General features: G+C 70.2%; 47 protein-coding genes and 1 pseudogene (2 of these 48 cut by a window edge). 20 read left to right on the plus strand and 28 right to left on the minus strand.

Annotated features, from left to right (window positions below; all coding sequences use genetic code 11):
• From AB0M67_RS05050 to AB0M67_RS05060, 3 genes are all read right to left on the minus strand, one after another.
• Window positions 1–832, minus strand: partial view of a DUF5996 family protein gene (locus tag AB0M67_RS05050; protein WP_365742680.1) — the 5' portion only. Its footprint begins 131 nt before the window's first position; the window shows 832 of its 963 coding nt (coding positions 1–832); its start codon is at window positions 830–832; the stop codon falls past the left edge of the window.
• A gap of 336 nt (window positions 833–1,168) precedes the next feature.
• Complete coding sequence (locus tag AB0M67_RS05055; RefSeq protein ID WP_365742682.1) at window positions 1,169–1,810, minus strand: class I SAM-dependent methyltransferase; 642 nt, start codon at window positions 1,808–1,810, stop codon at window positions 1,169–1,171.
• A 95-nt stretch (window positions 1,811–1,905) separates the two neighbouring features.
• The gene (locus tag AB0M67_RS05060) at window positions 1,906–2,973 is read right to left on the minus strand and encodes an NAD(P)/FAD-dependent oxidoreductase (protein WP_365742684.1); all 1,068 of its coding nucleotides are present in this window, start codon (window positions 2,971–2,973) and stop codon (window positions 1,906–1,908) included.
• Between the two features lie 163 nt (window positions 2,974–3,136).
• Here AB0M67_RS05060 and AB0M67_RS05065 point away from each other — a divergent pair, with 163 nt between their 5' ends.
• From AB0M67_RS05065 to AB0M67_RS05075, 3 genes are all read left to right on the plus strand, one after another.
• A complete protein-coding gene (locus AB0M67_RS05065; RefSeq protein ID WP_365742686.1) occupies window positions 3,137–5,107 on the plus strand; it encodes an SMI1/KNR4 family protein in 1,971 nt (656 codons plus the stop codon).
• 491 nt (window positions 5,108–5,598) lie between these two features.
• Complete coding sequence (locus tag AB0M67_RS05070) at window positions 5,599–6,600, plus strand: ATP-binding cassette domain-containing protein (RefSeq protein WP_365742688.1); 1,002 nt, start codon at window positions 5,599–5,601, stop codon at window positions 6,598–6,600.
• Window positions 6,597–7,388, plus strand: coding sequence for an ABC transporter permease (locus AB0M67_RS05075; RefSeq protein ID WP_365742690.1), 792 nt, complete (start codon window positions 6,597–6,599; stop codon window positions 7,386–7,388). The genes AB0M67_RS05070 and AB0M67_RS05075 overlap by 4 nt, the downstream gene beginning before the upstream one ends.
• Before the next feature lie 124 nt (window positions 7,389–7,512).
• Here AB0M67_RS05075 and AB0M67_RS05080 read toward each other — a convergent pair whose 3' ends face one another.
• The 5 genes from AB0M67_RS05080 to AB0M67_RS05100 all read right to left on the minus strand — a co-directional run bounded on the left by AB0M67_RS05080 (window position 7,513) and on the right by AB0M67_RS05100 (window position 12,911).
• Window positions 7,513–7,779 carry a hypothetical protein gene (locus AB0M67_RS05080; RefSeq protein ID WP_365742692.1) on the minus strand — a complete coding sequence of 89 codons (267 nt, stop codon included), beginning with the start codon at window positions 7,777–7,779 and terminating at the stop codon, window positions 7,513–7,515.
• Window positions 7,780–7,915: 136 nt separating this feature from the next.
• A complete protein-coding gene (locus tag AB0M67_RS05085) occupies window positions 7,916–8,809 on the minus strand; it encodes a geranyl diphosphate 2-C-methyltransferase (RefSeq protein ID WP_365742694.1) in 894 nt (297 codons plus the stop codon).
• A gap of 17 nt (window positions 8,810–8,826) precedes the next feature.
• A complete protein-coding gene (locus tag AB0M67_RS05090) occupies window positions 8,827–10,107 on the minus strand; it encodes a family 2 encapsulin nanocompartment cargo protein terpene cyclase (RefSeq protein ID WP_365742696.1) in 1,281 nt (426 codons plus the stop codon).
• Window positions 10,108–10,198: 91 nt separating this feature from the next.
• Complete coding sequence (locus tag AB0M67_RS05095) at window positions 10,199–11,611, minus strand: family 2B encapsulin nanocompartment shell protein (RefSeq protein WP_365742698.1); 1,413 nt, start codon at window positions 11,609–11,611, stop codon at window positions 10,199–10,201.
• A 400-nt stretch (window positions 11,612–12,011) separates the two neighbouring features.
• On the minus strand, window positions 12,012–12,911 hold the full coding sequence (locus AB0M67_RS05100) for a Gfo/Idh/MocA family oxidoreductase (protein ID WP_365742701.1): 900 nt from the start codon (window positions 12,909–12,911) through the stop codon (window positions 12,012–12,014).
• Between the two features lie 243 nt (window positions 12,912–13,154).
• Between AB0M67_RS05100 and glnII the strand changes: the two genes are divergently transcribed.
• Window positions 13,155–14,174, plus strand: a complete 1,020-nt coding sequence (gene glnII, locus AB0M67_RS05105; protein ID WP_365742703.1) for a glutamine synthetase — start codon at window positions 13,155–13,157, stop codon at window positions 14,172–14,174.
• 389 nt (window positions 14,175–14,563) lie between these two features.
• Window positions 14,564–15,313 (plus strand): winged helix-turn-helix domain-containing protein, encoded by a 750-nt coding sequence (locus AB0M67_RS05110; protein ID WP_365742705.1) that lies wholly within the window; start codon window positions 14,564–14,566, stop codon window positions 15,311–15,313.
• An 89-nt stretch (window positions 15,314–15,402) separates the two neighbouring features.
• Here AB0M67_RS05110 and AB0M67_RS05115 read toward each other — a convergent pair whose 3' ends face one another.
• Window positions 15,403–16,908, minus strand: a complete 1,506-nt coding sequence (locus tag AB0M67_RS05115) for a PepSY domain-containing protein (protein WP_365742707.1) — start codon at window positions 16,906–16,908, stop codon at window positions 15,403–15,405.
• A gap of 60 nt (window positions 16,909–16,968) precedes the next feature.
• Window positions 16,969–17,733 (minus strand): hypothetical protein, encoded by a 765-nt coding sequence (locus AB0M67_RS05120; RefSeq protein WP_365742710.1) that lies wholly within the window; start codon window positions 17,731–17,733, stop codon window positions 16,969–16,971.
• 114 nt (window positions 17,734–17,847) lie between these two features.
• Between AB0M67_RS05120 and AB0M67_RS05125 the strand changes: the two genes are divergently transcribed.
• Entirely contained in the window at window positions 17,848–18,897 is a 1,050-nt protein-coding gene (locus tag AB0M67_RS05125) for an NAD-dependent epimerase/dehydratase family protein (protein WP_365742712.1), read from the plus strand.
• 40 nt (window positions 18,898–18,937) lie between these two features.
• On the opposite strand, the gene AB0M67_RS05130 is transcribed toward AB0M67_RS05125, so the two are convergent.
• Window positions 18,938–19,414: a DUF4259 domain-containing protein gene (locus AB0M67_RS05130; RefSeq protein ID WP_365742714.1), complete on the minus strand. Its 477-nt coding sequence runs from the start codon at window positions 19,412–19,414 to the stop codon at window positions 18,938–18,940.
• A 227-nt stretch (window positions 19,415–19,641) separates the two neighbouring features.
• Here AB0M67_RS05130 and AB0M67_RS05135 point away from each other — a divergent pair, with 227 nt between their 5' ends.
• The 3 genes from AB0M67_RS05135 (at window position 19,642) to AB0M67_RS05145 (ending at window position 23,253) form a co-directional block, all read left to right on the plus strand.
• Entirely contained in the window at window positions 19,642–20,907 is a 1,266-nt protein-coding gene (locus AB0M67_RS05135; protein ID WP_365742717.1) for a sensor domain-containing protein, read from the plus strand.
• Window positions 20,892–21,542: a response regulator transcription factor gene (locus AB0M67_RS05140; RefSeq protein WP_365742719.1), complete on the plus strand. Its 651-nt coding sequence runs from the start codon at window positions 20,892–20,894 to the stop codon at window positions 21,540–21,542. The genes AB0M67_RS05135 and AB0M67_RS05140 overlap by 16 nt, the downstream gene beginning before the upstream one ends.
• Before the next feature lie 151 nt (window positions 21,543–21,693).
• A complete protein-coding gene (locus AB0M67_RS05145; protein WP_365742721.1) occupies window positions 21,694–23,253 on the plus strand; it encodes a DUF1996 domain-containing protein in 1,560 nt (519 codons plus the stop codon).
• A gap of 185 nt (window positions 23,254–23,438) precedes the next feature.
• On the opposite strand, the gene AB0M67_RS05150 is transcribed toward AB0M67_RS05145, so the two are convergent.
• Window positions 23,439–23,885 (minus strand): hypothetical protein, encoded by a 447-nt coding sequence (locus tag AB0M67_RS05150; RefSeq protein WP_365742723.1) that lies wholly within the window; start codon window positions 23,883–23,885, stop codon window positions 23,439–23,441.
• A 155-nt stretch (window positions 23,886–24,040) separates the two neighbouring features.
• Here AB0M67_RS05150 and AB0M67_RS05155 point away from each other — a divergent pair, with 155 nt between their 5' ends.
• Window positions 24,041–26,137: a hypothetical protein gene (locus AB0M67_RS05155; protein ID WP_365742725.1), complete on the plus strand. Its 2,097-nt coding sequence runs from the start codon at window positions 24,041–24,043 to the stop codon at window positions 26,135–26,137.
• Between the two features lie 52 nt (window positions 26,138–26,189).
• Here the strand turns inward: AB0M67_RS05155 and AB0M67_RS05160 are convergent, their stop codons facing one another.
• Window positions 26,190–26,504 (minus strand): hypothetical protein, encoded by a 315-nt coding sequence (locus AB0M67_RS05160; protein WP_365742727.1) that lies wholly within the window; start codon window positions 26,502–26,504, stop codon window positions 26,190–26,192.
• Window positions 26,505–26,556: 52 nt separating this feature from the next.
• On the opposite strand from AB0M67_RS05160, the gene AB0M67_RS05165 reads away from it, so the two are divergent.
• A complete protein-coding gene (locus AB0M67_RS05165) occupies window positions 26,557–27,273 on the plus strand; it encodes a TetR/AcrR family transcriptional regulator (RefSeq protein WP_365742731.1) in 717 nt (238 codons plus the stop codon).
• Window positions 27,274–27,333: 60 nt separating this feature from the next.
• On the opposite strand, the gene AB0M67_RS05170 is transcribed toward AB0M67_RS05165, so the two are convergent.
• The 3 genes from AB0M67_RS05170 to AB0M67_RS05180 are packed head-to-tail and all read right to left on the minus strand — an operon-like array spanning window position 27,334 to window position 29,251.
• Complete coding sequence (locus AB0M67_RS05170) at window positions 27,334–28,224, minus strand: phosphotransferase (protein ID WP_365742733.1); 891 nt, start codon at window positions 28,222–28,224, stop codon at window positions 27,334–27,336.
• The gene (locus AB0M67_RS05175; RefSeq protein ID WP_365742735.1) at window positions 28,154–29,023 is read right to left on the minus strand and encodes a radical SAM/SPASM domain-containing protein; all 870 of its coding nucleotides are present in this window, start codon (window positions 29,021–29,023) and stop codon (window positions 28,154–28,156) included. The genes AB0M67_RS05170 and AB0M67_RS05175 overlap by 71 nt, the downstream gene beginning before the upstream one ends.
• A gap of 12 nt (window positions 29,024–29,035) precedes the next feature.
• Window positions 29,036–29,251: a hypothetical protein gene (locus AB0M67_RS05180; RefSeq protein ID WP_365742737.1), complete on the minus strand. Its 216-nt coding sequence runs from the start codon at window positions 29,249–29,251 to the stop codon at window positions 29,036–29,038.
• A 456-nt stretch (window positions 29,252–29,707) separates the two neighbouring features.
• On the opposite strand from AB0M67_RS05180, the gene AB0M67_RS05185 reads away from it, so the two are divergent.
• A complete protein-coding gene (locus AB0M67_RS05185) occupies window positions 29,708–30,964 on the plus strand; it encodes an XRE family transcriptional regulator (protein ID WP_365742739.1) in 1,257 nt (418 codons plus the stop codon).
• A complete protein-coding gene (locus tag AB0M67_RS05190) occupies window positions 30,955–31,458 on the plus strand; it encodes a GNAT family N-acetyltransferase (RefSeq protein WP_365742741.1) in 504 nt (167 codons plus the stop codon). The genes AB0M67_RS05185 and AB0M67_RS05190 overlap by 10 nt, the downstream gene beginning before the upstream one ends.
• A gap of 108 nt (window positions 31,459–31,566) precedes the next feature.
• On the opposite strand, the gene AB0M67_RS05195 is transcribed toward AB0M67_RS05190, so the two are convergent.
• The 8 genes and pseudogenes from AB0M67_RS05195 to AB0M67_RS05230 all read right to left on the minus strand — a co-directional run bounded on the left by AB0M67_RS05195 (window position 31,567) and on the right by AB0M67_RS05230 (window position 45,634).
• Window positions 31,567–32,250 (minus strand): DUF4230 domain-containing protein, encoded by a 684-nt coding sequence (locus tag AB0M67_RS05195; protein ID WP_365742743.1) that lies wholly within the window; start codon window positions 32,248–32,250, stop codon window positions 31,567–31,569.
• A gap of 57 nt (window positions 32,251–32,307) precedes the next feature.
• Complete coding sequence (gene pulA / locus AB0M67_RS05200) at window positions 32,308–37,614, minus strand: pullulanase-type alpha-1,6-glucosidase (RefSeq protein ID WP_365742883.1); 5,307 nt, start codon at window positions 37,612–37,614, stop codon at window positions 32,308–32,310.
• Window positions 37,615–37,927: 313 nt separating this feature from the next.
• Window positions 37,928–39,307 (minus strand): annotated as a pseudogene (locus tag AB0M67_RS05205) (alpha-amylase family protein); the annotation flags it as partial.
• Between the two features lie 182 nt (window positions 39,308–39,489).
• Entirely contained in the window at window positions 39,490–40,641 is a 1,152-nt protein-coding gene (locus tag AB0M67_RS05210; RefSeq protein WP_365742745.1) for a LacI family DNA-binding transcriptional regulator, read from the minus strand.
• Window positions 40,638–42,320: a glycoside hydrolase family 13 protein gene (locus tag AB0M67_RS05215; protein ID WP_365742747.1), complete on the minus strand. Its 1,683-nt coding sequence runs from the start codon at window positions 42,318–42,320 to the stop codon at window positions 40,638–40,640. The genes AB0M67_RS05210 and AB0M67_RS05215 overlap by 4 nt, the downstream gene beginning before the upstream one ends.
• Window positions 42,321–42,419: 99 nt before the next feature.
• A complete protein-coding gene (locus AB0M67_RS05220) occupies window positions 42,420–43,292 on the minus strand; it encodes a carbohydrate ABC transporter permease (RefSeq protein WP_365742749.1) in 873 nt (290 codons plus the stop codon).
• Window positions 43,289–44,329 (minus strand): sugar ABC transporter permease, encoded by a 1,041-nt coding sequence (locus tag AB0M67_RS05225; RefSeq protein ID WP_365742751.1) that lies wholly within the window; start codon window positions 44,327–44,329, stop codon window positions 43,289–43,291. Before AB0M67_RS05225 ends, AB0M67_RS05220 begins: the two co-directional genes overlap by 4 nt.
• A 30-nt stretch (window positions 44,330–44,359) precedes the next feature.
• Window positions 44,360–45,634, minus strand: coding sequence for an extracellular solute-binding protein (locus AB0M67_RS05230; RefSeq protein ID WP_365742753.1), 1,275 nt, complete (start codon window positions 45,632–45,634; stop codon window positions 44,360–44,362).
• Window positions 45,635–45,984: 350 nt separating this feature from the next.
• Between AB0M67_RS05230 and AB0M67_RS05235 the strand changes: the two genes are divergently transcribed.
• Both AB0M67_RS05235 and AB0M67_RS05240 read left to right on the plus strand, forming a co-directional pair.
• Window positions 45,985–47,040: a LacI family DNA-binding transcriptional regulator gene (locus tag AB0M67_RS05235; RefSeq protein WP_365742755.1), complete on the plus strand. Its 1,056-nt coding sequence runs from the start codon at window positions 45,985–45,987 to the stop codon at window positions 47,038–47,040.
• Window positions 47,041–47,114: 74 nt separating this feature from the next.
• A complete protein-coding gene (locus AB0M67_RS05240; RefSeq protein WP_365742757.1) occupies window positions 47,115–48,062 on the plus strand; it encodes a phosphatase PAP2 family protein in 948 nt (315 codons plus the stop codon).
• 16 nt (window positions 48,063–48,078) lie between these two features.
• On the opposite strand, the gene AB0M67_RS05245 is transcribed toward AB0M67_RS05240, so the two are convergent.
• The 3 genes from AB0M67_RS05245 to AB0M67_RS05255 form a co-directional block, all read right to left on the minus strand.
• Window positions 48,079–51,093 (minus strand): bifunctional [glutamine synthetase] adenylyltransferase/[glutamine synthetase]-adenylyl-L-tyrosine phosphorylase, encoded by a 3,015-nt coding sequence (locus AB0M67_RS05245; RefSeq protein ID WP_365742760.1) that lies wholly within the window; start codon window positions 51,091–51,093, stop codon window positions 48,079–48,081.
• A gap of 171 nt (window positions 51,094–51,264) precedes the next feature.
• On the minus strand, window positions 51,265–52,626 hold the full coding sequence (locus AB0M67_RS05250) for a glutamine synthetase family protein (protein WP_249954443.1): 1,362 nt from the start codon (window positions 52,624–52,626) through the stop codon (window positions 51,265–51,267).
• Window positions 52,627–52,869: 243 nt separating this feature from the next.
• Window positions 52,870–53,454: a MarR family transcriptional regulator gene (locus AB0M67_RS05255; RefSeq protein ID WP_365742763.1), complete on the minus strand. Its 585-nt coding sequence runs from the start codon at window positions 53,452–53,454 to the stop codon at window positions 52,870–52,872.
• A gap of 112 nt (window positions 53,455–53,566) precedes the next feature.
• On the opposite strand from AB0M67_RS05255, the gene AB0M67_RS05260 reads away from it, so the two are divergent.
• The 3 genes from AB0M67_RS05260 to AB0M67_RS05270 all read left to right on the plus strand — a co-directional run bounded on the left by AB0M67_RS05260 (window position 53,567) and on the right by AB0M67_RS05270 (window position 55,525).
• Window positions 53,567–53,992, plus strand: coding sequence for a hypothetical protein (locus AB0M67_RS05260; protein WP_365742765.1), 426 nt, complete (start codon window positions 53,567–53,569; stop codon window positions 53,990–53,992).
• Between the two features lie 115 nt (window positions 53,993–54,107).
• Window positions 54,108–54,755, plus strand: a complete 648-nt coding sequence (locus AB0M67_RS05265) for a DUF3105 domain-containing protein (RefSeq protein ID WP_365742767.1) — start codon at window positions 54,108–54,110, stop codon at window positions 54,753–54,755.
• Between the two features lie 104 nt (window positions 54,756–54,859).
• Complete coding sequence (locus AB0M67_RS05270; RefSeq protein ID WP_365742884.1) at window positions 54,860–55,525, plus strand: DUF305 domain-containing protein; 666 nt, start codon at window positions 54,860–54,862, stop codon at window positions 55,523–55,525.
• Between the two features lie 46 nt (window positions 55,526–55,571).
• Here AB0M67_RS05270 and AB0M67_RS05275 read toward each other — a convergent pair whose 3' ends face one another.
• Entirely contained in the window at window positions 55,572–55,841 is a 270-nt protein-coding gene (locus AB0M67_RS05275; protein WP_365742769.1) for a DUF5990 family protein, read from the minus strand.
• Window positions 55,842–55,934: 93 nt separating this feature from the next.
• Here AB0M67_RS05275 and AB0M67_RS05280 point away from each other — a divergent pair, with 93 nt between their 5' ends.
• Together AB0M67_RS05280 and AB0M67_RS05285 are read left to right on the plus strand one after the other, a co-directional pair.
• Complete coding sequence (locus tag AB0M67_RS05280) at window positions 55,935–56,354, plus strand: CBS domain-containing protein (RefSeq protein ID WP_365742771.1); 420 nt, start codon at window positions 55,935–55,937, stop codon at window positions 56,352–56,354.
• A gap of 99 nt (window positions 56,355–56,453) precedes the next feature.
• Window positions 56,454–56,930, plus strand: partial view of an NAD+ synthase gene (locus AB0M67_RS05285; RefSeq protein WP_365742773.1) — the beginning only. 1,281 nt of this gene lie beyond the right edge of the window; 477 of the gene's 1,758 nt are visible here — the first part of the coding sequence; the start codon lies at window positions 56,454–56,456; the stop codon falls past the right edge of the window.

Genomic DNA, 56,930 nt, shown 5'->3' on the forward strand with positions numbered 1-56,930 from the left:
CACCGAACGCCACAATGGCCTGGTGCGGGTCCGCTGTCTCCCTGAGCCTGGCCCACGGCAGAAGAACCAGACCGGCGTCGGGATGCCAGGCGGCGCCGTCAACACCCCAGGACCGGCCCCCGAGGCCCTCCGGCTGGGGCCAGATGTACGCGTACATGCCGACGTTCGGCGCCTTGGCGTCCCCGAAGGAGAAACCCACCGACACGTACGCGTCGAGCTGGGCGTTCTGCATGAACGGCGGCTCGTGGGCCGGCGGCACGGTGGGCTGCGCCCGGAAACGCGTGGCGGACAGATCGAAGCCGCCCCACATCACACCGACCCGGGGGCGGTGCCCCAGGAAGGGTGCCTGCCACGCCTCAAGCCCGTCAGCGGCAAGGTTCAACGCCGTCCAGATCAGCCGGGCCGCGTGGCCGTCCCAGGTGCGTTCGACACGATCGTCCTCGAAGCGCGGCGGGGCATCCGGAATCTCACAGATCAACGAGCTGCGCGGTCGGTGTATGCCGAGCTCGTCCGCCGCGTCGCAGAAAGACGCGTAGAACGTGGCGACTGATCCCTTGGACAACGGCACCGTCCGCGAGCCGTTGTCCGCCTCGATGACCACGTCACCGTCGAGCAGGCTGTAGTGCACCGCGAAGGTCACGCCTCCCTGCCGAAGGGTTGGCGTACTGAGCCCCCGAGGGGTGACATCGAGGACGATGTTTCCCCAGCCGGCCTCGAAGGGCTCGTCGAGGGTGTACTTGCCCGCGACCTGTACCACTCGGTTCACATAGTCGACCATGGGCGCCAGGTCCTCACGGACCAGCGTCGGCCACGCATTGAGATGTGTGCTCACAGAGAGCCTCCCAGCGTGTCGATGGGACCAGCGGGGACGGGGACTCCGGTGCCGCGCCCGCTCCCCCGTGCGGCGACGGGCGGGGCTCACCGCGATCCTGTACTCAATTCTCACACGCGGGTCGGGGTCCTGCCCGCCGTCCTCGGGAGCTGTCGACGTGACCGAACTGTCCGCCGCACACGACGCCACACACGACACCGCACACGACGCCGCCGTCACCGACCGGTACCGGCTTGCCGGGAGTGCCTACAACAGCGACCGGGACCTCGCCGCGCGCCAGTCGCTCTCGAACGCGACAAGACCGAACTCGATGACCTGTGGCAACGGCCCGGTTTCTCAGCGATCGCCGCCGACGCGGCGGACCTTGACCGCGTTGTCCGTGCGGGTGGCCGGGCGGCCGTCGGGGGCCGTCTGGGTTCGTTCGTGTTCTTCGCTCAGGAGTACCTCCCACTGGCCGTCGGGGAGTTGGAGGGAGTCCAGGACCTCGTCCGGCTCGGGAAAGTGCACGGCGGGGTCGGGGTTCTGCTCCCAGGAGGGGAATCCCGCGTGCCCGACGATCAGGAGCACGCCGCCGGGCGCGGTGGCCGAGGCCGCGGCACGCAGGACCTCCTCCCGGGGCGTGTCGCCGCGGAAGTAGAGGAAATGGGCGGAGACGAGGTCGAAGGTTCCGGCGGGGAAGGAGGTGGCGAGGTTGTGTCGTCGCCAGTCGATACGGTCGCCGACCCCGGCCGACGCCGCGTGCCGGGCCGCGCGGTCCAGGGCGACCTGGGAGATGTCGGTGGCGGTGACTCGCCAACCGCGGCGGGCGAGCCAGATCGCGTCGGCTCCCTCGCCGCAGCCGAGGTCCAGGGCGCTGCCCGGTTCCAGGGCGGTGGCCTCCCGTACCAGTACGGTGTTGGGGTTTCCGCTCCAGACGCGGTCGTTCTCGCCGTAGCGGGTGTCCCAGAACGCCTCGTCCGAGATGCTTTCGTGTGCCACTGGTGTGTTCTCCTCTTTCGTACGGGAACGCTCGCGGGTTCGTACGGGAACGCTCGCGGACGATCCGGTCGGTGGTGGTCTTCTCCCTACGGGGGTCACGGCCCGTGCCCGGAACCCCCGCGCACACGGTGCTCCGCGGCCTCCCGCTCCCGCCTCGGGGAGAAGGGATCGCGGCGGGCGGCGACGGCCCGGCGCGTGTCCTCGGCGATCAGGTCGGCGTTGATCGCCCCGGCGGCGCGTACGCCCGCCGCGGCGGCTCCGAGGACCTGCTCCATCAGATCGGTGACATTGCCGGCCACCCATACCCCCGGCACGGCCGTCGCGCCGGCCTGGTCGGAGGCGATGTACGTACCGATCACCTCGCCGCCCCTCTCCAGCTCGACGGGTGCCAGGCCCAGACTCGTGAGCAGGTCCGCGCGGGCGGTGAAGCGCGGCGCGACCACCAGGGCGCGGACGGGGATCGTCCGTCCGCCGGCCAGGGTGACGCCGGCGAGCCGGTCGTCCGTCACCTCCAGACCGGTCACCTCACCGTCCACCACGGCGATGTCGCGGGCGGCGAGCTGCTCGTACTCCTCCTCGCCCGGCTCGGGGGCGGTGTGCAGGAACAACGTCACCTCGCTGCTCCACTGCCGCCACATCAGTGCCTGGTGCGTGCCGAGCGGCCCGGTGGCGAGGACACCGATCGGCTGGTCGCGTACCTCCCAGCCATGGCAGTACGGGCAGTGGAGCACCTCGCGTCCCCACCGCTCGGCCACGCCGGGCACCGGCGGCAGTTCGTCCACCAGGCCGGTGGTCACCAGCAGCCGCCGCGCCAGAGCCGTGGTCCCGTCCGCGAGAGCGACCCGGAAGCCGCCGGTGTCCAGACGCTCGGCCGCCACGGCGTCGCCCGCCATAATCTCGCCGCCGTAACCGGTCACCTCCTCACGGCCCGCGGCCGACAGCTCCGCGGGGGGCGTGCCGTCACGCGTCAGGAAGTTGTGGACATGGGACGCCGGGGCGTTGCGCGGCCGGCCCCCGTCGATCACCAGGACCGACCGCCGTGCCCGCGCCAGGGCCAGCGCCCCGCTCAATCCGGCGGCGCCCCCGCCCACGACCACGACGTCATGGCGGCGCTCCCCGGCCCGGGGGACGATGATCCCGTTCTGTCTTGTTTGATCACTCATGCGCACTCTTACCTCCGTTCACTGGAGATGGTCCGCCCGCTCCTGCCCATTCGATAAACCTTCTTGCTGATTCAGCAAAGAGGGAGTGCATGCGGGGAGGGCGTGCTCCGCGTCCGGGTGGAGGCGGGTGTCCGTTGTCAGTGGGCGCTGGCACCATGACGGCATGAAGACCTACAACTGGCGCCCCTTCCTTGAGCGGTGGAGTGCGGACTGGCTCGACTCGCCCGACGCGCGAGGGCGCGGAGACGTGGACGAGACGGTCCTCCGGGACCGGTGGCTGGGGTTCCCGGCCGCCGGGGAGGACCGGATCACCGAGCTGGAGGCGCGGTTGGGGGTGACGCTGCCGCCCACCTACCGGTCCTTTCTGGCGACCACCGACGGGTGGCGGCCCGCCGGGACGGCCGTCAGCCGGGTGGGCGCGGCGGAGGGCGTCCACTGGTACGGGGATCCCGACGGCCTTCAGGCGGTCGATGAGGGCGCGTTGGACGAGCACGCCTCCGACGAGGAGGTGCTCAGGGCCGGTATGTGGGGCAGGGCACTGCGGTTGACCACCGCCCCCGACTCGGTCGAGGTCCTGCTCGACCCCGGCGATCCGGATGCCACCGGAGAGTGGGCCGCCTATCTCCACCGGGATGGGGCGGGCGGCGAACGGCCCGAGCGCCACGGGTCGTTCATGGATCTCATGCAGGCCCTGTTCCGGGAGTTCCACCGCACTCATGGGGACAACCCGGGGTTCGTGAACGAGACGACGCGCGAACTCGACGCCGATGTCGAAGAGGCGTGTTCGGCCTGTCTGGACGGTGCGGACATCGATGGAGCGCTCGAACTGCTCACGGAGGCGGACGAGTGCGGCCGGCCCCGCGCCCGTTGGCCGCGCGTCCAGGTGGAGGCGATGCTGAGCGGCGGCGACCGTACGGGCGGCTGGGGCGGCATCGCCGGCGCGTCGGCGGATCTCCGTTCCGCCGGGCGGATGGACGATCCGTTGTACGCGCGCGAGCTTGTGCCGCTGGCCGCGCTGGAGCACCTCTGGGCGGGCCATGACGAGGCGGAGTTCCTCCGGCCCCCCGGCGGTCATGACCATGACGGGGACGGCCGGAAGCAGGCGCTGGCCCTGCTGCGGGAGATCGATGAGCGTACGTTCCGGTACGAGGCTCCCGGACCCTTCGGCGACGCGGTCGCCGCGGCGCGTGAACAGGCGCGGTGGGGTGATACGGACGGCGCGTGGCGCACACTGGCGGCGGCCGTGGCCGACTGGGAGCCGTACGGCGACGAGCACATGGCCCCGGTCGGGCTGCTCGCCGACCCTCTCCTCGGGCCGGTGATCACCGCGGAGCGCGGGCGGTACCTCCTGGAGACTCCCCGGGCCGGTGGCCAGGGCGCGGCGGAGGACGGTGGTGATGTGAAGGCTCGCCGGGCGAGGCTGGACGGGCTCGGCTGGCTCGCCGAGGACACCCGGCCATCGGCGCCGGACGCCTATCGCTTCGTCCTCGTCCACGATGTCTCGCCGCAGGAACTGGCCGACCGGATCGGCCAGGGACCGCTGTTGGCGCCGTGCGACGAGTCGGAGGCGGGGCAGGCCATACGTATCGGATCGTGCGGCGTCTGGGGGACGGACCCGGAGCGATGGAGTTTCGCGTTCGAGAGCGGGCGGAACCATACGGAGCCGCCGAGTGAGTCGGTGTCGCGCGGCACGAAGTCGGTGACGGTGTGGTGCGAACGCGGTGGCAGGTCAGCGGCGTTCCCCGGCACGTTCCACTTCTCCTACGCGGAGGACGGGGAGCACGTGTACGGCTTCACCGTGCGCGACGGGGAGACCGAGCAGTGGGGAGCGATTTTCGACGCGCTCGACCCCGGGCATCTCTTCCCGGACGCGCGTCCCGACTGGGACGAGGACTCGTACGACGAGGCGCACGACGACGAGGGCGCGGATACGGACGCGGGCGATGACTCACGCCCTGGCGCGGATGGCAGCGCCTCGGACGGCGGCGCCTCGGACGGCGGCTCGGAGGGGAGTTGGGCCCTGGATCCCGACGACGAGTACGAGGCTCTCGACGCCATCGCGGAGGTGTTCGGGGTCTCCCTGCCGCGCTTCGCGCTCCGGCACGGGCGACTGCACGTGGTCGCGCCCTCGTAACCTCGCTCAGTGCCGCGGTCATGGCGCGTCAGTGGCGTGTCAGTGGCGTGTCAGTGGCCCGGTCATCGATACGGAGCGGCTGACGCTGCCGCCGCTCCGTATCGCGTACGCCGGCATCGCCACGGCATGCCACGGGGGAGGCGCGGGGGCCAGGGCGTGTCGTCCGGTGCACCGCGCTCGCTCCGCTCGCTCCGCTCGTTCCGTCTCGGCTCCTGGTGACGCCGCTTCAGGCGCCGGGGGCCGGCGGGGCTCCGAGCTCCTATGCCGCAGCTATTCAGTATTGCCAAGTACCACTAGTCGGCGTTACCGTATACCGGTAGTCAACGTCACCGAGTAGGTGTGGACGCGCCACTTCGGGTTCCGGGCCGGGCGGGTGCGCGCCACGCCCCCCGGTGTCCGCCGCGCCCGGGCCCGGCCCGGCCCCCCAGAAGCACCGTCCTCAACTCACGCACTCCCCCCAGCCACTTCACCTTTCGAAACGGGAGGCCCCCATGGCTTCATCTGTCATGCCCACGACCAGGCAGGGCGGCGGTCACGCGTCGCCGGCCGCCATCTCCGCCGTCGGGCTGCGCAAGTCGTACGGCGGCAAGACCGTCCTCGACGGTATCGATCTGCGTATCCCGGCCGGGTCCGTGTTCGCGCTGCTCGGTCCGAACGGCGCCGGCAAGACCACCGCCGTCAAGATCCTCTCCACCCTCATCTCCGCCGATGGCGGGCAGTCCCAGGTCGCGGGCCACGACATCGCCACATCACCCGACGGCGTACGCGCCGCGATCGGCGTCACCGGGCAGTTCTCCGCCGTCGACGGTCTGATCACCGGCGAGGAGAACATGCTCCTCATGGCGGACCTGCACCACCTGTCCCAGCGCGAGGGACGGCGGATCGCCGCCGAACTGCTGGAGCGCTTCGATCTCACCGACGCCGCGAAGAAGCCCGCCTCCACCTACTCCGGCGGCATGAAGCGCCGCCTCGACATCGCCATGACCCTCGTCGGCAACCCACGGATCATCTTCCTCGACGAACCCACCACCGGCCTCGACCCACGCGCCCGCCACACCATGTGGGGCATCATCCGCCAACTCGTCACGGACGGCGTCACCGTCTTCCTCACCACCCAGTACCTGGAGGAGGCCGACGAACTCGCCGACCACATCGCCGTACTGAGCGACGGCAAGATCGCCGCGGAAGGCACCGCCGACGAACTCAAGCGGCTCATCCCCGGCGGACACATCCGGCTCCGCTTCTCCGACCCGGCCGCCTACCGATCCGCCGCCCTCGCGCTGCGCGAGGCCACCCGGGACGACGACGCACTGACACTGACAATCCCCAGCGACGGCGGCCAGCGCGAGCTTCGCTCCCTCCTCGACCGGCTGGACACCGCCGGTATCGAGGCCGACGAACTGACCACCCACACCCCCGACCTCGACGACGTCTTCTTCGCCCTGACCGGCCCGGCCCACGTCCCCAACCAGCCCAAGGAGACCGCCCGATGAGCACCCTCTCCCTCGCCGTCCGCGACTCCTCCACGATGCTGCGGCGGAATCTGCTCCACGCGTGGCGCTACCCGTCCGCGACCCTGAACCTGCTGCTCACACCGATCATGATGCTGCTGCTCTTCGTCTATATCTTCGGCGATGTGATGAGCGCGGGCATCGGCGGCGGCGGTGCCGACCGCTCCGACTACATCGCCTATATCGTTCCTGGACTGCTGCTGATGACCATCGGCAGCACCGTGATCGGGGCGGCGGTGTATATCTCCATGGACATGACCGAGGGCCTCATCGCCCGCTTCCGCACGATAGCGATCCACCGCGGCTCCATCATCATCGGGCACGTCGTCGGCAGCGTCCTGCAATCGATCGCCAGTGTGGTCCTCGTCGGCGCCGTCGCCGTGGCCATCGGCTTCCGCTCCACCGACGCCAACGTCCTGGAGTGGCTCGCGGCGTTCGGGCTGATCGCGCTGTTCGCCCTGGCGCTCACCTGGATCGCGATCGGGATGGGACTGGCCAGCCCGAACCCCGAGGCGGCAAGCAATATGGCCATGCCGCTGATCCTCCTGCCGCTCATCTCCAGCGCCTTCATCCCGGCCGACACGATGCCGGGATGGTTCCAGCCGATCGCCGAGTACCAGCCGTTCACCCCGGCCATCGAAACCCTGCGCGGCCTGCTCCTCGGCACCGAGATCGGCAACAACGGGTGGCTCGCGATCGCCTGGTGCCTCGGTCTGATCGCGCTCGGCTACCGCTGGTCCACGTCGCTGTTCAACCGCGACCCCAAGTGAACGGCACGACGGTGAGACCGACGATGCCCCGCTCGACTCCTCTCCCGGAGACCGGAGAGAAGCCGAGCGGGGCACACCGCCGAGCGGGACACAACGCCGACCCGGGCCCGGCGTTGGACAGGCACTAACCGATCAGGGCTCGCACCATGCGGCAGGTGGTGTCCGACGGCGGGTGGATTCCGATCCGGGCCGCCGTCCTCCGTATCCTCCCGTTGTTCGCGTTCGCCGGGTGGTACACGCCCGAGTCGAGCAGGGCGATGGCGAGGCGCATGGCCTTGAGCCGGCGGTTATGGGTCTCGTACCACTCACGGGGCCGGCCCGCGGGCAGTGGCTTGCGCTTGAGGGCTGGCTGACTCTCGAAGGGTTTCGTCGGCATGGTGGCAACGGCCATCGGCGACCTCCCGGCGCGGTGGTTGTTCCCTCACGAACTACCCCCATTTTACCCCGCCCCACTGACAATCGCCCCTGGCCAGAGGCCATTTGACGGGTCTCAGGACACTGAATCCCCGACTCCGGGACGCAGACCACTAGACGCGGTCGGCCGCGATCAGCAGGTACTGGAAGGAGCCGTCCTTGTACGAGTTGATGAACGCTTCCTCGATGCCCGTGACCAGTGAGGACGTCGCCCGCAGCTCCCAGTACGGCAGGGTCGCGGGAGTGAGGTCGACAACAGCCTGGGGTACGAGCCGGTTGTCGGCCATGGCGCGTAGGTACTCCCGGCGGGAGTGAATGTTGCACTCGAAGTGCGCGTTGATCTGGGAGACCCACTTCGAGGGCTGGCCGTAACGCGGGTTCCAGCAGCCGGTGATGGTCACATAGCGGCCACCGACCGCGAGGACCCGGGAGTGCTCGGCGAAGAGGTCGTGCAGGTCGACGTACATGCTGGACTCGTTGTTCCACGAGGCCGCGGCCTGCCCGGTCTCGAAGGGCGTACCGAGCATGTTGCAGACGCGGGCCCGGACATGGTCCTCGATACCGAGTTCGCGGGCACGCCGGTTGGCGAAGTCGGCCTGCTTGGCCGACAGTGTGACGCCCTGGACCTTGCACCCGAAGCGCTGATGGGCCATGACCATCGAACCGCCGCGACCGCACCCGGCGTCCACGAGGGTGTCGTCGCGCTCGATGGGGCCGAGGTGGTCCAGGAGGAGTTCGGCCTGTGCCGACTCCAGGCGGTGGAGCTCGGCGATCAGCTTCTTCTCGTACGCGCTGTCCTCGACGTCGCCCAGGGCGGCGTGGTCGACGTCACCGATGCCGTAGTGGTGGTGGTAGAGGCCGTCGACATCGCCGAGACGCAGATTCACCGGCCGCGCCTCGTGGTCCCAGTAGCGGGCGATGTCTCCCTGGTAGGGCGTCGCCGGGGAGGGGATGAACACGGAGGTGCCGGTGCGGGCGGCGACGGTGGTGAGCTCGGTGTTGGTCACAGATGAATCCATTCTTCTTACCAGAAGTCGGGCAGGCTGTAGCGGTAGGTATTGGTCTGGTGCCAGTAGTGGTTGCCGTCGACCCACGCGGCCACGCCACGTACAAAGCGCTGCACGGCCGGGACGGGGCAGGCGGCGACCAGGGCCGCGGCTTCGGCCTCGAAGTCACGCATGAGGTCGTTGTGGACCTCGACCGCCTTCAGATAGGCCTCGCGGTCGGAGAGGTTCTCGCGTTCGGCGAGCACCACCGGCAGGTTCAGATGCCGGCCGGGGGAGGCGAGTTCCTTGGTGTACGAGTACAGGTCGTTCACGATGGTGGTGGCGTTCCCGGCGAGCGCGATGACCCGCTGCATGGCGGGCTGTGCGTGCAGGTCCGCCGGCAGTTCGTAGCCGCCGACGGTGTCGGTGATGGTGGGGCAGGGACGGAAGTTGTTGAACTGGCGCATCGCCAGGTACTCCCACACCTCGGGGACCTGGTCCTGCTGGGCCCAGGCGGCCTCGGCGAGGTACCCCAGGTGCAGCCGGGCCATGTCGTGCCGGAGCCGGTCGGCCTGCGAGGAACTGGCCTTCTGGACGAAGTACTCCATGGCGGAGCGGTAGGCACGTCGAGGCGCGTCCGAACGAAGCGACTCCTCCCACCGCGGCTGGTACTCCTTCGTCGTGTGCAGCGGGTCGAGGGCGGTGTGCGCCAGCAGAAGGCGTTCACCGAGGCCGATGGGCGAGCCTCCGTGGTCCTCGCAGTAGCAGTCGTCCACCGCGTTCTCGGCGACCATCAGACGTGTGGCGAGCATGAGGTGGTCGACGGTGGGAGCGTCCGGATGGCAGGCCACCATGTAGCGCCCCACGGAGAAACCGTCGAACTGGTCCTCCCAGTCGTCGGGGTACAGGTCGACCTCGCCCAAGGCCCATGCCTTGATCCTGTGGCTGACCTCCTCCACCCGCGCGGGGTCGGGCTCCGGCACCGGGTGGTGGTAGAGGCCCGGGACGGGGTTGCCGTCAGCCGGTGCCGACTCCGGCTCCAACTCCGGCTCCGGTGCCGGCAGCGTCGGCGGCTCCTCGCGCCGGGCCAGACGCAGGCTCGCCGTACCCAGGCCGCTGGGGCCACGCAGGATCCGTTCCAGGGCGGCGGCCGGTGTGCGCGCTTCGTCGGCGGGGACGTCCGCGAGGGGCAGGGCGTCCACGGAGGTCGGGGCGTCCACAGGAAGTGTGGCGACCGCGTCGGCGAGTACGTACGCCCCGAAGTGGGCGGCAGCACCGGGCAGGCTCGATTGCGGAGGAAAGAACTCAGGGTCGGGCATCCATGGTTCCTTTACGAGTTGGACGAGCCCGACAACGCGGCGAGCGTGCGCGCCGGACGCCGCGGGCCCGCGAAGATCGACCGGACAGGATCTAGTCGTGCCTCCTGGCGATCTCCACGTTCTCCAACACGCCGAGCGCGTCGGGCACGAGGATGGCGGCCGAGTAGTAGGTGGAGACGAGGTACGAGATGATCGACTTCTCGTCGATGCCCATGAAGCGCACGGACAGGCCCGGTTCGTACTCCTCCGGCAGACCGGTCTGACGCAGACCGATGACACCTTGGTTGTCCTCGCCGGTGCGCATGACGAGGATCGAGCTGGTCTTCTCCTTGGTGATGGGGATCTTGCTGCAGGGGAGGATCGGGACCCCGCGCCAGGCCGGTACCTGCTGCCCGCCGAGGTCGACGTGGGCCGGGTAGAGACCGCGACGGTTGAACTCACGCCCGATCGCCGCGATCGCCTTGGGGTGGGCGAGGAAGAACTTGGAGCCGCGGCGCCGGCAGAGCAGTTCGTCGAGATCGTCCGGGGTGGGCGGGCCGGAGTGGGTCTGGATGCGCTGCTTGAAGTCCGCGTTGTGGAGCAGGCCGAACTCCCGGTTGTTGATCAGCTCGTGCTCCTGGCGCTCGCGCAGCGCCTCGATGGTGAGCCTGAGCTGTTCCTCGGTCTGGTTCATCGGCCCGTTGTAGAGATCGGCGACCCTCGTATGGATCCGCAGAATGGTCTGCGCGACGGAGAGTTCGTACTCGCGCGGCTTCAGCTCGTAGTCGACGAACGCGCCAGGCAGCTCGGCCTCGCCGGTGTGGCCGGCCGACAGGGCGATCTCGGCCTCGCCGTGACGATTCTGCCGCTGGTGGGGCAGTGCGCTGAACCGCTGGATATGGGCCTGGAGACTCGGCGCCACGGACAGCACGGCGGCGAAGTCGGCGCGGGACAGGGTCAGCAGGGTGCCGGCGGTCTCGGCGGTGGCGGTGTAGTCCCACCGGGCGTCCGCGTCCAACAGGGCGTTCTCACCGAACCGGTCGCCATCGGCGAGTACGGCGACGGCGACTTCGTCACCGTACTTACCGACGGAGGTCTGACTGACGCGGCCGTGGGCGATCAAATGGATCTGCTCGGCGGGCGTACCGCGCTCGACCAGTGTTTCGCCCGCGCGGAAGTCGCGCTGGACGCACCGGTCGGCGATCGTGGTCAGCACCTCCACATCCTCGAAGCCCTGGAGCAGGGCCAGTTCGCCGAGTTCGCGGGGGATCACCCGGACGCTTGCACCGTCCTGAATGAACTCCACGCGCCCGTCGCCGACGGTGTAGCTGAGCCGGCGGTTGACCCGGTAGGTGCCTCCCTTGGTCTCCACCCAGGGGAGTGTCCGCAGCAGCCAGCGAGAGGTGATCCCCTGCATCTGCGGGGCGGACTTGGTCGTGGTGGCGAGGTTGCGGGCAGCCGCCGTGCTCAGGCTGGACTGCCGAGGCGACCCCAGCGGTGCTTCCGGGCTGGTGTCAACAGTCATGGGTCGAGCGCTCCTTCGTGAGGGCGGGCGGTGGCGGAAGTGTGTGCGCGGTAACGGAAGAAAGGAAGAAGAGGGGCAAACATCATGAAATCCGCTGGAATCCGTCCAGATCTCAGGGAACAGTAACGGCCTGCGTACGCAATTGACCCAGAGAAACCATCAGCATTAACTCAATACGATGATCTTGCGGGGGCAGGGGTTTATCCGGGCGGCCCGTTGGTTTTCGGCCCCGGTCGTCGGCACGGGGTGGTTTTCGGCCCCGGTCGTCGACACGGGGGTGGTTTTCGGCCCCCGGCCGTCGGCGCGCCCGATCACGGCCTGCTGAGGGAGCAGCGAAGCGAGAGGCCGTTCGGCCGGTCCTCGACGACCGGCCGAACGGCCTCCGGTGGTGCTGACGTGCTCAGGCGTTGATCTGCTGCTCCGCCTCCACCAGGATCTCCGTCAGCCGGAGCCCGAACCGTACGTCGCAGGCGTGCGGCTGCCCCGTACGGACCGACTCCAGCAGCGCGTCGATCGCCGCCCCGAACGAGGTGACCGGGTCGCCCCAGTCCCCCGGCAGCGCCGCCGTACCGTGCTCGCCCCGGAGCTCGATCCCCGTACCCGCGCCCGCCTTCGGCGCGCTCAGGCTCAGCGCCACGGAGCTGGCCGCTCCGGAGACATGCCGCAGCACAAGATGGGTGAGGTCCGGCTCGGTGCGTACCGCCGTCACGTCGGTCACCTCGCCGAGCAGCGGAATCAGCGCGGAGAGCGCGTGCGGGCCGACGTCCCAGAGGCCGCCCTTCTCGCGGCGCCAGGGTGAGTTGGCGTACGGGCTGGTCTCGCCCGGCGCGTAGAGGGCGCCGAGCCAGTACGCGTGGGCGGTGAACCAGCCGCCCTTCGCGGCCTGCTCACCGAGCCAGCCCGCGGTGCCCGCCGCGAAGCGCAGCGTGCAGAAGACGACGGACGAGACCCCGGCGGACGCCGCGGCGTCCGCCACCTCACGGGCGCCCGCCACGGTCGTCGCGACCGGTTTGTCCAGGAGGAGATGGCAGCCCGCCGCGGCGGCCCGCGCCGCGAGCGGTGCCTGGATGTCGGGCGGCAGGGCGAACGCGACGGCGTCACTCTCGGCGAAGAGCGCGTCGAGGCCGACCTCGCCCGAGTGGGCCGTGGTGTCGTGGGCGGCGGCGAGCGCCGAGGCGGCCTCGGGGCGCCGCCCCCAGACGCCGCTGAGTTCGAGTCCGGGATGGGCGGCCAGGGCGGGGGCGTGGGTGCGCTCCGCCCAGGGGCCGGTGCCGAGGAGTCCGATGCGTAGCTTGCTCATGACGGCCAGTGTGCCGTGTCGGTACGCGCGACCGGAGCGCGGACCTCGGGCACGTTCCGACGACGTAAGTGGGCCGCGTAGGTGGGCCGCGTAAGTGGCCGCCTGAGTGGGGCGTTTGAGTGGGCGCCCGATCGCGTGGCGGGAAACCTGAGTAACGCGTGGTTCACAGAGGGGCAACAGACGGGAAATCACAGATTGCGAAGCTTCGGGGCATACCTGCTGCACCCGCAAAGGATGAGACCCGTGACCTTCAAGGCTGAGTACATCTGGATCGACGGCACCGAGCCGACCGCCAAGCTGCGCTCGAAGACGAGGATCCTCAACGCCGGCGCGGAGCTGCCCATCTGGGGCTTCGACGGGTCGAGCACCAACCAGGCCGAGGGTCACGCCTCCGACCGCGTACTCAAGCCGGTCTTCTCCTGCCCCGACCCGATCAGGGGCGGCGACGACGTCCTCGTCATGTGCGAGGTCCTGAACATCGACCTGACACCGCACGCGTCCAACACGCGTGCGGCGCTGACCGAGGTCGCGGAGAGGTTCGCGGGCCAGGAGCCGATCTTCGGCATCGAGCAGGAGTACACCTTCTTCAAGGGCGCCCGTCCGCTGGGCTTTCCCGAGGGCGGCTTCCCGGCCGCTCAGGGCGGCTACTACTGCGGTGTCGGCGCGGACGAGATCTTCGGCCGCGACATCGTCGAGGCGCACCTCGACAACTGTCTGAAGGCGGGTCTCGGCATCTCCGGCATCAACGCCGAGGTCATGCCGGGACAGTGGGAGTTCCAGGTCGGTCCGCTGGCGCCGCTGGAGGTCGCGGACCAGCTGTGGATCGCGCGCTGGCTGCTCTACCGCACCGCCGAGGACTTCGAGGTCTCCGCGACGCTCGACCCCAAGCCGGTGAAGGGCGACTGGAACGGCGCGGGCGCGCACACCAACTTCTCGACCAAGGCGATGCGCGAGGGGTACGAGGCGATCATCACCGCGTGCGAATCGCTCGGCGAGGGCTCGAAGCCGCTCGACCACGTCAAGAACTACGGCGCGGGCATCGACGACCGGCTGACCGGTCTGCACGAGACCGCCCCGTGGAACGAGTACAGCTACGGCGTCTCCGACCGCGGCGCCTCGGTCCGTATCCCGTGGCAGGTCGAGCAGGAGGGCAAGGGGTACATCGAGGACCGCCGCCCGAACGCCAATGTCGACCCGTACGTGGTGACGCGACTGATCGTCGACACCTGCTGCACCGCGCTGGAGAAGGCCGGCCAGGTCTGACCCGTCCGGCTCGTACTCGGCTCACACCACGCTCCGTGAGGGGGCGGTCGCCCCACGGCGGCCGTCCCCTCGTCGCGTTCCCCGCCGCGCGCTGTGTCGGCTGTCACGGGATCGCGCCGTATCGACAGCCGAAAGGGACCTGCAGCGCCCATCCGGTATCTGCTTCAATGGGGACATGGCCAGCTTCCAGCACCCCGCGACAGGTCGCTCCGACCTGGAGCCGTTCTGGCCGTCCCGGCAGCATCACGACTTCGACCGGGTGTGTTGCCGCGCGTGGAACGCGCCGGCCCTCTAAAGCCTTCTTTCCGGCCTTCGGCCGCCGCGCATGACGTACTTCCCGTCCGTCCCGTCGATTCGACGACTCCTTCGCGCGAAAGAGCTGACCTCCCATGGCGAATCCCCGCCCCCTCTCCTCCGCGTCCGCGTCCGCGTCGGCGGGCGCCACCGCGTCCGCCACCGCCACCGCAGCCGCACTGAACCAGAAACAGGCCGCGCCCGGCCGGCACCGGCTCCGGGCCGTCGACAGCGACGAGACCGCGCCGGTCGCCCGCCACGCACGCCACACCCACCCGACCGTCCCGACCGTCCCGAGCCTCCCGACTGTCCCGAGCCTCCCCGCGGGGGTCGCCGCCGGACAGGTCGTGGACTTCCTGCCGCCCGGCGCGACCTGGCTGCCCGCGCCCCAGCACACCCTGCCCTCGCTGCCGGGACAGCCGCCGATGGTCGGCTATCTCGTGCTCGTACCGGCCGATCAGCACGCGGCGGTGCTGGCGGCGGCCTCGGCGCCGCCCCTCACCACCGCGCAGACCGCGGACGCCGGGTCCGGGGCCCCCGGGGCCGGGTCCAGGGGTGCCGACAGCGGCCCCGTGTCGATCGACAGCGTCCAGCGGACCGCCGTCGTGGACGGGCACCAGCTGGATCTCACGTATCTCGAATTCGAGCTGCTCGCGCATCTGGTGGCCCATCCCCATCGGGTGCACACCCGCGACCAGTTGGTGACCACGGTCTGGGGCTACGGGCATGTGGGCGACGGACGAACCGTCGACGTCCATGTGGCACGGCTGCGCCGCAAGCTGGGGACCGCCCACCGCCACAGCATCCAGACGGTACGGCGGGTCGGGTACAAGTACACGCCCTGACCGGGGGCGATACGGGGGAGCCCCGCCGAGCCCCGCCGAGCCCCGCCGAGCCACGTCGAGGCGGCGCCGGCAGGGCTCCCCCGCTCCCGTCAGGCGCGGGCCGCTCGGGCGCGAGCGCGGGCCCGCAGGGCGAGCAGGCCGTCCACTGCCAGGAAGACCAGCAGGCTGATGCCCAGCAGCGGCAGGAACCAGCCGATCAGCGCCACGGCCACCGCGAGCGGCAGCAGCACGGTCAGTGGCACCTTGCGCCAGGCACCGCGCGGTATCGCCCTGCCCGCGCTCAGCTTCCGGTCCTTGGTGGGCCGGCGCAGCCACCACATCCGGTAGCCCCAGCAGATGATCAGGATCAGCGAGAGGGCGAGCGCCGCGAGCGCCAGCTGGTTGGCGACCCCGAGGAAGAGGCCCATATGGGCGTCGATACCGAAGCGGGTGAGCTTGGCGAGCAACGGGTAGTCGGCGAACCTGAGCTCGTCCATGACCATGCCGTTGGCGGGGTCGACGGCGACCGAGTCGAGCCGTACCGGGAACTGGGTGTCGGTCTGCGCGACCACATAGCCGGTGCCCTCCGTCGGCAGGGTCACCGAGACCGGACCGTCGAGACCGGCCTGACGGGCGGCGACGACCACCAGATCGATACCGACGTCCCCACCACCGCCCATGCCCTCCATCCCGGGCATGTTCTCCATACCGGGCATCGACTCATGGCCCTCGTGACCGCCGCCGCCCGCTCCGCCGGTGCCCCCTTCGAGCGCGGCGGAGACGACGGGCGTGCCGCCGCCCAGCTGGTCCTTGACCGAGCCGATGTTCTCGCCCGCGTACTTCGACCAGGTGAGCCCCGTGGCGGAGAGCAGCACCAGCCCGGTCACGGCCCACAGACCGAGCGAACCGTGCAGGGAGAGCGTTCTGCGCCGGCCGGTGGCCCCGCGCTCCGGTGTGAGCAGCGCGCGCTTCGAGGCGCGGGTACGGGCGAGCCAGAGCAGTACGCCGCCGAGGGCCACCACCCAGAGCCAGCTGGCGGCGAGTTCGCTGTAGACGCGCCCCGGTTCGCCGAGCAGCAGATGGCGGTGCAGCTCGGATATCCAGGTGCGCAGCGGGAGGGCGCCCGAACTGCCGTAGCTGGTCAGCTCTCCCCGTACCTCCGCGGTGTACGGATCGACGAAGACGGCGAGGGACTTGCTCTCCTCGGCGTCGGGCGTGCTCATCAGGACCCGGGTGGTCGCGCCGTCCTCGGAGGGCAGGCGTACGGACGTGACCGTGCCGTCCGGGCGGGCGGCGCGGGCGGCGTCGAGCTGTTGGGACAGCGGAAGGGCCCGGTCGCCGACCGGGACCCGTAGCTCGTGGCGGTAGACGACCTTCTCCGCCTGGAAGGAGAGCGCGTAGAGGAATCCGCTGGTGGCGGCGATCAGTAGCAGCGGGGCGATGAGCAGGCCCGCGTAGAAGTGGAGCCGCAGCACGAGGGGGCGCAGGGAACTCCAGACGGATGGGGTGGTGGTGCTGGTGCCGGTGCCGGTGTTGGCGCCTGTCGCGGTCGTCGGCTCTTCGCGGGCCGGCCGGTCGTCGGTCTCGGGCCCCTGTACGGGGTCGTCAATGGCCATGACTGTCCTAGGTATGGGCGTGGGCATGGGGAAACGGACCCCGGGGTCCGCCCTGCCTGCCTAAGGTCGGACAGTGGTGATGAGGGCCGTTGCCGGGGCCGTGGCGCGGGAGGTACGGCGCGCCGGCGGGCCCCGCCGCGACAAGGTGTGCGCGAGGACGACGCCCCGGAAGCGGTGCGGCGCGGGAGCGTCGGCGGGCCGTACCGCCCGTTCCGACAGCGCCGCGACGGGCGGCGGGACCGAGGTCAGCAGCAGCCGGAGCGGGGAGAGGGCCAGGGCGCCGAGGGCGGTCGCGAGCCGGAAGAGCGCGGCCTCGCCCCGGGCCAGCCAGAGCGCGCAGACGGCGGCGGCGAGGAGATGGGCGGCGAGCATCCCCACCGGACCGTCCAGACCGAGGGGGATACCGGTGTCGATGGGGAGGACGCCGGTCCCGGTGTGCTCCCCCATGGGCGCGCCCGCGCCCGCTCCGATTCCCATGTCCATGCCCGTGCCGATGCCGGTGCTGGTGCCGGTGCCGGTGACGCCGTCAGCGCCGTGCGGTGTGTGGTCCGGTGACAGGGCCCCACCGAGCGGCAGCGCTCCGGCGAAGATCAGATGCAGTCCGCCCTGGACGGTGAGGAGCCCGGCCCCGATCGAGCGGAACCCGCGCCGCCGGCCGCCCGCGAGCCAGGCCACGCCCGCGGTCACTCCGAACGCCGTCCACAGCGCGCCGACCGGGATGTCATGCCCGGATGTGAACGAATGCCCCACCGCCGCCAAAGTCACGCATACCGCCGCGAAAGCGGCGGCCCGCAGGGCGCGTATCGGCGATCTGACATCTGTCATGGTGGGCACATGCTGCCATCCCTGTGGGTGCGTACGGCAGATCCCGAGGGTCCATGATTCTTCTGGCAGCGAATTGGCTGGCCCCGACGCGGACGCGGCGGCAGAGTCGGGGCCATGAGACTCCTCATCCTCGGTGGTACGGAATTCGTCGGCCGCGCGGTCACGGAGGCGGCGCTCGCCCGCGGTTGGCGGGTGACCGTCTTCCATCGCGGCCATCACGAAGCACCCGCCGGTGTGACCACCCTGCTCGGTGATCGCACCTCGCCCGGCGGTCTCGCGGCCCTCTCCGATCTCTCCGATCTCTCGGATCTCTCGGATCTCTCGGATCTCTCCGACGGATCCGATACCTGGGACGCGGTCGTCGACACCTGGTCGGCCGCCCCGTCGGCGGTGCTCTCCACGGCCCGGCTCCTGGCGGACCGCGTCGGACGGTACGCGTACATCTCCAGCCGCTCGGTGTACGCGGACCCCACCCCCGCCGGGCTCACGGAGGACGGCCCCCTGGTGGAAGGCGCCTCCGCCGCCGCCGGGCAGACCGCGTACCCCCAGGACAAGCGCGGCGGCGAGCTGGCCGCCGAGGCGGTCTTCGGCGACCGGGCACTGCTGGTCCGTGCCGGGCTGATCCTCGGGCCCGGGGAGAACATCGGCCGGCTGCCGTGGTGGCTGGGGCGGATCGCCCGGGGCGGACCGGTACTGGCGCCGGGGCCGCGCGACAACCCCTTGCAGTACATCGACGCGCGCGATCTCGCCGAATGGACCCTGGACGCCGTACGGGACGGCCTGGGCGGCCCGTACAACCTGGTGAGCCCCGCCGGTCACACCAGCATGGGTGAGCTGCTCGACGCCTGCGTACGTGTCACCGGGTCCGACGCCGAGCTGCGTTGGACGGACCCCGAGAAGGTACTCGCCGCCGGGATCGAGCCCTGGACCGACCTGCCGGTCTGGATCCCGCCGGGCGCGATGCACGACGCCATGCACCGCAGCGATGTCTCCAAGGCGCTCGCCACGGGCCTGCGTTGCCGCCCGGTGGCCGAGACGGTGGCGGACACCTGGGCCTGGCTCGGCTCGATCGGCGGCCGGGCCCCCCAGCGGCCGGACCGCCCGCCGGTGGGCCTGGCACCGGAGCTGGAGGCGAGGGTGCTGGCTCAACAGGGCCTCGGCTAGGGCGTGTCCGGACAGGCACTAGTGCCTGTCCGGACTGGCTCTAGCCCTCCAACCGCCCCCGGCTCTCCCCCCGTCCCGCTATCGCCGCCGTCAACGCGCCCCGCAGCTCGGCGACTCCGTGGTGCCACGCGCCGTCCTCGCCGTCCGCCCTGACCCAGCGGTCGCGCACTTCGGACCCCGCCGTGCTCACCCGGTCCAGGGCCAGCACCGCGAGCTCCCTCAGCTCCTCGGGAAGCCGGGGCAGCGGCTCCTCCGGGCCGTACACCGACTCCACGGGCGGTCCGCCGGGGCACTGCGCCGCGACCAGCGCCGCCGCGGCGACGGCGACCGCCCCCGCCTCACCGTCGAGCTGCCCGCCCGCGCCGCCTCCGCCGTCCTCGCCACCATCCCCGCCGACCACACGCAGCAGCGCCGCCCGCACGATCTCCGTACGCCGCTCGACGGTCACTTCGTCCAGGTCCGCCGAGAAGTCCACCGCGGCGTCGTTGTCGAAGTGGCCGGTGTCCCACGTGCCCATGATGTTCCCCCTGGTCGTTCCCCATCACGCTCATCCCGTTCCACCGATCGTGCCAGGTACCACTGACAATCCCGGTGTGCCGCACAGGGTGTATCCAGCACCACCCCGGACCGGGGGCCGACCGGCTGCCGCCGTCGAACGGCCCCGGTCAGACTGGTGCCAGGTCCGGCGGTCGGACCGCCGGGAGGGCCGTCGGGCCCTTCGGCCGCGAGGGAGAGAAGAACGCCATGGACAGCACGACGAAGAAGCCGGGCCCGCTGGTGTCCGCCGGGCGGGGACTGATGCTGTCGGTCGTCTCGCTCGCCGGATCGATCACACTCTTCGTGCTGACGGTGCTCTCCCTCGCCTTCATCCTGCTGGGCTTCGGGGTCCTCACCACCCCCTGGGTGCTGACGATGGTCAGGGCGCATGCCAATCAGCGCCGGCTGCTGGCCTCGCGATGGTCGGGCGTACGGATCCCGGTCCCGTACCGGCCCCTGCCCGCTGATCCGCGCGGCGGCGTCACCGGCCAGGTGGAACGCTGCTCCCTGATGCTGAAGGATCCGGCCACCTGGCGCGATCTCCAGTGGCTGATGGTCGACATGACGGCGGGCTTCTTCACCGCCCTGCTGTCCTTCGCCCTGCTCGGCTACGCGGCGGAGGGGTTCGTACTCGCCGCGGGCCTGTGGCGGGTGTTCGAGGACGACCGGTACTGGTACATGTTCATACCGGTCAGCAGCCAGTTGACCGGACTCGCCGCGGCGGGCCTCGGCGCGGTGCTGCTCGGACTCGGGCTGCGCTACAACGCGGACCTGCTGCGTGGCCACTTCCTGCTGACCAAGGCGCTCCTCGCCCCCGGCAGCGACCAGGAGATGGCACTGCGGATCGAGCGGCTCACCGAGTCCCGGCACGACGCGGTGGACACGTCGGCCGCCGAACTGCGCCGTATCGAGCGCGATCTGCACGACGGCGCGCAGGCCAGGCTGGTCGCCGTGGGCATGGATCTGGGCACCGTCGAGGCGCTCATCGAGAAGGACCCGGCCAAGGCCAAGGCGCTGATCGCCAAGGCCCGGCAGTCCTCCGCCGAGGCGCTCACCGAGCTGCGCGATCTCGTACGGGGCATCCATCCGCCCGTACTGGCCGAGCGCGGTCTCGGGGACGCCGTGAAGGCGCTGGCGCTGCGGCTGCCGGTGCCGACCGAGGTGCAGGTGGAGCTGACGGGCCGGGCCGCCGCCCCGGTCGAGTCGGCGGCGTACTTCGCGGTGAGCGAGGCACTGGCCAATGTGGTCAAGCACGCGGGCGCCGACCGGGTGTGGGTCGATGTCTCGCACTCCGGGGGGATGCTGCGGATCGCCGTCACGGACAACGGCGGCGGGGGCGCGGCGGTCGGGGCCGGCTCGGGGCTGAGCGGACTCGAACGCCGACTCGGTACATTCGACGGCGTCCTGGCCGTCAGCAGTCCAGCGGGCGGTCCCACCATGGTCACCATGGAGATCCCTTGCGAGTTGTCCTAGCCGAAGATCTCTTCCTGCTGCGCGACGGTCTGGTCCGGATGCTGGAGGCGTACGACTTCGAGATCCTGGCAGCGGTGGAGAGCGGGCCCGAACTGACCCGGGCCCTGGCGGAGTTGGAACCGGATGTCGCCGTGGTCGACGTCCGGCTTCCGCCGTCCCACACGGACGAGGGCCTGCAGTGCGCGCTCGCGGCGCGCCGCGCCCGGCCCGGTCTGCCGGTCCTCGTACTGTCCCAGCATGTCGAGCAGTTGTACGCGCGCGAGCTGCTGGCGGACGGCAACGGCGGCATCGGCTATCTGCTGAAGGACCGGGTCTTCGACGCGGACCAGTTCATCGACGCCGTACGCCGGGTCGCGGCGGGCGGTACGGCGATGGATCCGCAGGTGATCTCGCAGCTGCTCTCCCGGCGGGCGCAGGACAAGCCGATCGGCGGGCTGACCCCGCGCGAGCGCGAGGTGATGGAGCTGGTGGCGCAGGGCCGTTCGAACGCCGCCATCGCCGCCCAACTCGTCGTCACGGAACGGGCGGTGGCCAAGCACACCTCGAACATCTTCGCCAAGCTGGATCTGCCGGTGTCGGACGACGACAACCGCCGGGTGCTGGCGGTTCTCGCCTATCTGGACCACGGCAGGTGATTGAGGGGCATCCGCCCGGTTTGGTGCTGGAGATTTCTATGAATTCCCCCGGTGCCTGAACACCCCGCAGCCGAGGTCCGTATGGAACGGAGCGCTTCGCTTCTCCCCTGCCGCGCTTTCCCGTAACCGGCGACGAAGCTTGAGGAGTTCCATGCCACGCACATCGAGAAAACGCTCCACACTGGCAAACCGGGCGATTGTCGCCTCGGCTGCCTTGCTCCTGGGCGGGGGTGGGCTGGTAGCGGTCAATGTCTACGCATCCGCGGGTGAGGGCGACTCCAACCGGTCCGCCCCCCAGACCCAGAATGCGTGGCAGTCGATGTCGACCATCGACTGCCCGGATGTGGCGACCCAGGACCAGTTGGCGAACGTGCCGGACGCGGCGCGTTCCGAGGTCGACCGGAATCTCGCCCTCATCGACAGCCAGATCACCGAGGCGTACAAACGCTTCGCCGATGAGAAGGCCCAGATCGAGCGGGATCCGCAATTCGCCGACAATGCCGTTCTCAATCCACTGAAGGACAAGCGGACGGCCACGCTCGAACGGATCGCCCTCTCGATCGGCCGGGTGGCGGAGCGGCCACAGGGGCTGGAGGGACTCGCGCCCTGCACCTTGCGGGCGGGCGGCACCTCCCCCGGCCAGGGCCAGAACGGCGGCCAGGACGGTGGGCAGAACGGCGGTCAGGGCGGCCAGCCTGGTCAGAACGGCGGCCAGGACGGTGGGCAGCCGGGCCAGAACGGCGGGCAGCCGGGCCAGGACGGCGGTCAGGGCGATGGGCAGAACGGTGGTCAGGACGGCGGTCAGAACGGCGGCGGCCAGGCCGGCAACGGCCCCGAGGCCTCCGACTTCGTCGACATCACCACCGTCCGGCCCAATGTCCAGAAGCCCAGGACCGCCCGGGGCGGCTCGAAGGGCACCTTCACCACCGACTGCGGGGTCAACGAGGCCGGAAAGTTCAATTCGGACAATGTCATCGTCGCCCCAGGTGTGAGCAATGGCGCACACCATATGCATGACTATGTCGGAAACCAGGCCAATGACGCGTTCGCGACCGACGACTCTCTCGCGGCCGGTGAGACCAGCTGCCGTAATCAGGGCGACAAGTCCACCTATTACTGGCCGGTGCTGCGTCTCCAGAACGGCCAGGACGAGGACGACGCCAATGTGGACGGCGGCGGCAAGGAGGGGAATGTCGGTGAGATCCAGACGCCTTCCCAGGTGACCCTGACATTCGCCGGCAGTCCGAAGTCCAAGGTCACCGCCATGCCGCGGTTCCTGCGGATCATCACCGGCGACGCCAAGGCATTCACCAATGGCGATGCCAACGCGAATGCCTCATGGAGCTGCACCGGATTCGAGAACCGCCAGCTCAAGGACAAATACCCGATCTGTCCCGAGGGCAGCCAGGTGGTCCGCACCTTCGCGTTCCAGAGCTGCTGGGACGGCCAGAACGCGGACAGCGCCAACCACCGTACGCATGTGGCGTTCGCCGATCGGAACGGCCGCTGCCAGAACGGCTTCAAGGCGATCCCCCAGCTCCGCCAGCGCGTGGTGTACGACGTACCGCCGGGGCCCGGCTTCGCCGTGGACTCCTTCCCGGAGCAGCTGCACAAGCCCATCACCGATCACGGCGACTTCATCAATGTCTTCGACGACAACCTGATGAAGAAGGTCGTGAGCTGCATCAACGGCGGACGTAAATGCAAGTGAGGCAGGGCAGGTGAGACAAGGCAGGTGAAGCAGGGCAGGTGAGCCAGGGCATGTGAGCCAGGGCATCTGAAGCACCCGCGCATCCCGCGCCGACCAGGCCCGGGGGCCCCGGCCGCGTCCCCGGCCGGGGCCCCCGCTTCCGCCCTCCCGTGCCAACCCCGTCCCCCCACATCCGCGCTGCGCGGTCAGTTCGTTCGGTGACCGGAGTGCTCCTCGTCTCCCCCACCACCACTACTTCCCCCCGAGTGGTGCGACGAGCCGGCCTCCACGGTCCCGCCGAGCCGGCCGCGCAGCGCCGTCACCACCTTCTCGTCACCGACCGCGATCCATTTCCTGCCGACGAGATACGAACCGCCGTAGTCCTTGGCCTCGTTGATCCACTCGCGCAGCCCGCGGTCGGTGGCGAAGGTGACCAGCACGTACTTCCCGTCGTCCGTCGTGCAGTTGCCCTGCCGCAACTCGTCGGCGTCGGTCTGGATGTTCGGCTCGCACTCCGCCTTGGAGGCGATCTGTTCGAGGCTTCCCGTCGCCGTGTCCGGCGTCGTGGGAGCCTTTTCCTCGTTGCCGCCGCAGCCCGCCGTGAGCGCCAGGGCCAGGGCCGCGAGCACCACCAGGGATCGTTCTGTACGCATGCGCCCATCGTCCCCGACACCCGGTCGCCGCGCGGCGGAACGGCCGGATTCCGGGGTGACCATCGGACCAATCGCTCGTTCTGCTCAACGTGCCCCCACACAGCGCCGACGCCGCCTCGACCGCCACATCCGCAGCCGCTCCCGCGGATACGTCCGTGTCCGACGCGGCTCCCGTCGGTGCCCTCGGCACCCTCGGCGCGCTCGGCACCCTCGGCGTCGAGCAGGCCGAGGCGGCTCTCGTCGAGCACTACACCCGTCTCGTACGCCTCGCGTATCTCGTGCTGCCGCCGTCGCTCGGCCGCAACCGGCGCGTGCTGACCGCGCACGCGCTCGTACAGCGTTCACTGCCGCGCGGGCGTACGGCGGTGCCGGCCGACCGGTCCACGATCCCCGCGCAGAACCGCGCCCAAGGAGCCGAGGGGGCCGAAAGGGCCGCCGACCGGACCCCGACCGGCCCGGGGCGGAACCCGGGGTACGCGTACGTACGCGAACGCGTACTGCGCCAGGCGCTCGACGCCGGGCGGCCGTCGCGCGGGCTCGCCCGGCCCGCGCGCGCCCAACTGCCTCCGCTGCTGCCGCGCGTCTGGGGGCTGCGGCTGTTCCCGCGTTCGGGCGGCGCCGATGAACTCGCCCTGGACCAGCGGCTCTCCGCTCTCTCGGGACCGGCTCGCGCGGCGTTCGTGCTGCGCGGTCTGGAGCTGCTGACCGACGAGGAGGTACGCCGGCTGCTCCACGCGGCCGGGGCCGAGGACACGGAGAGCGCGCTCACCGACGCGACCGAGGCCGCCGAGCAGCGGATCGGGACGGCGGACCCCGTCGAGCTGTTGCGCTCACCGGAGTTCGATCCCTGCTCGCTCCAGGCCAGGCCCACCGATCTGATGCGCCGCCGCCAGTACGGCAGGGCCGCGCTCGCCGCCGGGGCGGCCCTGCTGGTGTGCGGGACGCTCCTCGGCCTGCCCCATGGCCGGGGCCCGGACGACGCGGATCCCGCGTACGGCCGGGGCGCCGCCCTCGCGGCGGCCCTCGACCCCGCCAGGGTGCGGCGGATCGCGCCCGCCGCGTGGCACACCTCCGCCCGTACGGACTTCTCCGTCTGGCCCGCGCGCGGGCCGCTGGCCAAGGACCGCGCGCTGCTGCGCCGGGCGCTGACGGCGTGGGCCGTGCCCGGCGACTCCGTACAGGTATCGGCCACGCCCGCCACCCCCTCGGGCCCGCCGATGGGGTCGCCGCAACTGCTGTACGCGGGCAAGGTGGACGCGGCGCGGGTGGTGCTCTTCCACGACGGCCTGCGGGTGGTGCGTTACGCGGAGCCCGCGGCCGGCGGGGAGGGCCTGGCCGCCCTGGACTTCGCGCGGGTCGACAGCGCGGACGCCGCGGAGGCGGGGGCGCTGGTCGTCGGCCGGACGGACGGCGATGTGCGCTATCTGACGGCGCCATGGGTGCGCGATACATCGGTACGCGATCTGCTCGACCCGTCGGGGCCCGCGCGGCCTCTGCGGCGCGACGCGGACGGGGTGACCGATCCGCTGGCGAGCCCGGCGATGGCCAGCGACTGCCGCTCCTGGAACGCGCTTTCGGTACGCGATGGCAGCGCGAGCCCCGGCGGTGGCGCCTCGGACGGGGACGCCACCGCCGCGGACGCCGCGGAGGCGGCCGGGGGCAGCACGGAGAAGGCAGGGGGCACCACGAACCGGCTGCTCACCGACCTCGGCGAACTGACGCCCGCCCGGCTGACCTCGGGGCCGCCGTCGGCCCCCGGCGATGTATCGGCCCCGGCCGACCGCGCCGCCTGGGCCAGGACCGCCTGTCTGCTGCCCGCGATGCGCTCCCACGGCGTACGGTCCGTGAACTCCTGGGCGTACGCGCGGCAGCCGCTGCCCGAGTCCAACGGCACCGCGACCTGGTTCTGCACCCGCGCCGAGACCTGGCGGGGTCCGGGGAGCCGGGTGCTGGCGCAGTTCCAGGCGCCGTCGGAGAACGCGGCGCCCGGGGCCGTCGCCGCGCGGGCGGAGAACTCACCGGCCTGCGGGGCACGGGAGTCACAGCTGCTGGCGGGCGTGCTGTGGAAGTCGCGGGGCGGGGACTGGTATGTGCTGGCCGCGGGGAGCGGCCGACTGGAGTCGGTCGAGGTGTCGGGCGGCGTACGGGGCAGCGCGCGGGGGAACCTGCTGGCGGTACGGGCGGAGGAGGGCGCGCGGGCCGAGCTGTACGGCAGGACTCCGGACGGGACGCGGGTGGAGTCGCTGCGCTGACGGCCGGCCCCACGACGTCGGGCCCGTCGCACCCCGTTCCCGCGCCCCAACCTCAGGGCAGCAGCAGCCAGTCCGCTCCCAGCGCCGCCACCAGACCCACGCCCAGCAGCCATGTGCCCAGCCGCGTACGGCCGTGGCGGCTCAGTTCGATCACCACACCGCACAGGATCATCGCGAGCCCGTACACCCCGACCACCAGGACCGAGGTCCGTTCGGCGAGCCGGACCGCCAGCAGCGCGGCGAGACCGACCAGCAGCACCGACGCCAACGCGATCCGCGCCATTCGCGCCTGACGAGGCGTCAGTCCGCCCTCGTGGGGCTCAGGTACTGACGTGTCCATGGCCTCGTCCTGGTCAGATGCGCTCATGGTCCGGGAGCGTAACGGACACCCGCCGAGGGCCGCCCGTTAGGCTGTTCGTATGACTACCGGGGTGCGCCGCAGGATGGGCGTGGAAGAGCGGAAGCGGCAGCTGATCGGCGTGGCGCTGGAGCTGTTCAGCCGCCGGTCTCCGGAGGATGTCTCGATCGACGAGATCGCCGCCGCCGCCGGGATCTCCCGTCCGCTCGTCTACCACTACTTCCCCGGCAAGCAGAGCCTGTACGAGGCCGCTGTGCGGCGCGCCGCCGACGATCTGGCGACCCGCTTCCTGGAGCCGCGCGAAGGCCCCCTCGGGGCGCGGCTGCTCCGGGTCATGGGTCGCTACTTCGACTTCGTCGACGAGCACGGCGCCGGTTTCTTCGCACTGATGCGCGGCGGCCCCGCCGTGGGTTCCTCGACGGCCACCGCGATGATCGACGAGGTGCGGCAGGCCGCGTACGAACAGATCCTGGCCCATCTCGGGGTCGGGGACCCGCCCGCGCGGCTGGAGCTGGTCGTACGGTCCTGGGTGTCGCTGGCCGAGACGAAGGCGCTGATCTGGCTGGACGGGCGGCGCGTCCCGCGCGCCGAGCTGGAGTTGCAACTGGTGCACGACTTCGCCGCGCTGGCCGCCGTGAGCGCCGCGTACGACGAGGAGATGGCGACGATCCTGCTGGGAATCGTCGCCGACGAGCCGGCCGACGGCGCGTTCGGCGATCTGCTCGGCCGGCTCACGATGCTGAGTACGGGACTGCCCGCACAGCGGGTTCAGGCGTAACCCGGCGTAACCCTCGGGCGTAGACCACGAGACCGGATAGCCGGGGGCTTCTCGCGTACGTCAGGGGGCTGTTCGAACAGCCACACCGCGGTGAGTCGCCCATGACTGGGCCGCCTCGACCATGGCCCCGAGCCACGACGCATCGGGCCTGCGCTCAGCGAAGGCACGACGCATACGCAACGTGGCAGCGGCGAAGGCATCGATCGCTTTCGGGTCCGCGTCCGTCCAGGCCGCACATCCGGACGCCCAGGACTCAGCGCCCTCGGCATCGTGTCCCGCCGAGATCAATTGCACGACCAGGCAGGCGGGGTCGATGAACGCCGCTCCACGAGTGGGCCACGACCAGTCGACCGCCCATGTGCCCCGATCTCCGATGAGCAGGTTGCTCGGGTTGATATCGGTGTGGAGCAGCGCTTCGCCCTGGAAATGAGAGGCGTCGACCTCATCCGCGGCGAAGCGGTTCCAGCGGGTCTCCGGCCAGTCGCGGGCTGTCTCGGGTAGATCCAGTTCCCCGATCCGGTTGAGAATGTCAACGATCGCGGGGAGGTCCGGTGAGTCCGGAGCGAAGTCGGAGCCCCGTCCGTCGACCCAATCGAAGCCGAGCGCGTGCCACGTGTCATCTTCCGCGTGCCATCGCACAGCCGGGGAGATGGGACAAACGGCCGGGTTGATCAGCCTTTCCCGGATGATCGAGTCTCGGCGGCCTCCGGGCCGGTTGCGTACGGCCTTGACGAAGAACCGGCCCTTCTCGCACTCGACCAGAGCTGTGACATCCGAGCTGAACCCACGCGCGGTGGGCCGGAAGTCGGTCAGAGCTCCTGTGTGCGGGTGGAGCAGGCTCCAGAACCCCGCCCCGGGATCGTTGCGATTCATGAGCCCTTCAGTTCCTTGGTGTGCACTCACTGCCCGGGAAGCCGGGGCTGCATTCATCGTCATTGTCGTCATCGTCATCGTCACCCCCCACTTCAGCCCGGATGGCGGTGTTGGCCCGTTTCATGGCGCCGCCGCTGAGGATGGTGGCCAGAGGAGTGCTCATGACGTTCCCGATGCTCATCCAGTCGGAGAAGACGCACGGAGAGACGTCGCCGGTGGGAGTGACGACCGCCCTGCCGACGCCACATCGGCCACAGAGGTTCGCCATGTCCGGAGCCTGCCCCTGTGCGCCCCGTCCGAAGGGGCGGACGCCGTCAACGCTGATCCGGCGGACACCCAGGGCTTCAAGGTCTCGCCGTGTCTCGGTGACAGGCTGCCCTTCTGCGCTGTTGATGATCCCGACCCGCAGGGGAATGCCCAGGCCAACGGCCCGTTCGATGTTGGTCCGGGTCCGTTCGTGGCTTCGGCGGCCGGTCATCGCCTCATGCTCCTCGGCGCGGGCCGAGTAGTAGGACGTGGCGAGACTGAGCCCGTTGCGCTGGAAGATGTCCCAGCAGTCGTTTGAGACGTGTACCAGGTTGCTGTAGACCTCGACGTTCAGTCCGATGGTCAGAGCGTGGTCCACCAGGTCCGTGAAGTTCGGATGCATGGTCGGCTCGCCGCCGATGAACTGAATGCCGCGCACTCCACAGGCGGCGGCTTGGTCGAGGACGCTGATCCAGTCCTCGCGAGCCATGGTCCCGTGGGTGCCGTCAGGCCCTGACGCGTTGTAGCAGTGAAGGCAGTTGAGCTGGCACTTCCGTGTCAGGTCCAGCCATAAGAGCCGAGTAGCGGACTTCTCGACCGACGTGGCTTCGATGCTCGTTGTCACTGTCATGACCCTTCTTGCTCATTTGGGGACCTCCTCCAGCCCAACCGTCTCGCGCTCCTTCGGCCGGTACATACGGAGCGGGCCGGTCATGCGCCAGGGAGGACGGCTGTCGAGGATCAGCAGCTTCTCGCCGAAGCCGACGTCCCTCATGTCTTTGATCGGGTAGTACACGCCTTCGAGGAGGATGTGGTCCCCCAACTGCACCGACTGGGGGTGCAGATCGATGGCGAACATGTTGGTGGGCGTGCGAGTTGTGCGAACCCCGTCCTGGTGGCTCACCATCCGAGCCACACCGCCGGCACGAGGGCGCAGCCGAGAGCGCCAGCGGTCATCACGTAGGCGGTCTGCTCCGCGCGCGGGCTCACCGGTTGCTCTCCACGGCTCGCCTCTTCCTGTCGCGATCCATGTGACGGAGCCGGTAGACAGCGACAGTCGTACGGACGGATTTCGAGCGCCTGCTTCACCGTGTGCGAGATCGTCGTCAGGTCGACCGCACATGGTTGAGAAGTGGGGATGCTCTGTCTCGCCATGCTGTCTGTTCCCTCCGTAGCCCGTGCTGTCTGGCGATGCTTAGTCAACGGCGAACGAGGTATCCGGGACAGGGGAAACAGGCTGGGGCGTCGGCGCTCAACCCCGGTGATTTTTACCTTCCCCCGTGTCCCCCAGGTCGCTCAGAGCTACCGTGGGGACATGTCCCAGGGGAACCGGCAGCTTGCACTCCGGATCGCGGAACTTGGTTTCGGGCAAGCCGAGTTAGCCCGTCAGATCAATCTTGAGATCGAATTTCTGACGGGAAAGCCTGGCAACGTCACTGACTCGGATGTGCGCCGATGGCTACGCGGCGAGACAAAGTGGCCGCAGGATCGGATCAGGCTGTGTCTGGAACGGGTTCTCTCCGCCCGTGCCGAGGATCTAGGGTTCGTGCCGCGCAAGAAGAGCCCTGCACCATCGGAGGAAGATCCTGTGCACCGTCGTACGTTCCTCTCCGCGGCGAGCGGTTCAGTCCTGGCCGTTGGGGCCTCGGGTGCCAACGGCCATGGACGACTGGGCATCAGCGATGTCCGGCGCTTCCATCAGGACTATGTGGCCATCCTCAGGCGAGACGATGCGGGACGTGGCACTCAGAAGGTAGAGAACCTGGCGGTGGAGCTGGCTTCTCGAATCCGGTCCGCTCTTGCCGTATCCACCACCTCGACTCGCGTACAGGAATTGCTCTATAGGCTCGCCGCAGAGGTCATCAGCTCGGCCGCCTTCGCCTCGATCGATGCCAGCGCACCGCAGCGGGCACGCGCGCATCTCGGCCAGGCCCTGACCTTCGCCGGCCTGTCTCGGAGCAGTCAGGTGACGTATCACGTCTGGAACCACATGACCCTGACGTCCAGTCAGCGGGAGAACCACGCTGAAGCCGTCGCCGGCGCGGAGGCCTTGAAGCGCTCATCAATCGCACGGCGAGACCCGCTGTATGCCTCTCTCGGGCACATGCGCAGCGCCAACGGACTGGCGCGCATGCGGCGGCAATCCGAGGCTCTGCGCGCCCTCACGGATGCTGAGCGGGCTTTCGCCCGCAGTGCGCACCTACGGCGTCCCGAGTGGATCAGCTTCTACGACAGCAGTGAAGTCAACGCTCTGTCCTCGTTCATATGGACGGCACTCGGGGATCACGGACGCGCCGAATACTGTCTGCACCGCAGCCTTGCGGCCATCCCCGAAGGGAGGGTCCGTGATCGAGCCTTGTATACCGCTCACTTGGCCCTCGCTCAGGCGAGGCAAGAGGATTTGGAGCTTGCCTGCGCAACGAGTCGGGAGGCGTACACGTTGCTGCCACCGTCGTCCGGATCACGGCGGACGACCAACACTCTGGCTGCGACGCGCAAGGTACTCCTGGCCTCGGGTTCGAAAGCCCCTGAGGTCGCCGAGTGGATTGAGGAGTCCGGCCAATGGATCTGAAGCGCTACACGCACGCCGACGCGCGGGATGTACGTTCTTTGCTGCTGGACATCCACGACGAGGCATACGCCGACGATCCGGACCCGTTCAACTCGCGTGAGCGCTTCTCCTATTTCGTTGATCTCTGGTCGTCACGAGAAGACTGGCAGTGCGTCTCAGGCTGGGAGGAGAGTGGCCCGGTTGGCTACGCCTACGGCTCGAAGTTCAAGCCGGGTGGATGGTGGAAGGGGCACCGGCGCCCTTCTGGCCTCAAGGGCTCCGCGTTCGCTCTGTCCGAACTCATGGTTGTTCCCAAGTGGCGCGGCACTGGACGGGCACAGCGGATACATGACGCGCTGCTCGAATCAGTGCCGGCCGACATGATCACCCTCCTGGTGGACACCGGGCACCCCAAGGTCCAGGCACTCTATGAGCGCTGGAACTACAGCAAGGAAGGCGAGGCGAGGCCCTCCGACGATTCCCCGTTGTATGCCGTCATGGTCCGGAAGCTGTGAGCGGCTGCTAACGGTACTCAGGTGCGACCGCGCTGCCGCACTGAAAGGCCGCGTACCGAGCTTCAGCTGCTGTCCGCAGGCGGGGCAGGGCGTAACCCGGCGTCCCCCTCAGGCGTAGACCACCTTCACCTCCGTGAAGCCCAGCGAACCCAGCAGGCCCCGGAGCATGCCCGTGGTGTTCTTCTCGGCGCGTACGGCGAGTTCGCTGTCCTTGGCCGCGTCCCCGATATGGCGGGCGGCGAGCCTGGTCACGGCTTGCTCGTCGGCCGGGTTGTCGGAGAAGAGGTCCCCGAGCCGGTCGAGCAGCCCCCGTTCCTTGGACACCGCGTACGAGCGCTCCGGGTCGAGCGCGGGCTCCCCGAGCCGGGCGTGGGGCAGCCGGATCGTGGCGGCCGTGCGCTCCTCGTTGACCTGGATGTTCTTCTCGCCGATGCCGCTGAAGTCGATATAGGACGAGACGGTGCCCGCGCCCACATAGAGGGTGCGGGTGCCGCGGATCGCGTCCGGCAGGAACTTGGCGTCCTTCTCCAGATCGACGACGACCTGGAAGTTGCCGGAGGCCGCCTCGTACCGGTCCAGGTCCTGGATGGATTCGAGCAGGGTCGGGCCCGTGCGGTCGTGGGTCTCCTCGCCGAGGAGATCACCGAACCCGGGTATCAGATCGAGCCGGCTGCCCGCGAAGAGCAGCGCGGCCACGACGACGAGTGCGAGCGGCACCCGTACGCGGCTGCCCCACCGGGACAGCCGCGTACGGCTCCGGGCCTTCTCCGGATGCGCGTCGGTGGACGTCATACCTAACGGGTTGCCCGTACGGCCGGGTTCACACGTCCACGACGCCGCTCATACCGCTCACGCGCCCTGTGCCACGAAGACCGCCACCGTCCGCGCGGGCACGGTGAACGTCCCCGAACTCCGGTCGTAACGGGACTCCTTGACCGTACGGTCCGCTCCCCCGGCCTGGATCCGGTGCAGCGCGTACGGCCGCCCCGCCAGCTCCGCCACCCGCTGGTCCCGCGCCGTCGGGGTCGCGTTGAAGACCACGACCAGATCACCGAGCCGCATGGTGATGACACCCGGCGTCTCGTCGGGGCCGGACAGCGGGAAGGTCAGCGCGGACCGGACCGCGTCCGTGGACGCGAGGCCGAACGCCGGCTCGGTGGTGCGGATCCGCAGCAGATCCTGGTACGCGGCGGAGGCGCCGTCGATCTGCGCGCAGCCGGGTGTGAGCGCCGGAGCCGTCAGCAGCGGCTTGGCATGGGGCCACTTGTCCTCGTTGTCGGCGGCCGGCGGCAGCCCCCGGCCGAAACCGTTGCCGTCGCGGCAGTCCCAGTGGATCGCGTTGAACCAGTCCCCGCTGTCGTACGAATTGCGGTCCAGGGACTTGGAGCGCAGCAGGTCCGTGCCCGCCTGGGAGAGGGACGGGCCCTGGGAGAGCGTGGCGGTCGCCATCGCGAGGACCTGCGCCCTCGCCCGGTCGGCGGCCGGGACCGACGGCGGCAGCTTGAAGGCGAGCGTGTCGTAGAGGGATTCGTTGTCGTGGGCGTCGGCGTAGGCCAGCGCGTCACCGGGGGCAGCCGCGTAACCGGCCGGCGCGCCGTTGTAGTCGACCTCGGCGCCGCGGACCGTACGGCCGGAGGTGTCGGTGAACGTGTAGTCCGCGAGGCTCCCGGTCAGCCCCACCTTGATCAGGTCCTGGTAGTGCAGCAGCCGGGCCTTCTGCTCGGCCGGCGTGCCATTGGCGGCGGAGGAGTTGGGGTCGGTGTAGAGACCGGAGGCGAAGCCCTGGACCCCCGGGTCCTCGTCGAAGGGGCCGCCGCCGCGCACCGCGTCCCGGGCCCGGTCGGAGAAGGTCGCGACCCCGGTCCCCGCCATGTTCTTCTGGGTGGCCTGGACGAAGCGGGCGTCGTCGGCGATCTCGCCGAAGTTCCATCCCTCGCCGTAGAGGATGATCTTCTTGCCGTCGACCCCGTCCTTCGCGACGGTCAGCGCGTCCAGCGCCTTCCGTACGGCGAGGATATTGGCCTTCGGGTGGTGGCCCATCAGATCGAAGCGGAAGCCGTCGACCTTGTACTCCCGGGCCCAGGTGACGACCGAGTCCACGACGAGCTTGCCCATCATGGCGTTCTCGGGCGCCGTGTTGGCGCAGCAGGTGGAGGTGGCGACGGAGCCGTCCGCCAGCAGCCGCTGGTAGTAGCCGGGCACGATCCTGTCGAGGACGGATTTGTCGGCCTGTCCGCTCGCGACGGTGTGGTTGTAGACGACGTCCATGACCGTGCGCAGTCCGGTGCCGTTCAGCGACTGCACCATCCGCCGGAACTCGACCGTACGCCGGGTCCCCTCCGGGTCGGAGGCGTAGGAGCCCTCCGGCACGGTGTAGTGCAGCGGGTCGTAGCCCCAGTTGTAGGCGTCCTTCGCGGCGGTCCGCGCCACACACGCCTGCTGTTCGGCCGAGTCCGGCGCGTACACCTTCAGGTCACACGCGGGGGTGGCCTGGTCGGAGGCGCGCTCCGGGATGGTGCCGATGTCGAAGGCCGGGAGGAGATGGACGTAGGACGTGCCGGAGTCCGCCAGCCGTGCCAGCCGCTTCATCCCGTCCGACCCGCGGTCGGTGAAGGCCAGATACCGGCCCGGGTGGTCCGAGGTGCGGTCCGCGACCGAGAAGTCACGGATGTGCAGCTCCTGGATCTGCGCGTCGCGCGGCGGCACCGCGGCGGGCTTCTTGAGCGTGGACCAGCCCTGGGGCGCCAGCTTCGGATCGGCCAGATCCACCACGAGGCTGCGGGCCGAGTCCGTGGTGAGCGCGGTCGAGTAGGGATCGGTCACCTTGTTGGTGACGACCTTCTGGACGCTCGGCGCCCAGACCGTCACGGCGTACCGGTACGGTCTGCCCGCCCAGCTCCGTTCGCCGGTCACGGACCAGACGCCGGAGGCCGCGTCGCGCTTCATCGGGACCGTACGGCCGTCGAGTTCGAGCGCGACGCGCTGCGCGGTCGGTGCCCAGAGGGAGAGGACGGGACGGCCGTGGGTGAAGACCGGGCCGAGCGACGCCTTGACCGCCCGTGCGCTGTAGAGGTCGTCGAGGATGCCCTGCGTCTGTACGCCGGTGGCCGCGAGCAGCGCGCCATTGGCGGCCCGCTGGGTGGCGATCAGCTGTCCGGAGAGCGATTCGCGGACCCTGTCCCGGTCGCGTGCGTCCACGGTGAAGGCCGGATAGTCCTTGAGATGCGGGTACGCGGCCTTCTGCGCGTCGGTGAGCGTGGCGGGCGAGAGCCGCAGCCACCGCCCCTCGTCGGAGAGCGCGCCGTCCTCGACGGTGATACCGCCGTCGCGGGCGTACACCAGCTGCTGGCTGGTCGCGGCGGTCGCCTTCACCCGCCAGACGACGGTGTCGGTGTCGATCCACTGGGCCTCGGACTTGGAGAGGTCGAGGCTCGGTGCCGAACCGGACTGCGGCAGCAGGTACTTCGGCTGCCCGGCGAGCAGCCACACCTCGGTGCCGTAGGTCGCGAGGTCCAGGGACTGGTCGGTGGGGAGGTCCTTCTCGTCGCCCTTGTGCAGGATGTAGCTGAGCGAGGTGGCACCGGCGGCGAGCGGGACCTCGAAGGTCACGCCGTACGCGTCCTCCCGTACGGGCTGGAGCGGCTTCGACCAGTCGGTGGGCGAGGCCGCGCCCGTCCAGGTGTGCAGCCCCCAGCCGGCGTAGTCGCCGTCCGCGCGGCGGTAGTGGACGGTCGCCTTCGTGGTGTCCTGCGGCGGGTAGGCGCCGTCCGGCGCCCGCTCGGACTGGCCGTCCCCGCCCTGGGTGATCCAGACCTCGCCGGTACGCGCGAGATCGACGGTCCGCCGCGGGCCTTCGTCCGGGGCGCCGGGCTTCTCCACGGTGTACGGGATGCTCGACGCGCCCTCGGGGACCTTGATCCAGGCGAAGGCGCCATAGGCGTCCCGGCCGGTGAACGCGGCGGTCGTGGCGCCGGAGGTGAGCCGCCAGCCCTCGTAGTCGCCGTCGGGCCGCTGGTAGTGGACGACCGCGTAGTCGCGCTCGACGGCGCTCGGCTTCTCGGGCGCGGGCGTCTGTCCGGCCGTCGAGGCGGCGGTCGCGCTCGCGGTACGGCCCGCGCTGTCGACGACAACGGCCTTGTAGCTCAGGGGTGTTCCGGCGGCGGTGTCGATGTGGTCGGTGACTCGGTACGGGGCGTGGTCGGCGGTGCCGAGGGTCCGCCACTTTCCGTCGCCGGTCCGGCCGGCGAAGACGACCCGGTTGAGCTGCCCGCCGGTGACCTCCGCGGTCAGTTCGACGGTGCCGGTGGCGCCGGGCGCCGGGGCCGTGAGGGTGATCGCGGGCTTGGCGGCGGGAGCGGGCAGCGGCTTCGCGGCCCTCAGCACGAGCGAGGAGAGCGCGGGTACGGTCACCTTGACGGTGCCGCCGCCTCCGGCGCGTACCGTACCGGTGCCGGTGCCGGTGCCGGTGCCGGTGCCGGTGCCCGAACCGCCGTACAGCGCGCGGAAGTCGGTGCCCGCGGCCGAGCCGACCGGGATCTCCACGGTCGTGGCGCCGGCCGCGTTGTTCACGGCGACGACGTACTCGGTGCGTGCCTTGGCGTCGGTGCGGGAGAAGGCGTAGACGGAATCCTTCGCGTACCGCTCCGTCTGGACTCCGTCCCGTAGCGCGGGGTGGGCCTTGGTGAGCTTCGAGAGCGCGGCGATCGACCGGTACAGCGGGTGCGCCGGGTCGTAGGCGTCCGAGGCGTGGGTACGGTCCGTGCCCAGCTGGTCGTCGTCCAGATAGTCGGCGGTCTTCGAGGCGAAGAGCGTCTGGCGGGCGTCCTTGTCGCCGCCCGCGCCTGTGAAGCCCTGCTCGTCGCCGTAGTAGATCACCGGGTTGCCCCGGGACAGGAACATCAGCTCGTTGGCGAGCCGGGCGCGCCCCATCAGCTCGGCGTCGGAGGCCCCGGGGTTGTCCTGGGCGAGGAAGGTGCCGATCCTGCCCATGTCGTGGTTGCCGAGGAAGGTCACCTGTTCATAGGCGTTGGCCTTGTCGGTGGTGTAGCGATAGTCGTCGGCGAAGACCTTCGCCAGCCGCTCGGCCGACGCGCCCTGCGAGGCGTAGGCCCGCGCCGCGTCCTGGAAGGGGAAGTCGAGTGTGGCGTCCAGCCGCCCCCGGGTCACATACGGCGAGGTGACGGCGGTGTCCGACGAGTAGATCTCGCCGAACATGAAGAAGTCGTCCCGGCCGCGCTTCGCCGCGTACGCGTCGAGCGCCGTGGCCCACTGCGTCCAGAAGTCCAGATCGACGTGTTTGACGGTGTCGATACGGAAGCCGTCGATGTCGAAGTCGCGGACCCACTTCTCGTAGATCCTCTCCATCCCGGAGACGACCTCGGGACGCTCGGTCCACAGATCGTCGAGCCCGGAGAAGTCGCCGTACTCACCGCTCTCGCCCGCGAAGGTCGAGTCGCCCCGGTTGTGGTACATCATCGGGTCGTTGAGCCAGGCCGGGACCTTCTTCTCGCCCGTACGCACGACGGGGGTGTACGGGAAGGAGTCCGTGTCGGCCCTCGCGAAGCCCTTGCCCGCGCTGTCACCGCGGTCGTCGAAGGGGCGGCCGTCCTTGTCGAGATACGGATAGGCGCCCTTGGGCCGGTAGCCGTACTCCTTCTCCGCGTAGTCGACGGTGTCGGCGGTGTGGTTGGTGATGACGTCGAAGAAGACCTTCATGCCCTTGTCATGGGCCTTGTCGATCAGCTTCGTCAGCTCGGCGTTGGTGCCGAAGTGCGGGTCGACCTGAGTGAAGTCCGTGATCCAGTAGCCGTGGTAGCCGGCGGAGGCGTCCTTGCCCTCGCCCTGCACCGGCTTGTTCTTGAAGATCGGCGCGAGCCAGATCGCGGTGGTGCCGAGCCCCTTGATGTAGTCGAGCCGGTCGGTCAGGCCCTTGAGGTCGCCGCCCTGGTAGAAGCCCTTGTCGGTGGGGTCGTATCCGGTGGAGGTCCGCGAACCGGTCAGCCCGCCGCGGTCGTTGGTCCTGTCGCCGTTGGCGAACCGGTCGGGCAGGACGAAGTAGAACTGCTCACGGGTCAGATCGTGGCGCGCGGGCTCGGCGGCGAGCCGGGCGTCCGTCGGCGGGGCGGGCGGCGAGGACGCGGCGGGCCGCTCGGCCATCGACGCGGCGGCGGGCAGGGCGGGCACCAGCGCCGCGCACAGGGCGGCGGCGAGGACGGCGGTGGCCGTTCTTCGCAGGGGCGGGCGTTTCACGCGGGATCTCCTCGGATGTGCGGGATCAGGGGATCGGGGAGAGGTCGGGGGTACGGACGTACGGATGTACGGGGGTACGGCCTACGGGTACGGACGTACGGGGGCACGGGGGTACGGGAAAGGGGCCGTCCGGCGACGGAGGGGCGGGGAGGCGGTCGCCGGACGGCCGTTTCCTGTGCGCCGACCGCTGTGTCAGCGGCTCAGCGCGGACCGGCGGTCAGCAGGTGCGGGCACCGGTGTGCAGCGCGACCGCGGTGTTCGAGCCGAGTGTCGCCGTGAACTGTCCCGAGCCGTTCACCGTCACCGTCCTGCCGTTCTGCACATCGCAGTACGTACCACCCGGCAGCGAGGTCTGGAAGGTACGGGTGAGCGAGGAACCCTCGTGGTTGATGGCCACATAGCCCGCGGAGCCCCGGCCGAAGGCGATCTGGTCGCCGCCGTTGTCCCACCAGTTGGTGACGGCCTGGCCGCGCGTGGTGTTGCGGAAGGCGACCATCGACGAGATCTCGCGCCAGGCGTGCTGGCACTTCCACCCGTTGCTGTAGCAGGCGTTGACCGTGCCGCCGTTGGGCGGACCGGCGTCCTTGTCGCTCCACTCGTAGCCGGAGTGCACATCGGGCGAACCGTAGGGCCAGGCCAGCATGAAGACATTGGCGAGCGTGTAGTTCGCGCCGTCCTTGTAGCTGAGGGTGTCGCCGCCGCGCTCGGTGTCGTGGTTGTCGACGAAGACGGCGGACCTGCCCGACTCCATATAGCCCCAGCCCTCGCCGTAGTTCTTCAGATAGGCGAGGTTCTCGTTGTTGAAGACCCGCTTGAGGTCGCGGGCGTACCGGAACTCCTGGACGTCGCCGTTGCCGAGGTACTCGGTCGGCGAGACGGCCTCACCCGCGCCGTAGATGACCTCCTGCTTCCAGTAGACGCCCGGATTGCTCAGCCTGCTCTTGATGTTGGCGAGATCACCGGCCGGCATGTGCTTGGCGGCGTCGATCCGGAAGCCGTCGACGCCGAGCGACAGCAGATCGTTCAGATACGCCGCGATCCGGCCGCGTACGTACTCCTCGCCGGTGTCCAGATCGGCGAGCCCGACCAGTTCGCAGTTCTGTACGTTGCCGCGGTCGCCGTAGTTGCTGATCTGCGACCGGCAGTCGTCCATGTCGAAGCCCGAGTAGATACCGGGGTAGTTGTACTTGGTGTACGAGGATCCGCCGGTGCCGGTGCCGTCACCCGCCGCCATGTGGTTGATGACGGAGTCGGCGACGACCTTGACGCCCGCCGCGTGGCAGGTGTTGACCATGTTCGAGAAGGCGGCGCGGTCACCGAGCCGCCCGGCGATCTTGTAGCTGACGGGCTGGTACGAGGTCCACCACTGGCCGCCCTGGATGTGCTCCTGGGGCGGGGAGACCTGTACATAGCCGTAGCCGGCCGGGCCGAGGGTGTCCGTGCACGCCTTGGCTATGGAGTCGAAGCGCCACTCGAACAGTACGGCGGTGACGTCCTTGCCGCCGGGCGGCGCCGCCTGGGCGGTCCCGGCGGGGACCGTGAGCGCGACCGTGGCGCCCGCCACGAGGGCGAGCGCGGCGGCGAGAGTTCTGCGAGCCATTCGGTTCCTCCAACAACACTGGTGGGGGGAGGTGCGGGTGACGGTGGTGCGGCTCTCTTTGGTACGGGTGGTGCGGCTCTCTGCGGTGCGAGTGGTGCGGCTCTGTGCACGAGCGGTGGTGCGGCTCTCCGTGGTGCGGGTGGTGCGCCTCTGGTGACGAGCGGTGGTGCGGAAAGGGTCGGTCAGTGGCGCCGGGGTACGCGCGCTCCCGCGGTGGAGCCGCGTACCACCAGCTCGGGCTGGAAGACATACTCGGTGCGCTGTATGGGGCTGCCCGCCATCTCCTCCAGCAGCGCGGCGACGGCCGCCGCGGCCATCGCCCGCACCGGCTGTCTGACCGTGGTCAGCGGAGGGTCGGTGAAGGCGATCAGCCGCGAGTCGTCGTACCCCACGACCGAGATGTCGTACGGCACTCCGAGCCCGCGCCCCCTCGCCGCCCGCACCACACCGAGCGCCATCAGATCGCTGGCGCAGACGATGCCGGTGCAGCCGAGCCCGAGCAGCGCGTCCGCCGCGACCTGACCGCCCTCGACGCCGAACAGCGTGGAGCACACCAGCTCCTCGGCCTCGCTCCAGGCAAGCCCCAGCAGCCCGACGGACGCGTCGAGGAAGCCCTCGCGCTTGCGCCGGGACGGTACATAGCGCTGCGGTCCGGTCGCGAGCCCGATCCTGCGGTGTCCCAGCTCGGCGAGATGGCCGACGGCCATCCGTACGGCCGCGTGGTCGTCCGCCGAGACGAAGGGCGCGTTGACCCGCTCGTTGTAGCCGTTGATCAGTACGTGCGGTACACCGCGCGCGGCGAGCGCGGCGTACCGCGCCGGGTCGGCCGAGGTGTCGGCGTGCAGCCCGGAGAGGAAGACGATGCCGCCGACGCCCCGCTCCACGAGCTGTTCGACCAGCTCGTCCTCGGTGGCGCCGCCGGGCAGCTGGGTGCAGAGCACCGGGGTGTGGCCGTGCCCGGCCAGGACCTGTTCGACGGCCTGGGCGAAGGCGGGGAAGACCGGGTTGGTGAGTTCGGGGGTCACCAGCCCGATCAGCCCCGCGCCGCGCGGCTTCGGGGCGCGCGCGGAGCGCTCCCCCTGCCGGGAGCGCTCCGGACGCCCGTCCCGCTCGGGTCGCCCGTGCCGCCCGTGCCGCTCATCCCGCTCGTGCCCGAGGGTGTCGAGCGCCGCGAGCACCCGCTGACGCGTCGTGTCCGCGACACCCGGCCTGCCGTTCAGGACCCGGCTGACGGTCGCCTCACTCACCGACGCCCGGCCCGCTATGTCAGCGAGCCTCGGCGTACCGGCGGTGAGCCGCTGTCCGTCGGCGCCCGGCGGCAGGAGGTCGGTCACACCGTCCACCACACCGTGGTGTCGGCGGGCAGTTCGGCCTCGGCGCCGTCCACGGACACCGGGCCGCTGGCCACCAGCACCCGGCCGTACGCGGGGATCCGTACCGCCGTGTCCGTCGTGTTGACCGTGCAGACGAAGCCGGGCCTGGCGAAGGCCAGCACCCCTTCGGGCGCGTCCAGCCACCCCACCGAGTCGCCCGCGCCCAGACCGGGGTGCTCCTTGCGTACGGCCAGCGCCGCCCGGTACAGCTCCAGGGTGGAGGAGGGGTCGCCGGTCTGCGCCTCGACGCTGAGCGCGCCCCAGCCCTCCGGCTGCGGCAGCCAGCTGCCCCCGCCGCCGAAGCCGTACGAACTGCCCTCGCGCGTCCAGGGGATGGGCACGCGGCAGCCGTCGCGGAAGCCGTCCTGGCCGTCCGCGCGGAAGTACGACGGGTCCTGTCTGGCCTCGTCCGGCAGGTCGGTGACATCGGGCAGTCCGAGTTCCTCGCCCTGGTAGACATAGGCGGAGCCGGGCAGGGCCAGCATCAGCAGGGTCGCCGCGCGCGCCCGGCGCAGTCCGAGGGTACGGTCGCCGGCCTCGCGGGTCTGGGTGGCGCCGCCGGGCGGGCTCGCGAAGCGGGTGGCGTGCCGGGTGACGTCGTGGTTGGAGAGCACCCAGGTGGCGGGGGCGCCGACGGGGCGCATCGCGGCGAGCGAGACATCGATGACCTCGCGCAGCTCGGCACCCACCCATGAGGTGCTCAGATACTGGAAGTTGAACGCCTGGTGCAGTTCGTCGGGGCGTACGTAGTTCGCGGTGCGCTCGACGGTCGGGGTCCACGCCTCGGCGACGGCGATCCGCTCGCCGGGGTACTCGTCGAGGATCCTGCGCCACTGCCGGTAGATCTCGTGCACACCGTCCTGGTCGAAGAACGGCGTGCCGCCGTCGGCGCTGCCGAGCAGCTTGAGCCGGCCGGCGTCACCGATGTCGGGCAGCCCCTCGGCCTTGACCAGACCGTGGGCCACATCGACGCGGAACCCGTCGACGCCCATGTCCAGCCAAAAGCGCAGGATGGAGCGGAACTCGTCGGCGACGGCCGGGTGGTCCCAGTTGAAGTCGGGCTGTTCGGGGGCGAAGAGATGCAGATACCAGTCGCCGGGGGTGCCGTCCGGGTCGGTGGTCCTGGTCCAGGCGGGGCCGCCGAAGATGGACTCCCAGTCGTTGGGCGGGAGTTCGCCGTTGGCGCCCTTGCCGGGACGGAAGTGGTAGCGCTCGCGCAGCGCGGAGCCGGGGCCCTCGCGCAGGGCGCGCTTGAACCACTCGTGCGCGTCGGAGGAGTGGTTGGGGACGAGGTCGACGATGACGCGCAGATTCAGCTCATGGGCGTCCCGGATCAGCGCGTCGGCGTCCAGCAGGGTGCCGAACATCGGGTCGATGGCCCGGTAGTCGGCGACGTCGTAGCCCGCGTCGGCCTGTGGGGAGGCGTAGAAGGGGCTGAGCCAGACGGCGTCGACGCCCAGGTCCCTGAGGTACGGCAGACGGCGGCGTACCCCGTCGAGATCGCCCATTCCGTCGCCGTTGCCGTCGGCGAAGCTGCGTGGATAGACCTGGTAGATCACCGCGTCCCGCCACCAGCCGTGGCGGTGGCCCGGGGCGTCGTCGGACGTGCCGGTCAGAGGGGCAGCGAGGTGCTGGGTCATGTCGTCCCTGTGGTGTCTGGGGGTGGGGAGCGGCGCGCGGCCGGTCAGGTCCTGCGCGCCGCCGTCGTCGTGCGGACTCGGTGGTAAGGGCAAGGCCGCTCAGCCCTTGACGGCACCGGCTGACATGCCGGTGACGAGATGGCGCTGCGCGAAGAGGAAGACCAGCGCGGCGGGGATGGCGATGAGGACGGACGCGGCGGTCATGGGGCCCCACTGGGCGCCGTACTGGTTGACGAACTTCTGGAGACCGCCCGCGAGCGTGAGGTTCTCGTCGCCGACCATGAAGGCCGAGGCGTAGGCCACTTCGCCCCAGGCGGTGATGAACGAGTAGAACGCGGTCACCGCGAGCCCGGGCTTGGCGAGCGGCAGGATCAGCCGGTAGAAGGTGCCGAACGGGGTCAGTCCGTCCACCATGCCGGACTCGTCGATCTCCCGGGGGATGGTGTCGAAGAAGCCCTTCATCATCCAGGCGCAGAACGGTACGGCGATGGTGAGATACGTGATCACCAGACCGGCCGACTGATTGAGCAGCCCGAGGCCCGCCATGATGTTGTAGATCGGCACGATCAGAACGGCGACCGGGAACATCTGGGTGACCAGCAGCGTCCACATCAGCCCGCGTTTGCCGGGGAAGCGGAAGCGGCTGACCGCGTAGCCGGTGGTGGCGGCCACGAACACCCCGAGCAGGGTGGTGAGTCCGGCGATGAGCAGCGAGTTGCCGAACCAGGTGAGGAACGGGGTGTCCCGCAGCAGGTTGGTGTAGTTCTCGAACGTCGTCTCTTTGAAGAAGTCCGTGGTCGTGGCGTAGCTCGCGGGCTTGAGCGAGGTCAGGAAGACCCACAGCACCGGGAAGACGGCGATCACGGACGCGACGATCAGGGTCGTGTGCAGCGCGACCGAGGCGAGCGGCGAACGGCGACCGCGGCGCGGGACGTTGACGGTCTGTTCAGGGGCGGGGGCGGCGGTGGTCACCACGTATCTCCCTGCTTACGGAGGACGCGCCGGTAGACGGCGGCGAAGAGCATCAGGAGGACGAGGATGAGCACGCCCCAGGTGGAGGACTGCGCGAAGTCGCGGGGGCTGATCTCGAAGGAGAACTTGTACGCCTGGGTGACCAGGATCTGGGTGGCCTCGCCGGGTCCCCCGCGGGTCAGCAGGAAGATCACCGGGAACATGTTGAAGGTCCAGATGGTGGAGAGCAGGATCACGGTCGTACTGACCGAGCGCAGCCCCGGCATCGTGATGTGCCGGAACCGCTGCCAGGCGTTGGCGCCGTCCATCTCGGCCGCCTCGTACATCTCCCCCGGGATGGACTGGAGCCCGCCGAGGAGGGCGACCATCATGAAGGGCACGCCGAGCCAGATGTTCACGGCGATGACCGAGAACTTCGCCCAGGTCGGGTCGTTCAGCCAGGGCACGGCGTCGATACCGCCGCCCGCGAGCAGCTTGTTGAGGAAGCCGCGGTCCTCGTTGTAGAGGAAGCGCCAGGCGAAGACGGAGACGAAGCCGGGGACGGCCCAGGGCAGGATCAGCAGCATCCGGTAGAAGGAGCGGCCGGCGATCCGGCGGTTGAGGATATTGGCCAGGCCGAGACCGAGCGCGAAGGTGACGCTGACGCAGGAGACCGTCCACACCAGGGTCCAGCCGAGGGTGCCGAGGAACTGATCGCCCGTCAGCGCGTCGGCGTAGTTGTCGAGGCCGACGAACTCGTAGGTGGCGGGCAGGTGGTTGACGCCGATGCTGCGCTCGACATTGCGCTCGTTGGCGTCGGTGAGCGACAGATAGACACCCCGGACCAGCGGATATCCAATGATCACGCCGATCACGGCCACCACCGGGGCGACCATGGCCCAGGCGTACCAGTGGGTCGACAGACCGCGCCGGAGTCTTGTCGACACCCGGAGTCCGCCGGGTGCTTTGCCAGTGCCAGTGCCAGTGCCGCGGCCACGGCCGCGGGCGAGGTCATCGCCCGCGGCCGACGCCACCGACTGGCCGGTGTGGACAGCCATCAGCCGGCCCGCCTTCCTTCCCGTTACCTGTTACTTCCAGCCCTTGAGCAGCTTGCGGTAGGCGTCGCCGGTGTCCTTGGCGCCCTTGGCCGGGTCGGACTGGCCGGTGAGGACCTTGGTGTACTCGGTCACCAGCGGCGCGAAGAGGCTGCCGGTCTCCGGGATCCAGGGGCGCTCGACGGCCTTGTCCACGACGGGCTTGAAGAAGCCGACGATCTCGTTGTCCGCGACACCGGGCCGCGCGTAGACGGACGTACGGGTGGGGAGCAGGCTCAGCTCCTCGGCGACCTTGGCCTGGCTCTCGGCGGAGGTCATGTACTCGGTGAACGCGTAGGAGGCGTCCAGGTTCTTGGAGCCCGCGTAGACGGCGAGGTTGTGGCCGCCCTGCGGGGAGCCCTGTCCGACGGAGCCGGCCGGTACGGGGGCGATGCCCAGGTTGGCCTTGTCCTTGAACTGCGCGCCGCCGTAGGTGTCGGCGACGGCCCACGGACCGTTGATGATCATCGCGACATCGCCGTCCTTGAAGGCCGACTGCATGTTCTCCCAGCCGTCGGTGGCGTCGGTCTTGGCGGCGCCGGAGTCGACCAGGTCCTTGACGACGGTCATGGCCTTGACGCCGGCCGGGTTGTCGACGGTGACGGTCTTGTTCGTCGCGTCCACCAGGTTGCCGCCCTCGCCGTAGAGGAAGGACAGGAACCAGTAGGCGTCGTCGCCGCGCAGATAGAGACCGGTCTTGCCGGTCTTGTCCTTGATCTTCTTCGATACGGTCTTCAACTCGTCGACGGTCTTGGGGACTTCGACGCCCGCGTCCTTGAAGATCTTCTTGTTGTAGAAGATGCCCATGGAGTCGATGACCTGCGGCACGGCATAGGTCTTGTCGCCGTACTTCGTGGAGGCGGCGGCCTGCGCGAGGAAGTCCTTCTCGTCCTTGAGCGCCGAGGTGCCGTCCAGCGGGGCGAGATAGCCGAGATCGGCGAACTCGGGGGTCCAGGCGACCTCGGAGCGGATCACGTCGGGCGCCCCGGAGCCGGACTGCGCGGCGTTCTTGAACTTGTTCTGGGCGTCGCCGAAGGGCACGTTGACATATTTCACGTCGACCTTCGGATGCTTCTTCTCGAAGCCCTCGGCGAGCTGCTTGAAGACCTTGTCCTCGCTGCCCACGGTCGAGGTGTCCCACCAGGTGACCGTGCCCGAGAGCTCGCCGCCCGAGCTCTTGCCGCTGTCTGAATCGCCGTCACCGCCGCAGGCGGTCGCCGCGAGGGCCAGGGTCGCGGCCAGGGCGGTGGCCGTTATGCCACGTCGCATCCGAACTCCTTCAACTGCCGTACCGCTCCGTCGCGGCGCCGGGTCGGACGTGAACGTAACAGCCTTGCAAGATGGCCGAAAGACCTTGCGGAATATTTCTGCAAGGACGAGGGATCGTTACCGGCATGTGTCCTGTCGATTGCCCGGCCACTCCCCTGACAGGAACAGACGGGAACAGGCAGGAGCAGGCGGGGGCGGACGGCGCAGGTCAGCGCCGGTCTCGGAGTCATCGCGGGCCTCCCGCGGAAGCACGGCGGGAAGGCTTCGCAAGATCTTGCAAGGGCTTGCCGCCCGGGCCCGGCCCCTGGCACGGTGGGCAATCCGACATACGCCCGGTACAGTCCACTGACATGACCGCACGGCTTGCCGATATCGCAACTCAGGCGGGGGTCAGCGAAGCGACGGTCAGCCGCGTACTGAACGGCAAACCCGGGGTTGCCGCGACCACCCGCGAGTCCGTACTCGCCGCGCTCGACGTGCTGGGTTACGAACGGCCCGTACGGCTGCGCCGGCGCAGCGCGGGGCTGGTCGGGCTGATCACCCCCGAGCTGGAGAACCCGATCTTCCCGGCCCTGGCGCAGGTCATCGGCCAGGCGCTGACCCGGCAGGGCTATACGCCGGTGCTGGCGACCCAGACCCCCGGTGGCTCCACCGAGGACGAGCTGACGGAGATGCTCGTCGAGCGCGATGTCTCCGGGATCATCTTCGTCTCCGGGCTGCACGCCGACACCTCCGCCGATATGCGGCGCTACGAGAAGCTGCGCACCCAGGGGGTGCCGTTCGTACTGGTGGACGGTTTCTCGCCGAAAGTGCAGGCACCCTTCATCTCGCCCGATGACCGGGCGGCCATGCGGCTCGCGGTCACCCATCTCGTCTCGCTCGGCCATCAGCGGATCGGTCTCGCCGTCGGCCCCCGGCGCTTCGTGCCCGTCCTCCGCAAGATCGAGGGTTTCCGCGCCACGGTCCAGGAGTTGCTCGGGCTCTCCTCCGAGGAGGCGGACGAGCTGATCCAGCAGTCGCTGTTCACTCTGGAGGGCGGCCAGGCCGCCGCCTCCGCGCTGATCGAACGCGGCTGTACGGCGGTGGTGTGCGCGAGCGACATGATGGCGCTCGGCGCGATCAGGGCGGCCCGCCGGCTCGGTCTGGACGTACCGCGGGACCTGTCGGTCGTCGGCTTCGACGACTCGCCCCTCATAGCCTTCACGGATCCGCCGCTGACGACGATCCGCAAGCCGGTGCCCTCCATGGGCCAGGCCGCGGTCCGTACGCTTCTGGAGGAGATCGGCGGTACGCCCGCCCCGCACAGCGAGTTCGTCTTCATGCCAGAGCTGGTGGTACGCGGTTCAACCGCCTCGGGGCCGGCCCCGGGACCCCCGGGAATATCAGGGTCACGAAGTCGTCCGTAGGGTGTAGCGAATGCGGCCCGAACCCGTCCGGGGGATGATCGGTCGGGAACGGGAATCTGGCAGACTCTCTCGCTATGGGTGAATCGACCGTGAAGACACAGGAAGGCCTGAACGGCCGTACGGTGACCCCGTCACCCATCCCTGAGGAGGCGGCGCTCGCGGGCGCGACCACGGCGGCGGCGGGCGCGGGCACCGAGGCGAACGCGAGCGGCGAGGCCGCCGGGCACCGTACGTGGCTCCAGCGCCGCAGGGCACCCCGCCGTCCGCGCATCTGGTTCGAAATCCTGCTGATCGCGGTGAGTTACTGGACGTACTCCCTCATCCGCAACGCGGTCCCGGAGCAGAAGGCCAAGGCCCTGCGGAACGCGGACTGGATCTGGGAGACCGAGAAGACCCTGGGCATCGCGGTCGAGCAGACCATCAACCACGCGATGAATTCGGTGACGTGGCTGATCGTCGGCATGAACTACTACTACGCGACGCTGCACTTCATCGTCACGATCGGGGTGCTCGTCTGGCTCTTCCGCCGCCATCCGGGCCGCTACGCCGCCGCCCGGCTGGTGCTCTTCGCCACCACGGCTGTCGCACTGCTCGGTTACTACCTGTATCCACTGGCGCCGCCGCGGCTGATGAACGGGGGGCGGTTCATCGACACGGTTCTGCACCACGAGACCTGGGGCTCGATGGCCTCCGGTGACCTCAAGCACATGTCGAACCAGTACGCCGCGATGCCGTCGATGCATATCGGCTGGTCGCTCTGGTGCGGGCTGATCATCTTCGCGGTCGCCTCGGCGCCCTGGGCGAAGATCCTCGGTCTGCTCTATCCCACGCTCACGCTGCTGGTGATCGTCGCCACCGCGAACCACTTCTGGCTGGACGCGGTGGGCGGCATGCTCTGTCTGGCGTTCGGCATGGCGCTCTCGTACGCCTGGTACGGCTCGCCGCCGTACCGGCTGCCCCGCCATGTCGACGACGACCGGCCACGCCCGCGCCGACAGCGCCGCCGGCCACAGGCCGCCTGAGGGGGCGGGTACGGGCTCAGGTCGCCGCCCCGTAGAACAGCTCCTCCATCACCGCTCGCGCCCTGCGCGTCGTACGGCGGTACTCGTCCAGCATGTCGCCGACGTGTCCCGGCCCGTACCCCAGGTAGCGGCTCATCGCGCTCAGTTCGCGCCCGTCCGACGGGAAGGTGTCGCCCGGCCTGCCCCTGACCAGCATCACCCCGTTACGGACCCGGGTCGCCAGCACCCAGGCGTCGTCCAGGATCTGCGCGTCCTCCGTCGAGAGCAGCCCGGCCGCGCGGGCCGCCGCCAGGGCCTGCCGGGTACGGGTCGTCCGCAGGCCGGGTTCCGCCCAGCCGTGCCGCAGCTGGAGCAGTTGGACGGTCCACTCGACATCGGAGAGCCCGCCCCGGCCCAGCTTGGTGTGGAGAGTCGGATCGGCGCCGCGCGGCAGCCGCTCCGACTCCATCCGCGCCTTGAGCCGGCGGATCTCCCGTACCGCCTCGTCCCCCAGCCCCTCCGCCGGATAGCGCAGCGGATCGACCAGTTCGATGAAGCGGCGGCCGAGATCGGCGTCCCCCGCCATCGGCTCCGCGCGCAGCAGCGCCTGGCTCTCCCAGACCAGCGCCCAGCGCCGGTAGTACGCCGCGTAGGAGGCGAGCGTACGGACCATCGGGCCGCTCTTGCCCTCCGGCCGCAGATCCGCGTCGATCAGCAGCGGCGGGTCGGAGGTGGGGACTTGAAGCAGCCGCCGCATCTCGGCGACGACCTCGTTCGCGGCGCGCGCCGCCTCGTGCTCGCCGACGCCCTCGCGCGGCTCGTGGACGAAGAGCACATCCGCGTCGGAGCCGTAACTCAGCTCATGGCCGCCGAACCGCCCCATGCCGATGACCGCGAAACGGGTGGGCAGCGTGTCGCCCCACCGCTCGCGTACGACGGCGCGCAGGGCGCCCGCGAGCGTCGCCGCGTTCAGATCGGTGACCGCGTTGCCGACCCGGTCGACCAGCGCCCCGGGGTCCTCCTCGGCCGGGCTGTCCTCCGTGCCGTACGAGCCGATGATGTCCGCCGCGGTCGTACGGAACAGCTCACGCCTGCGCATCCCCCGGGCCGTCGCGACCGCGCCCTCCGCCGTCTCCGCGCGCCCGACCGCCGCCAGGACCTCCTGCTCCAGCGGCTCACGGCCGCGCGGAGCCAGCCCCTGGGGGTCACCGAGGATGGCCACCGCCTCGGGCGCGCGGAGCAGCAGATCGGGGGCGAGCCGGCCGGCCGAGAGCACCCGCGCGAGATTCTCCGCCGCGGCCCCTTCGTCGCGCAGCAGCCGCAGATACCAGGGCGTCTTGCCGAGCGCGTCCGACACCTTGCGGAAGCCGAGCAGCCCGGCGTCGGGATCGGCGGAGTCCGCGAACCAGCCGAGCAGCACCGGCAGCAGCGTCCGCTGGATCGCCGCCTTGCGGCTCACCCCGGACGACAGCGCCTCCAGATGCCGCAGCGCGTCGGCCGGGTCCGCGTAGCCGAGCGCTTCCAGCCGCTGCCGCGCCGCCCGCGGACTGAGCCGGATCTCGCCCGGCGCGAGCTGGGCGACCGCGTCGAGCAGCGGCCGGTAGAACAGCTTCTCGTGCAGCCGCCGGACGACCGAGGCGTGCCGCCGCCAGGTCCGGTTCAGCTCCGCGACGGGATCGCCGCGCAGCCCGAGTGAGCGCCCGAGACGGCGTAGATCCGCCTCGTCCTCGGGCACCAGATGGGTACGGCGCAGCCGGTAGAGCTGGATACGGTGCTCCATGGCGCGCAGGAAGCGGTACGCCTCGTCCAGCTGCGCCGCGTCCGCCCGGCCCACATAGCCGCCGGCCGCCAGCGCGGCCAGCGCTTCGAGGGTCGAGCCGCTGTGCAGCGCGGCGTCGCTGCGGCCATGGACCAACTGGAGGAGCTGTACGGCGAACTCGACGTCCCGCAGCCCGCCTGGACCGAGTTTCAGCTCACGGTCCACCTGGCCCGGGGGGATGTTGTCGACGACCCGGCGGCGCATCTTCTGGACGTCGGAGACGAAGTGCTCGCGCTCGGCGGCCTGCCACACCAGCGGGGACACCGCCTCGATGTACTGGGCGCCGAGCATCGGGTCGCCCGCCACGGCGCGGGCCTTCAGCAACGCCTGGAACTCCCAGGTCTTGGCCCAGCGCTGGTAGTACGCGAGATGGCTGCTCAGTGTCCGGACGAGCGGCCCGTTACGGCCCTCGGGACGCAGATTCGCGTCGACCGGCCAGATGGAGCCCTCGATGGTCGACTCGGAACAGATCCGCATCAGATGGGACGCCAGCCGGGTCGCCGCCTGGATGGCCTTGCCCTCGTCGATGCCCTCGGCGGCGCCGCCCACCCCGTCGGCCGGTTCGCCGACGAAGATCACGTCCACATCCGAGACATAGTTCAGCTCATGGCCGCCGCACTTGCCCATCGCGATCACCGCGAGCCGGCACAGCGCGGCGTCCTCGGGCGCCGCCGCCTTGGCGATGGCGAGGGCGGCGCGCAGCGTCGCGGTCGCCAGATCGGCCAGTTCGGCGGCGGTCTGGGCGTAGTCGGCCGTCCCGCAGACGTCTCTGGCGGCTATGGCGAGCAGACAGCGGCGGTAGGCGACCCGCAGCGAGACCGGGTCGGTCGCCTCGGCGAGCGCCCGCTCGAACTCCTCGACGCCGGGGTGCAGATCGGACAGCTCGTAGGTGACCAGCACATGCCAGTCCCCCGAGTGCCTGGCCAGATGGTCCCCGAGCGCCTCCGACGAGCCGAGCACCCCGAGCAGCCGGTCCCGCAGCGGCTTCGCCGCGATCACGGTGTCCAGCAGCACCCGCAGCTCGTCGGGGCGCTGCGCCTCCGCCAGCCTGACGAGCCCGCGCAGCGCGAGATCGGGATCGGCGGTGGCGCCGAGCGCGTCGAGGAGCATCGGATCGGACCGTACGAGTGACATCGCGGGGGCGTCGAGAAGCCGCTCGGCGGCGGAGGGATCGGTGAAGCCGTGCCGCAGCAGGCGGGTGAAGGTACTGCTCCTGCGTCCCGGCAGCGCCATGTTCGCCGTCTCCTGTCCACGACCCCGTCAGACCAAAGCTCAGGAACGAGCCTAGACCCAGGTCGCGGCGGAGGTGCTCACGACCGGTTCCGACCGCCGCGGGGCCCGGGGACAGGTCCGGGCCGGCGGTACGACAACCCCGCCGGCCCGGACCGGATCACACCTACGGCTCTACAGCACCGGCAGGTTCTTCTTCAGCTCGAAGGCCGTCACCTCGGAGCGGTACTCCTCCCACTCCTGCTTCTTGTTGCGCAGGAAGAAGTCGAAGACATGCTCGCCGAGCGTCTCCGCGACCAGTTCGCTGCGCTCCATCAGGGAGATCGCCTCGCCCAGGTTCTGCGGCAGCGGCTCGATGCCCATCGCGCGGCGCTCCGCGTCCGTGAGGGCCCATACGTCGTCGTCGGCGCCCGCCGGGAGTTCGTAGCCCTCCTCGATGCCCTTGAGACCGGCGGCGAGCAGCACCGCGTAGGTCAGATAGGGGTTGGCGCCCGAGTCGATGGAGCGGACCTCGACCCGCGCGGAGCCGGTCTTGCCCGGCTTGTACATCGGGACGCGGATCAGCGCGGAGCGGTTGTTGTGGCCCCAGCAGATGTACGAGGGGGCCTCGCCGCCCGAGCCCGCGGTGCGGGAGGAGCCGCCCCAGATGCGCTTGTACGAGTTGACCCACTGGTTGGTGACGGCCGAGATCTCCGCCGCGTGCTTGAGCAGCCCGGCGATGAAGGAGCGGCCGACCTTCGACAGCTGGTACTCGGCGCCCGACTCGTAGAAGGCGTTGCGGTCCCCCTCGAAGAGGGAGAGATGGGTGTGCATGCCAGAGCCCGGGTATTCGGAGAACGGCTTCGGCATGAAGGTCGCCTGCACGCCCTGCTCCAGCGCGACCTGCTTCATGACCAGACGGAACGTCATGATGTTGTCGGCGGTGGAGAGCGCGTCCGCGTAGCGCAGATCGATCTCCTGCTGGCCGGGGGCGCCCTCGTGGTGGCTGAACTCCACCGAGATGCCCATGGATTCGAGCATCGTGATCGCCTGGCGCCGGAAGTCCATACCGACGTTCTGCGGCGTGTGGTCGAAGTAGCCGGAGCTGTCGGCGGGTGTGGGGCGCGTGCCGTCGACCGGTTTGGTCTTCAGCAGGAAGAACTCGATCTCGGGGTGGGTGTAGAAGGTGAAGCCGAGATCCGAGGTCTTCGCCAGGATCCTCTTGAGCACATAGCGCGGGTCCGCGAAGGACGGCGAGCCGTCGGGCATCAGGATGTCGCAGAACATCCGTGCCGTGCCGGGGGCCTCCGCGCGCCACGGCAGTATCTGGAACGTGCCCGGGTCGGGCTTGGCGATCATGTCGGACTCGTAGACCCGGGCGAAGCCCTCGATCGCCGATCCGTCGAAGCCCATGCCCTCGTCGAAGGCCTGCTCCAGCTCGGCGGGCGCGACGGCGACCGACTTCAGGAAGCCGAGCACGTCGGTGAACCACAGGCGTACGAAGCGGATGTCGCGCTCTTCAAGCGTGCGGAGCACGAATTCCTGCTGCTTATCCATATTAGCCGTCCTACCCATCCTTGCTGGTCAGGCCACCTGCTCCCATGCCGCGAGGCACCCCGGGGGCACCCGAGCATCCCACCACACGATTTCCGGCGCGTTGCGAACCCCCGTCCAACGCTTGGCGTCGTGCGTGTGTACGGGCTCGCGACCCATAGTGCCTGTTCGTCCGATGCCCAGGTAACAGGCGGCCGCAACCCCATTGTGCGTGAGATCGGTGCGGAAGATCGACTCCGGCGCCGGTCAGCCACCACTGTGCCGGACGGTGGTGTCCGACCAGCCCAGCGGATACGGCCCCGTGTCCTCGCCCGGTACCGCCGGCTCCCCGCCCGCCTCGGTGAACGCGGTGAGCGCGCCGACCAGGGCCGTGCGCTGCTCGGGGGTCAGCCGCTCGACGATCGCCGAGATCTCGCGGTGGCGCGCGGCGGTGACCCGGTCGACGAGCGCCAGGCCCTCCGGGGTCAGCCGCAGCATCGTCTCGCGGCGGTTGCACGGGTTGCTCTGCCGGGTCGCCAGGCCCGCGGCGATCAGCCGATCGAGCATCCGCATGGCGGTCGAGGGATTCACCCCGAGCCGCTCGGCGATATCGACCAGTTTGGCGTCGCCGTGCGCGGCGAGGACCGCGAGCAGCCGGAACTGGGGCAGGGTGACCGGTTCCGCGACGGCCGCGAGAGACCGCGCCAAGACCTTCGCCAGCAGCCGGGACGCGGTCAGTACGGCGTGCGTCACCGCGTCGACATCGGCCGGACCTCCCGGACCCCGCCGGCCCGGCGCGGGCGGCTGCGACTGCGGCGGCGGCTGTCGGCGCGGCTGCGGATCCTCGACCATGCCTCTTTGTACCCCGGCGGTGCCCGGTTCGTACCGTCTGGGGTCACGGAGGGGAACCGGAACCGGTTCCTCACTGCTGTCGGCGGGGGTATACGCACTACGATCTGCGCTCATGGGGGGATCGCGGCCCGGCCACATACGCATCACGCGTCCCACGGCACTGCTGAGTGCCGTGGCGACGCTGTTCGCCGCGCTCTTCCTCTGTCTGGGGCCTGACCCGGGCGGGACCGGGGTCCACCACCCGGACGCTTCGGCGACGGCGGCGAACGGCACCATGTACGGACCGGCCGCCGGGACCTCCGTGCCGGACCGGGCCGAGGCCGAGGCCCGCTACACCTGCCCGTACGACAAGGGCGACTGCGGGCTCTTCCCGCATCAGAGCCCGGCCGTGCTCACCGTCCCGCCGCCGGCCACCCCGTTCGCCGGCGATGTCCAGCCCCCGCACCTCGAACCGCCGTACCCCACCGGCCAGGTGCCCCGCTCCGGAGCGCTCGCCCGCGCCCCGGATCTTCACGTCCTTCAAGTACTGCGGACGTAGCCGGGCCCGCACCCGCACCGGGCCACCCCCGCGCCGGGTTCCCGAATATCCCGAACCACGATCCGTGGTCACGCAGTTGTCCGCGTTCCGCAGTTATCCCAGAAGGACACACATCATGGCTTCCAAGTCCCAGTCCGCCGAGCGCAAGGCCCGAATAGAGGAGATGCGCCGCGTCGAGCGGGCCCGCGAGCGGCGCAGCCGCATCATCACGATCTCGGCGAGCGCCATTGTGGTGGCCGCCCTCGTCGCCGGTGGCGCGTATCTCCTCAACAAGGAGTCGGACCAGAAGGAGCAGGAGCAGGCGGCGGCCAAGGCGCCCGTGCAGGACGAGAAGTCCTGGGACGCCAAGAAGCTGGGCCGTAACCATGTCACCGAGGCGGTCACGTACCCGATGACCCCGCCCGTGGGCGGTGACCACAACCAGGTCTGGATGAACTGCCAGGGGGACGTCTACAAGGAGCCGATCCCGGATGTGAACGCCGTGCACTCGCTGGAGCACGGCGCGGTCTGGGTCACCTACAACGACAAGGCCTCCGACGCCGATGTGAAGGCGCTCGGCGAGAAGGTGGGGAAGACGCCCTACTCGATGATGAGCCCGGTGAAGAACCAGGCGGGCGCCATCATGCTGAGCGCGTGGGGCAAGCAGGTCACGGTGGACAGCGCCACGGACTCGCGCGTCGACCAGTTCTTCACCAAGTACGTGCAGGGCGCGCAGACCCCTGAGCCGGGCGCCGCCTGCACGGGCGGAATGGGCGCGCAGTGACGGCGGAGAGCGCCCCGGACCCGACGGCCGGTACGGATACCGGTACGGATACGGCCGATACGGCTCGTCCGGCGCGCGGGGCGACACGCACCCAGTGGGCGGCGATCACCGCCGTCGTCCTGGCGCTGGTCTTCGCCGGTACGGCGGCGGTGGCCTCGGCCGGGCGTGACGGCGGCCCGGCCGCGCCCCGTACCCCCACGGCGGACTCGGCGGACGCGGGCTTCGCCCGTGACATGGCGGTCCACCACCAGCAGGCGGTGGAGATGTCCTTCATCGTGCGGGACAGCACGGACGACGAGGAAGTGCGCCGACTGGCGTACGACATCGCCAACACCCAGGCGAACCAGCGCGGGATGCTGCTGGGCTGGTTGGACATGTGGGGGCTGCCGAAGGTCGAGTCGGGCCGCGAGCCGATGGCCTGGATGTCCATGGACAAGACCATGGACCACGGCGGCGGTATGGACATGGGCTCGATGGACCACGGGGCGGGTCATCAGGCCCAGGACGGCTCGCTGATGCCGGGCATGGCCACGAAGACGGAGCTGGACCAGCTCCGCGAGGCCCGTGGCAAGGCGGCCGAGGTCCTGTATCTCCAGCTGATGACCGACCACCACAAGGGCGGGGTCGAGATGGCCCAGGGCTGCGTACAGCTGTGCGTGCCCGGTACGGAGAAGGACCTCGCCGAGGGGATGGTCGCGGCGCAGCAGTCCGAGATGGCCCTGATGGCGGACCTGCTCGCGGCGCGCGGCGCGAAGCCGCGTACCGCCTGACGCGTGGGGGCCGCCGGTTCCCCGGGGACCCGGCGGCCCCGCGATCTCAGCCGTCCCGCGTCCCGGGCGCGGCCCGCCACACCAGCTCGGGCGGGCGGAGACCCGCGCACCGGGGCAGGCCCTTCGCGTCCGTGAGCGCGGGGGCCGTGGTCGTGTCGACGGGGATCTCGAAGTGCGCCTCGGCCGCGTCGGCCCGTACCAGCTGGTCCGGGTCCGGGACCCGGCCGCGCTGGGGCGCCACATGGACCTCCTGGAAACAGCCGCACGCGCGGCCGGGCAGCTCGCGCCCGGTGATCCGCAGGGTCAGTCGCGCCATGCTCTCCCCGTCGCTTGCGGTCGCGTCACCCGAACGGGTCCACGATGATGGATCTGACTCGGGGTGGACGGCACTCAGGAGGCAGGGACAACCATGACTACCGCCAAAGACATCATGCACCCCGGGGCCCAGTGGATCCCGGCCCACGAGACCCTGGACCGCGCCGCCCAGCTGATGCGTGAGCTGGATGTGGGCGCGCTCCCCATCGCCGACGCCGAGGAGCGGCTGACCGGCATTCTCACGGACCGCGACATCGTCGTCGGGTGTGTGGCGATGGGCCATGACCCGGCGCGGACGACGGCCGGTGAGATGGCACAGGGCACCCCCCGCTGGATCGACGCGAACGCGGACGTGGACTCGGTGCTGTACGAGATGCAGAGCCACCAGATACGGCGGCTGCCGGTGATCGAGGACCGGCGTCTGGTCGGGATGATCAGCGAGGCCGATCTGGCCCAGCACCTCACCGACGGGCAGCTCGCCTCCTGGATGGAACAGGTCTACGCGCACGGCTGAGCCCCGGCTCGCGCGCCCTCCGCGCCGCCCGCGCCGAGTGGGCCGCCCCACACGCACACCCCAGGACATCGTGTCAGTCAGACGATTACACTGGGTCCCGTGCCTCAACTACGTCTCGCTCTGAATCAGATCGACTCGACCGTCGGCGATCTCGCCGCGAACGCCGAGGCGATCGTGCACTGGACCCGGCACGCCGCCGAACAGGGAGCGCATGTCGTCGCGTTCCCCGAGATGGTGCTGACCGGCTACCCCGTCGAGGACCTCGCCCTGCGGTCGTCCTTCGTCGAGGCGTCCCGGGCCGCCGTGCGCGCGCTCGCGGTCCGCCTCGACGAGGAGGGTTTCGGCGAGCTGCCCGTCGTCGTCGGCTATCTGGACCGCTCCGAGTCGGCCCAGCCGCGCTACGGACAGCCCGCCGGCGCCCCGCGCAACGCCGCCGCCGTACTGCACCGCGGCGCGGTCGTCCTCAACTTCGCCAAGCACCATCTGCCCAACTACGGCGTCTTCGACGAGTTCCGGTATTTCGTACCGGGCGACACCATGCCCGTCATCCGGGTCCATGGCGTCGACATCGCGCTC

This window comes from Streptomyces sp. NPDC051662, assembly GCF_040681655.1.
GTDB lineage: Bacteria > Actinomycetota > Actinomycetes > Streptomycetales > Streptomycetaceae > Streptomyces.

Excerpts from the sequence above, each read along its gene's own strand:
- AB0M67_RS05135 (WP_365742717.1), top strand. The coding sequence starts at position 19,642 with ATGGACAGCACGACGAAGAAGCCGGGCCCGCTGGTGTCCGCCGGGCGG.
- pulA (WP_365742883.1), bottom strand. The coding sequence starts at position 37,614 with ATGGCCGAGCGGCCCGCCGCGTCCTCGCCGCCCGCCCCGCCGACGGAC.
- AB0M67_RS05230 (WP_365742753.1), bottom strand. The coding sequence starts at position 45,634 with ATGCGACGTGGCATAACGGCCACCGCCCTGGCCGCGACCCTGGCCCTC.
- AB0M67_RS05115 (WP_365742707.1), bottom strand. The coding sequence starts at position 16,908 with ATGGCCATTGACGACCCCGTACAGGGGCCCGAGACCGACGACCGGCCG.
- AB0M67_RS05255 (WP_365742763.1), bottom strand. The coding sequence starts at position 53,454 with ATGGTCGAGGATCCGCAGCCGCGCCGACAGCCGCCGCCGCAGTCGCAG.
- AB0M67_RS05165 (WP_365742731.1), top strand. The coding sequence starts at position 26,557 with ATGACTACCGGGGTGCGCCGCAGGATGGGCGTGGAAGAGCGGAAGCGG.
- AB0M67_RS05145 (WP_365742721.1), top strand. The coding sequence starts at position 21,694 with ATGCCACGCACATCGAGAAAACGCTCCACACTGGCAAACCGGGCGATT.
- AB0M67_RS05070 (WP_365742688.1), top strand. The coding sequence starts at position 5,599 with ATGGCTTCATCTGTCATGCCCACGACCAGGCAGGGCGGCGGTCACGCG.
- AB0M67_RS05180 (WP_365742737.1), bottom strand. The coding sequence starts at position 29,251 with ATGTTCGCCATCGATCTGCACCCCCAGTCGGTGCAGTTGGGGGACCAC.
- AB0M67_RS05080 (WP_365742692.1), bottom strand. The coding sequence starts at position 7,779 with ATGGCCGTTGCCACCATGCCGACGAAACCCTTCGAGAGTCAGCCAGCC.
- AB0M67_RS05250 (WP_249954443.1), bottom strand. The coding sequence starts at position 52,626 with ATGGATAAGCAGCAGGAATTCGTGCTCCGCACGCTTGAAGAGCGCGAC.
- AB0M67_RS05130 (WP_365742714.1), bottom strand. The coding sequence starts at position 19,414 with ATGGGCACGTGGGACACCGGCCACTTCGACAACGACGCCGCGGTGGAC.
- AB0M67_RS05215 (WP_365742747.1), bottom strand. The coding sequence starts at position 42,320 with ATGACCCAGCACCTCGCTGCCCCTCTGACCGGCACGTCCGACGACGCC.
- AB0M67_RS05240 (WP_365742757.1), top strand. The coding sequence starts at position 47,115 with ATGGGTGAATCGACCGTGAAGACACAGGAAGGCCTGAACGGCCGTACG.
- AB0M67_RS05265 (WP_365742767.1), top strand. The coding sequence starts at position 54,108 with ATGGCTTCCAAGTCCCAGTCCGCCGAGCGCAAGGCCCGAATAGAGGAG.
- AB0M67_RS05260 (WP_365742765.1), top strand. The coding sequence starts at position 53,567 with ATGGGGGGATCGCGGCCCGGCCACATACGCATCACGCGTCCCACGGCA.
- AB0M67_RS05185 (WP_365742739.1), top strand. The coding sequence starts at position 29,708 with ATGTCCCAGGGGAACCGGCAGCTTGCACTCCGGATCGCGGAACTTGGT.
- AB0M67_RS05190 (WP_365742741.1), top strand. The coding sequence starts at position 30,955 with ATGGATCTGAAGCGCTACACGCACGCCGACGCGCGGGATGTACGTTCT.
- AB0M67_RS05065 (WP_365742686.1), top strand. The coding sequence starts at position 3,137 with ATGAAGACCTACAACTGGCGCCCCTTCCTTGAGCGGTGGAGTGCGGAC.
- AB0M67_RS05060 (WP_365742684.1), bottom strand. The coding sequence starts at position 2,973 with ATGAGTGATCAAACAAGACAGAACGGGATCATCGTCCCCCGGGCCGGG.
- AB0M67_RS05170 (WP_365742733.1), bottom strand. The coding sequence starts at position 28,224 with ATGACGATGACGACAATGACGATGAATGCAGCCCCGGCTTCCCGGGCA.
- AB0M67_RS05225 (WP_365742751.1), bottom strand. The coding sequence starts at position 44,329 with ATGGCTGTCCACACCGGCCAGTCGGTGGCGTCGGCCGCGGGCGATGAC.
- AB0M67_RS05195 (WP_365742743.1), bottom strand. The coding sequence starts at position 32,250 with ATGACGTCCACCGACGCGCATCCGGAGAAGGCCCGGAGCCGTACGCGG.
- AB0M67_RS05245 (WP_365742760.1), bottom strand. The coding sequence starts at position 51,093 with ATGGCGCTGCCGGGACGCAGGAGCAGTACCTTCACCCGCCTGCTGCGG.
- AB0M67_RS05235 (WP_365742755.1), top strand. The coding sequence starts at position 45,985 with ATGACCGCACGGCTTGCCGATATCGCAACTCAGGCGGGGGTCAGCGAA.
- AB0M67_RS05280 (WP_365742771.1), top strand. The coding sequence starts at position 55,935 with ATGACTACCGCCAAAGACATCATGCACCCCGGGGCCCAGTGGATCCCG.
- AB0M67_RS05090 (WP_365742696.1), bottom strand. The coding sequence starts at position 10,107 with ATGCCCGACCCTGAGTTCTTTCCTCCGCAATCGAGCCTGCCCGGTGCT.
- AB0M67_RS05110 (WP_365742705.1), top strand. The coding sequence starts at position 14,564 with ATGGCGAATCCCCGCCCCCTCTCCTCCGCGTCCGCGTCCGCGTCGGCG.
- AB0M67_RS05125 (WP_365742712.1), top strand. The coding sequence starts at position 17,848 with ATGAGACTCCTCATCCTCGGTGGTACGGAATTCGTCGGCCGCGCGGTC.
- AB0M67_RS05150 (WP_365742723.1), bottom strand. The coding sequence starts at position 23,885 with ATGCGTACAGAACGATCCCTGGTGGTGCTCGCGGCCCTGGCCCTGGCG.
- AB0M67_RS05075 (WP_365742690.1), top strand. The coding sequence starts at position 6,597 with ATGAGCACCCTCTCCCTCGCCGTCCGCGACTCCTCCACGATGCTGCGG.
- AB0M67_RS05120 (WP_365742710.1), bottom strand. The coding sequence starts at position 17,733 with ATGACAGATGTCAGATCGCCGATACGCGCCCTGCGGGCCGCCGCTTTC.
- AB0M67_RS05095 (WP_365742698.1), bottom strand. The coding sequence starts at position 11,611 with ATGACTGTTGACACCAGCCCGGAAGCACCGCTGGGGTCGCCTCGGCAG.
- AB0M67_RS05160 (WP_365742727.1), bottom strand. The coding sequence starts at position 26,504 with ATGAGCGCATCTGACCAGGACGAGGCCATGGACACGTCAGTACCTGAG.
- AB0M67_RS05275 (WP_365742769.1), bottom strand. The coding sequence starts at position 55,841 with ATGGCGCGACTGACCCTGCGGATCACCGGGCGCGAGCTGCCCGGCCGC.
- AB0M67_RS05175 (WP_365742735.1), bottom strand. The coding sequence starts at position 29,023 with ATGACAGTGACAACGAGCATCGAAGCCACGTCGGTCGAGAAGTCCGCT.
- AB0M67_RS05100 (WP_365742701.1), bottom strand. The coding sequence starts at position 12,911 with ATGAGCAAGCTACGCATCGGACTCCTCGGCACCGGCCCCTGGGCGGAG.